Origin of the sequence: uncultured Psychrobacter sp. (genome assembly GCF_947500265.1) — a bacterium.
Taxonomy (GTDB): Bacteria; Pseudomonadota; Gammaproteobacteria; order Pseudomonadales; family Moraxellaceae; genus Psychrobacter.
This window is the reverse complement of sequence record NZ_CANMRN010000002.1, coordinates 115,343-173,013: the sequence shown is the minus strand read 5'-3', so window position 1 is coordinate 173,013 and position 57,671 is coordinate 115,343. Positions and strand designations below refer to the sequence as shown.

The 57,671-nt window shown below is 43.2% G+C and carries 46 protein-coding genes (2 of these 46 running past the window's edge); 30 read left to right on the top strand and 16 right to left on the bottom strand.

Annotated features, from left to right (window positions below; translation table 11 throughout):
• Nucleotides 1-205 carry the start of a hypothetical protein gene (locus Q0788_RS03335; RefSeq protein ID WP_298807836.1) on the bottom strand. Its footprint begins 1,409 nt before the window's first position, so only the first 205 of its 1,614 coding nucleotides appear in the window; it begins with the start codon at nucleotides 203-205; the stop codon falls past the left edge of the window.
• A 555-nt stretch (nucleotides 206-760) separates the two neighbouring features.
• Between Q0788_RS03335 and aceE the strand changes: the two genes are divergently transcribed.
• Together aceE and Q0788_RS03325 are read left to right on the top strand one after the other, a co-directional pair.
• Nucleotides 761-3,571, top strand: a complete 2,811-nt coding sequence (gene aceE / locus Q0788_RS03330) for a pyruvate dehydrogenase (acetyl-transferring), homodimeric type (RefSeq protein WP_298807835.1) — start codon at nucleotides 761-763, stop codon at nucleotides 3,569-3,571.
• Between the two features lie 28 nt (nucleotides 3,572-3,599).
• Complete coding sequence (locus tag Q0788_RS03325) at nucleotides 3,600-5,315, top strand: 2-oxo acid dehydrogenase subunit E2 (RefSeq protein ID WP_298807833.1); 1,716 nt, start codon at nucleotides 3,600-3,602, stop codon at nucleotides 5,313-5,315.
• A 196-nt stretch (nucleotides 5,316-5,511) separates the two neighbouring features.
• Here Q0788_RS03325 and Q0788_RS03320 read toward each other — a convergent pair whose 3' ends face one another.
• The gene (locus Q0788_RS03320; RefSeq protein WP_191115376.1) at nucleotides 5,512-6,138 is read right to left on the bottom strand and encodes an OmpW family outer membrane protein; all 627 of its coding nucleotides are present in this window, start codon (nucleotides 6,136-6,138) and stop codon (nucleotides 5,512-5,514) included.
• Between the two features lie 714 nt (nucleotides 6,139-6,852).
• Between Q0788_RS03320 and Q0788_RS03315 the strand changes: the two genes are divergently transcribed.
• Nucleotides 6,853-7,836 (top strand): ion transporter, encoded by a 984-nt coding sequence (locus Q0788_RS03315; protein ID WP_057759421.1) that lies wholly within the window; start codon nucleotides 6,853-6,855, stop codon nucleotides 7,834-7,836.
• Nucleotides 7,837-7,963: 127 nt separating this feature from the next.
• On the opposite strand, the gene Q0788_RS03310 is transcribed toward Q0788_RS03315, so the two are convergent.
• From Q0788_RS03310 to Q0788_RS03300, 3 genes are all read right to left on the bottom strand, one after another.
• Nucleotides 7,964-8,611 carry a TerD family protein gene (locus Q0788_RS03310; protein ID WP_298807832.1) on the bottom strand — a complete coding sequence of 216 codons (648 nt, stop codon included), beginning with the start codon at nucleotides 8,609-8,611 and terminating at the stop codon, nucleotides 7,964-7,966.
• A gap of 97 nt (nucleotides 8,612-8,708) precedes the next feature.
• On the bottom strand, nucleotides 8,709-9,851 hold the full coding sequence (locus tag Q0788_RS03305; protein WP_298807831.1) for a WYL domain-containing protein: 1,143 nt from the start codon (nucleotides 9,849-9,851) through the stop codon (nucleotides 8,709-8,711).
• Nucleotides 9,852-10,078: 227 nt separating this feature from the next.
• Nucleotides 10,079-12,919: an ATP-binding protein gene (locus tag Q0788_RS03300; RefSeq protein ID WP_298807830.1), complete on the bottom strand. Its 2,841-nt coding sequence runs from the start codon at nucleotides 12,917-12,919 to the stop codon at nucleotides 10,079-10,081.
• Nucleotides 12,920-13,276: 357 nt separating this feature from the next.
• Here Q0788_RS03300 and rsmG point away from each other — a divergent pair, with 357 nt between their 5' ends.
• The 10 genes from rsmG (at nucleotide 13,277) to Q0788_RS03250 (ending at nucleotide 23,262) form a co-directional block, all read left to right on the top strand.
• Nucleotides 13,277-13,993, top strand: coding sequence for a 16S rRNA (guanine(527)-N(7))-methyltransferase RsmG (gene rsmG / locus Q0788_RS03295; RefSeq protein WP_298807828.1), 717 nt, complete (start codon nucleotides 13,277-13,279; stop codon nucleotides 13,991-13,993).
• A 238-nt stretch (nucleotides 13,994-14,231) separates the two neighbouring features.
• Nucleotides 14,232-15,011 (top strand): ParA family protein, encoded by a 780-nt coding sequence (locus Q0788_RS03290; RefSeq protein WP_102078567.1) that lies wholly within the window; start codon nucleotides 14,232-14,234, stop codon nucleotides 15,009-15,011.
• Between the two features lie 157 nt (nucleotides 15,012-15,168).
• Nucleotides 15,169-16,338 carry a ParB/RepB/Spo0J family partition protein gene (locus Q0788_RS03285; protein ID WP_298807826.1) on the top strand — a complete coding sequence of 390 codons (1,170 nt, stop codon included), beginning with the start codon at nucleotides 15,169-15,171 and terminating at the stop codon, nucleotides 16,336-16,338.
• Nucleotides 16,339-16,423: 85 nt separating this feature from the next.
• The gene (locus tag Q0788_RS03280) at nucleotides 16,424-17,149 is read left to right on the top strand and encodes a MotA/TolQ/ExbB proton channel family protein (RefSeq protein ID WP_298807823.1); all 726 of its coding nucleotides are present in this window, start codon (nucleotides 16,424-16,426) and stop codon (nucleotides 17,147-17,149) included.
• A gap of 65 nt (nucleotides 17,150-17,214) precedes the next feature.
• Nucleotides 17,215-17,646, top strand: coding sequence for a biopolymer transporter ExbD (locus Q0788_RS03275; protein WP_298807822.1), 432 nt, complete (start codon nucleotides 17,215-17,217; stop codon nucleotides 17,644-17,646).
• Nucleotides 17,647-17,721: 75 nt separating this feature from the next.
• Complete coding sequence (msbA, locus tag Q0788_RS03270; RefSeq protein ID WP_298807820.1) at nucleotides 17,722-19,509, top strand: lipid A export permease/ATP-binding protein MsbA; 1,788 nt, start codon at nucleotides 17,722-17,724, stop codon at nucleotides 19,507-19,509.
• Between the two features lie 66 nt (nucleotides 19,510-19,575).
• Entirely contained in the window at nucleotides 19,576-20,706 is a 1,131-nt protein-coding gene (lpxK, locus tag Q0788_RS03265; protein WP_298807819.1) for a tetraacyldisaccharide 4'-kinase, read from the top strand.
• A gap of 49 nt (nucleotides 20,707-20,755) precedes the next feature.
• Nucleotides 20,756-21,568 (top strand): 3-deoxy-manno-octulosonate cytidylyltransferase, encoded by an 813-nt coding sequence (gene kdsB / locus Q0788_RS03260; RefSeq protein WP_298807817.1) that lies wholly within the window; start codon nucleotides 20,756-20,758, stop codon nucleotides 21,566-21,568.
• Nucleotides 21,569-21,672: 104 nt separating this feature from the next.
• Entirely contained in the window at nucleotides 21,673-22,803 is a 1,131-nt protein-coding gene (locus Q0788_RS03255; RefSeq protein WP_298807816.1) for a DNA polymerase III subunit delta', read from the top strand.
• A 111-nt stretch (nucleotides 22,804-22,914) separates the two neighbouring features.
• Nucleotides 22,915-23,262 carry a PilZ domain-containing protein gene (locus Q0788_RS03250; protein ID WP_057759448.1) on the top strand — a complete coding sequence of 116 codons (348 nt, stop codon included), beginning with the start codon at nucleotides 22,915-22,917 and terminating at the stop codon, nucleotides 23,260-23,262.
• A gap of 176 nt (nucleotides 23,263-23,438) precedes the next feature.
• Here the strand turns inward: Q0788_RS03250 and ppk2 are convergent, their stop codons facing one another.
• The gene (gene ppk2 / locus Q0788_RS03245) at nucleotides 23,439-24,518 is read right to left on the bottom strand and encodes a polyphosphate kinase 2 (protein WP_298807815.1); all 1,080 of its coding nucleotides are present in this window, start codon (nucleotides 24,516-24,518) and stop codon (nucleotides 23,439-23,441) included.
• A gap of 186 nt (nucleotides 24,519-24,704) precedes the next feature.
• The gene (locus Q0788_RS03240) at nucleotides 24,705-26,219 is read right to left on the bottom strand and encodes an acetyl-CoA C-acetyltransferase (protein WP_298807814.1); all 1,515 of its coding nucleotides are present in this window, start codon (nucleotides 26,217-26,219) and stop codon (nucleotides 24,705-24,707) included.
• 549 nt (nucleotides 26,220-26,768) lie between these two features.
• Here Q0788_RS03240 and Q0788_RS03235 point away from each other — a divergent pair.
• From Q0788_RS03235 to Q0788_RS03220, 4 genes are all read left to right on the top strand, one after another.
• Nucleotides 26,769-28,169: a 3-oxoacyl-ACP reductase gene (locus Q0788_RS03235; RefSeq protein ID WP_201566771.1), complete on the top strand. Its 1,401-nt coding sequence runs from the start codon at nucleotides 26,769-26,771 to the stop codon at nucleotides 28,167-28,169.
• 324 nt (nucleotides 28,170-28,493) lie between these two features.
• Complete coding sequence (locus tag Q0788_RS03230; RefSeq protein ID WP_298807813.1) at nucleotides 28,494-29,408, top strand: MaoC/PaaZ C-terminal domain-containing protein; 915 nt, start codon at nucleotides 28,494-28,496, stop codon at nucleotides 29,406-29,408.
• Between the two features lie 73 nt (nucleotides 29,409-29,481).
• Complete coding sequence (locus tag Q0788_RS03225) at nucleotides 29,482-30,039, top strand: sulfur transferase domain-containing protein (RefSeq protein ID WP_298807812.1); 558 nt, start codon at nucleotides 29,482-29,484, stop codon at nucleotides 30,037-30,039.
• A 219-nt stretch (nucleotides 30,040-30,258) separates the two neighbouring features.
• Nucleotides 30,259-31,683 carry a serine hydrolase gene (locus tag Q0788_RS03220; protein WP_298807811.1) on the top strand — a complete coding sequence of 475 codons (1,425 nt, stop codon included), beginning with the start codon at nucleotides 30,259-30,261 and terminating at the stop codon, nucleotides 31,681-31,683.
• Nucleotides 31,684-31,738: 55 nt separating this feature from the next.
• Here Q0788_RS03220 and Q0788_RS03215 read toward each other — a convergent pair whose 3' ends face one another.
• The 3 genes from Q0788_RS03215 to Q0788_RS03205 form a co-directional block, all read right to left on the bottom strand.
• On the bottom strand, nucleotides 31,739-32,986 hold the full coding sequence (locus tag Q0788_RS03215) for a cation:proton antiporter (protein WP_057759457.1): 1,248 nt from the start codon (nucleotides 32,984-32,986) through the stop codon (nucleotides 31,739-31,741).
• A 250-nt stretch (nucleotides 32,987-33,236) separates the two neighbouring features.
• Complete coding sequence (gene ilvD / locus Q0788_RS03210; RefSeq protein ID WP_298807810.1) at nucleotides 33,237-35,123, bottom strand: dihydroxy-acid dehydratase; 1,887 nt, start codon at nucleotides 35,121-35,123, stop codon at nucleotides 33,237-33,239.
• Nucleotides 35,124-35,329: 206 nt separating this feature from the next.
• Nucleotides 35,330-36,151, bottom strand: a complete 822-nt coding sequence (locus Q0788_RS03205; protein ID WP_298807809.1) for a hypothetical protein — start codon at nucleotides 36,149-36,151, stop codon at nucleotides 35,330-35,332.
• 357 nt (nucleotides 36,152-36,508) lie between these two features.
• Between Q0788_RS03205 and Q0788_RS03200 the strand changes: the two genes are divergently transcribed.
• The 4 genes from Q0788_RS03200 (at nucleotide 36,509) to dusB (ending at nucleotide 41,459) form a co-directional block, all read left to right on the top strand.
• Nucleotides 36,509-37,351, top strand: a complete 843-nt coding sequence (locus Q0788_RS03200; RefSeq protein ID WP_298807807.1) for a hypothetical protein — start codon at nucleotides 36,509-36,511, stop codon at nucleotides 37,349-37,351.
• 157 nt (nucleotides 37,352-37,508) lie between these two features.
• A complete protein-coding gene (locus tag Q0788_RS03195; RefSeq protein ID WP_298807805.1) occupies nucleotides 37,509-37,949 on the top strand; it encodes an HIT family protein in 441 nt (146 codons plus the stop codon).
• 312 nt (nucleotides 37,950-38,261) lie between these two features.
• Nucleotides 38,262-40,307 (top strand): BCCT family transporter, encoded by a 2,046-nt coding sequence (locus Q0788_RS03190; RefSeq protein ID WP_298807804.1) that lies wholly within the window; start codon nucleotides 38,262-38,264, stop codon nucleotides 40,305-40,307.
• 120 nt (nucleotides 40,308-40,427) lie between these two features.
• Entirely contained in the window at nucleotides 40,428-41,459 is a 1,032-nt protein-coding gene (gene dusB, locus Q0788_RS03185) for a tRNA dihydrouridine synthase DusB (RefSeq protein ID WP_298807803.1), read from the top strand.
• A 79-nt stretch (nucleotides 41,460-41,538) separates the two neighbouring features.
• On the opposite strand, the gene Q0788_RS03180 is transcribed toward dusB, so the two are convergent.
• Nucleotides 41,539-41,940 (bottom strand): DUF1622 domain-containing protein, encoded by a 402-nt coding sequence (locus Q0788_RS03180; protein WP_298807801.1) that lies wholly within the window; start codon nucleotides 41,938-41,940, stop codon nucleotides 41,539-41,541.
• A gap of 210 nt (nucleotides 41,941-42,150) precedes the next feature.
• Here Q0788_RS03180 and Q0788_RS03175 point away from each other — a divergent pair, with 210 nt between their 5' ends.
• From Q0788_RS03175 to Q0788_RS03155, 5 genes are all read left to right on the top strand, one after another.
• Complete coding sequence (locus tag Q0788_RS03175) at nucleotides 42,151-43,038, top strand: SDR family NAD(P)-dependent oxidoreductase (RefSeq protein WP_057759469.1); 888 nt, start codon at nucleotides 42,151-42,153, stop codon at nucleotides 43,036-43,038.
• 309 nt (nucleotides 43,039-43,347) lie between these two features.
• Entirely contained in the window at nucleotides 43,348-44,385 is a 1,038-nt protein-coding gene (locus tag Q0788_RS03170) for a DUF1852 domain-containing protein (RefSeq protein ID WP_298807796.1), read from the top strand.
• 54 nt (nucleotides 44,386-44,439) lie between these two features.
• On the top strand, nucleotides 44,440-45,468 hold the full coding sequence (locus Q0788_RS03165; protein ID WP_298807795.1) for a methionine synthase: 1,029 nt from the start codon (nucleotides 44,440-44,442) through the stop codon (nucleotides 45,466-45,468).
• Between the two features lie 105 nt (nucleotides 45,469-45,573).
• Nucleotides 45,574-46,089 (top strand): flavin reductase, encoded by a 516-nt coding sequence (locus tag Q0788_RS03160; protein ID WP_298807794.1) that lies wholly within the window; start codon nucleotides 45,574-45,576, stop codon nucleotides 46,087-46,089.
• 113 nt (nucleotides 46,090-46,202) lie between these two features.
• Nucleotides 46,203-47,018 (top strand): sulfite exporter TauE/SafE family protein, encoded by an 816-nt coding sequence (locus tag Q0788_RS03155; protein WP_298807793.1) that lies wholly within the window; start codon nucleotides 46,203-46,205, stop codon nucleotides 47,016-47,018.
• A 146-nt stretch (nucleotides 47,019-47,164) separates the two neighbouring features.
• On the opposite strand, the gene Q0788_RS03150 is transcribed toward Q0788_RS03155, so the two are convergent.
• From Q0788_RS03150 to lipB, 3 genes are all read right to left on the bottom strand, one after another.
• Nucleotides 47,165-47,629 (bottom strand): hypothetical protein, encoded by a 465-nt coding sequence (locus Q0788_RS03150; protein WP_298807792.1) that lies wholly within the window; start codon nucleotides 47,627-47,629, stop codon nucleotides 47,165-47,167.
• Between the two features lie 157 nt (nucleotides 47,630-47,786).
• Nucleotides 47,787-48,317: an inorganic diphosphatase gene (locus Q0788_RS03145; protein WP_057759479.1), complete on the bottom strand. Its 531-nt coding sequence runs from the start codon at nucleotides 48,315-48,317 to the stop codon at nucleotides 47,787-47,789.
• Between the two features lie 194 nt (nucleotides 48,318-48,511).
• The gene (gene lipB / locus Q0788_RS03140) at nucleotides 48,512-49,333 is read right to left on the bottom strand and encodes a lipoyl(octanoyl) transferase LipB (RefSeq protein ID WP_298807790.1); all 822 of its coding nucleotides are present in this window, start codon (nucleotides 49,331-49,333) and stop codon (nucleotides 48,512-48,514) included.
• 406 nt (nucleotides 49,334-49,739) lie between these two features.
• Here lipB and Q0788_RS03135 point away from each other — a divergent pair, with 406 nt between their 5' ends.
• The 4 genes from Q0788_RS03135 to pncB all read left to right on the top strand — a co-directional run bounded on the left by Q0788_RS03135 (nucleotide 49,740) and on the right by pncB (nucleotide 56,103).
• On the top strand, nucleotides 49,740-51,224 hold the full coding sequence (locus Q0788_RS03135) for a coniferyl aldehyde dehydrogenase (protein WP_298807789.1): 1,485 nt from the start codon (nucleotides 49,740-49,742) through the stop codon (nucleotides 51,222-51,224).
• Nucleotides 51,225-51,678: 454 nt separating this feature from the next.
• The gene (locus Q0788_RS03130) at nucleotides 51,679-53,607 is read left to right on the top strand and encodes a glycine betaine ABC transporter substrate-binding protein (protein WP_298807788.1); all 1,929 of its coding nucleotides are present in this window, start codon (nucleotides 51,679-51,681) and stop codon (nucleotides 53,605-53,607) included.
• Nucleotides 53,608-53,692: 85 nt separating this feature from the next.
• Nucleotides 53,693-54,604 (top strand): ATP-binding cassette domain-containing protein, encoded by a 912-nt coding sequence (locus Q0788_RS03125; RefSeq protein WP_298807786.1) that lies wholly within the window; start codon nucleotides 53,693-53,695, stop codon nucleotides 54,602-54,604.
• A gap of 272 nt (nucleotides 54,605-54,876) precedes the next feature.
• A complete protein-coding gene (pncB, locus tag Q0788_RS03120; protein ID WP_298807784.1) occupies nucleotides 54,877-56,103 on the top strand; it encodes a nicotinate phosphoribosyltransferase in 1,227 nt (408 codons plus the stop codon).
• A 94-nt stretch (nucleotides 56,104-56,197) separates the two neighbouring features.
• Here the strand turns inward: pncB and xseB are convergent, their stop codons facing one another.
• Complete coding sequence (gene xseB / locus Q0788_RS03115; protein ID WP_101205385.1) at nucleotides 56,198-56,443, bottom strand: exodeoxyribonuclease VII small subunit; 246 nt, start codon at nucleotides 56,441-56,443, stop codon at nucleotides 56,198-56,200.
• 58 nt (nucleotides 56,444-56,501) lie between these two features.
• A protein-coding gene (gene xseA / locus Q0788_RS03110; RefSeq protein WP_298807782.1) for an exodeoxyribonuclease VII large subunit crosses the window boundary here: on the bottom strand, nucleotides 56,502-57,671 show its 3' portion. The gene runs 363 nt beyond the window's last position; the window shows 1,170 of its 1,533 coding nt (coding positions 364-1,533); its start codon lies off the right edge, out of view; the stop codon is at nucleotides 56,502-56,504.

Below are 57,671 nucleotides of genomic sequence, written 5' to 3'. Positions count from 1 at the left end.
ATACTAGGTTCGTATAGTCAGCATTGGTTAAGCTACTTTGAGAGAAGTTAGCAGAACATACAGCGCCAGGATTTGTTGCAAGCGCATGAGATGAGATGCTTATCAATGACAATATCATAAAGCCTATCAAACTCATTATTTGAGGTTGATACTTACTGAATGAGGAGGCATTCATTATATTTAAGGGTTTTGTAGCTTTATACATGTCATTCTTCCTAAGAATCAAGGTTGCCCAGGCAATATGGTAGCTAACCATATTTATACAAATATATCAGTTTGAGATACTAATAAGCAATTTACATTAAATCCAGTGTAAAGTTACCAATGGTCGATTTAATATGACAGAGAGCACAAGATAATCATTTAGTCAAAAACAACCATCTCTCACGCGAAGAGTCAAGTTATTACTATTGTCATTTTAAAAAAAACTAATCATTATTTATTTAAAAAATACTTGCGATTTCTTCATTTCTATACAGCCATAAACAATCAGCGCGTAAACGCTTATAATGGAATGTCATAGTAATTAACGTTTGAACAGATAGTCATAGCATTATGACGGTTTGACAGGTGTATAGGTTTGATGCATTTGTCGATATGAGTAATACTATTTTTATAATCAAGCAGTATGTCATCGCATAAAACAATGGAATGCTTGGACGTAGCAAGGATGTCATAAGTAAACCAATCTCTCATCATGCATTTTTCAATAAAGCCCTGCCATTAGGTAGGTATGACTGATATAAAAGGATTAACAAGAATGAATTATTATAAGGATGCTGATAGCACCGAAACTCAGGAATGGCTGGCAGCCTTTGAGTCTGTGGTTAAACACGCAGACAAAGACCGTGCTCAGTTTCTTCTAAAAGCCTTATACAATATGGCGGTTCAAGAAGGTCTTCCGTTCAACAGACTAGACACCGCTTATGTCAATAGTATCGCTGTTGAAGACGAGCCAATGTACCCAGGCGATCTAGGCATGGAGCGTAAGATACGTGCGCTAATTCGTTACAATGCCCTTGCCATGGTCATGCGTGCCAATAAAAATGATGACGACTTGGGCGGTCACTTAGCGACATTCGCTTCTAGTGCAACGCTTTATGAAACGGGTTTTAACCATTTCTTCCGCGCAGCTAGCGATCACTTCGGTGGTGACATGATCTATTACCAAGGTCACTCAGCGCCAGGTATCTATGCCCGTTCTTATTTAGAAGGTCGTTTGACCGAAGATCAGCTTGATAATTTCCGCCGTGAAGTAGGCGGCAAAGGTCTATCAAGCTATCCGCATCCATATCTAATGCCTGATTACTGGCAGTTCCCAACGGTATCGATGGGACTTGGCCCAATCATGTCTATCTATCACGCCCATGTACATCGCTATATGGAAAACCGTGGCTTGCTAGAAAAAGAAGGTCGTAAGATTTGGACATTCTTGGGTGATGGTGAGACTGATGAGCCAGAAAGCTTGGGTGCTATTTCTCTCGCTGGTCGTGAGAAGCTAGACAACCTAATATGGGTAGTCAACTGTAACTTGCAGCGTCTTGATGGTCCAGTCCGTGGTAACGGTAAAATCATTCAAGAGCTAGAGTCAGTATTCCGCGGCGCAGGCTGGCGAGTCATCAAAGTCATTTGGGGTGGTAACTGGGATTCATTACTTGGTAAAGATCATACGGGTGTCCTTAAGCAACGTATGGAAGAAGTGGTAGATGGCGAGTATCAGCTATATGAAGCGCGTACGCCTGAATTTACTCGCAAAGAGTTCTTTGGTAAATATCCAGAGCTAGAAGAAATGGCAGATGCGTTGACTGACGAAGAAATTTCACGTCTGAACCGCGGTGGCCATGATCCAGTTAAAGTTTATGCTGCCTTTAGCGAAGCTATGAAAACCAAAGGTCAACCAACAGTTATTTTGGTTAAAACCGTTAAAGGTTATGGCTTATCTGCTCAAACGCAAGCAGTCAACAAATCGCATCAGGTGAAGAAGCTTGATCAAGAGGCGCTCATGTATTTCCGTGATCGTTTTGATTTGCCATTTACTGATGAGCAGTTAGAGACCCTACCATTCTACCGTCCTGAAGAAGGTTCGGCAGAGATGAAGTATCTAAAAGGTCGTCGTGAGTCGTTAGGTGGTCATCTACCAAACCGCCGTAGTGGTCATATCCCACTGAATATCCCTGAACTATCAATGTTCGATCGGGTATTAAAAGGCAGTAACGGTAAAGAGCAATCTACGACTATGGTATTTGTACGCTTACTATCTGCAATGCTCAAAAACAAAGATATCCAAGATCGCGTCGTACCAATCGTACCTGACGAAGCGCGTACGTTTGGTCTAGAAGGTATGTTCCGTCAGTTAGGTATCTACTCGGCTGTTGGCCAAAAATATACGCCAGAAGACAGTGAAGCGTTGATGGGCTATAAAGAAGCTATCGATGGTCACATGTTAGAAGAAGGTATCAACGAAGCGGGCGCAATGAGTACTTGGATTGCATTGGCAACCAGTTATTCTGTCAACGCGCTACCGATGATTCCGATGTATATCTACTACTCAATGTTCGGTTTCCAACGTGTGGGCGATCTGGCTTGGGCGGCAGGTGATTGTCAAGCACAAGGCTTCTTGTTAGGCGCAACCGCTGGTCGTACAACACTTAATGGCGAAGGCTTACAGCATCAAGATGGTCATTCACAGATTCTATTCAATGTTGTGCCAAACTGTGTCAGCTATGATCCTTGCTTTGGTTATGAGCTAGCTGTGGTTATGCATGACGGTCTACGCCGTATGTATGGTGAAGGCGAGCGTGTCTATTATTACTTGACGTTGATGAATGAAAACTACGAGCAACCTGCTATGCCAGAAAGTGCCGAAGAAGGTATCAAACGTGGTATGTACTTGCTTGAAGATAATGGCTCAACACAAGTACAGCTATTAGGTTCTGGTGTTATCTTACGCGAAGTACAGAAGGCATCACAGATACTAAAAGACGAGTTCAATATTACGTCCAACGTCTGGAGCGTAACCAGCTTTAACGAGCTGACTCGCGATGGTATGGTTTGTGATGACTACAATCGTCTACATCCAATGGACGAAGAGAAAGTGCCTTGGGTTACTGAGCAATTAGCACCGCACGAAGGTATCGTAGTGGCAGCGACAGATTATATGCGTAACTACTCAGAGCAAATTCGTGCTTGGTTGCCAGACAATCGTCCTTACACGACTCTGGGTACCGATGGTTATGGCCGTTCTGATACGCGCGAAAACCTACGTAGTTTCTTCAACGTTGATGCTGCGCATATCGTTGTGGCAACGCTTAAACGTCTAGCCGATGAAGGCGAAGTTGAGATGCGTTTGGTTAAAGACGCGATTTCAAGCTTAGGTATCGATGTGGACCATCCACCTGCATGGCAACAGCAGTCTTACTATGACCAGTCTCCAGATGCACCAGCGCCAGGTAACGTAAATCCAAATCCTGTACCTGAATTTATCGCCGAAGACGATGATGAAATCAGTAATGAAGGTCGTGCTGAAGATCAAGCAGATGCAAATGTACTTGATGACAAAGATGTCAAATAATAATAACCATAAGACGAGGAAATAAATCATGGACATTAAAGCCCCCGATTTAGGTGTGGATAGCGCCGAAGTCAGCGAGATTATGGTAGAAGTTGGCGATGTCATCGCAAAAGACGACAACATCGTATTATTAGAATCTGACAAAGCATCGGTTGAAGTACCAAGCTCTGCTGCTGGTAAAGTGACTAAGATTAGCGTTGCTATTGGTGATCAAGTCAGCGAAGGTATGGTGCTAATTGAGCTTGAAAGCGCAGACGACAGCGCAGAAAGTAATGATGATAATGCTGCTGCTGAAGAGCAAGAAGCGAACAGCGCAGACGATGTTAAACCAGAATCAAAACCTGAACCTGCTGCAACTGAATCAAAGCAATCAGAGTCTGCTGCCAAGCCAGCCGCTAATGCTGGTAAAGCAACTACTCATGCATTACCTGACTTAGGTGTTGATGAAGCACAAGTTTCTGAAATCATGGTGAGCGTTGGTGATACTGTTAGCGCTGAACAGTCGATTTTGCTAATCGAATCAGACAAAGCTTCGGTTGAAGTACCAGCACCAGTTGCCGGTAAGATTGAAAAAATCTTGGTCGAAGCAGGTGATATGGTTGCTAATGGTCAAGACTTTATCGTTATTATGGCGAGTGGTACAGATGATGCTAGTGAATCTGAAACTCCTAAGCCACAGGAATCAGCACCAGTCAAAACAGAAGATAAATCAGCTGCTAAAACCACTGGTGAGCCAAAACAAGCTGCCAAACCGACCAATACTGATACAGCTGCTAGCAAAACAGAGGGTAAGTTAACTGAAGCACAGGTCAATGAAAAATTGGTTGATGTGTACGCAGGTCCTGCTGTTCGCAAGCTAGCGCGTCAGTTAGGTGTGGATATTACACAAGTGAATGGTTCAGCTCTAAACGATCGCATTCTAAAAGAGGACTTGTTTGCACATGTTAAGAACAGTCTAACCAAGCAGAAAGCGGCACCTGTGAGTGGCAATCCTGTCAGCTCAGGTCTACCGAAATTGCCTGACATGAGTAATGCTGAGATCTGGGGTGAGACGGAAACACAAGACCTCAGCCGCTTGCAGAAAGTCTCGATACCACAGCTCAACTACAATACTTTGCTACCGCAAGTAACGCAGTTCGATTTGTCTGATATCACTGAGACTGAAAAGCTACGTGGTGAGCTAAAAGGTGGCATGAAAGCTGAAGGTATTGGCTTTACTATCTTGGCCTTTGTGGTTAAAGCAACTGCTTACGCGTTGACCCAGCATCCACGATTCAACAGTCATTTGAGCGATGACAATACTCAGGTTATATTGCGTAAAAGTGTCAATATGGGTATTGCTGTGGCAACAGATGATGGTCTTATCGTACCTGTTATCAAAAACGTACAAGATAAAGGTTTGAAGCAAATTGCGATTGAGATTGGCGAGCTTGCTGTAAAAGCTCGTGATAAGAAGCTCAGTACCAAAGATTTGCAAGGGGCAAGCTTTACCATATCGAGCCAAGGTAACTTGGGCGGTACAGCATTTACGCCACTAGTTAATTGGCCACAAGTTGGTATTTTAGGTGTGTCTGAGGCAAGTATGCAGCCACGTTGGGATGCCAAAAAGCAAAACTTTGAGCCACGTTTGATGCTCCCACTGTCTTTGTCTTATGACCACCGTGTGATCAATGGCGCAGACGCTGCTGTATTCACTCGTTATATCGCAACGCTATTGGCAGATCCACGTCGTATCTTGATCTAAAACTAGCTAGCAATAAAAAAAGACTGCCCACGGATGGTCTTTTTTTATGGAGATTATTTGTTCTTATAGGTTATTAGCTGTTTTTATAAATAATTGCTTAGTAACTAGTGTAGACAGATGGTAATAACCATAATTAATGAGCACAAAAAAGCCAGCTATCACGCTGGCTTTTATTACGCATGGTATCTCTACTAATTTAGAACTGTTTAACGAATGCTACACCGTATACCCAAGGGCTAATGTCGATCTCGCCAAGATTTACGTCATCTAGAGTAGCATCTGTTTTGATGTCCATATAACGGGCATCGATACGGAAAGCTTCGGTAGGAGCAAAAGGGATATCAAGACCAACATGACCAGCCACGCCAACGCTATCGTCAAGGTCCAAGTCACCACCAGTAGAAATTCTTTCTTTGAAAAATGTTGTATAGTTCACACCAACACCGATGAAAGGCTTGATGTTCATTGGCATGTTTTCATAGTCAAAGTGATACTGTACGGAAAGAGTGGGTGGTAAATGCTGGGTCTTACCTGTTAGAACCGTTGTACCATCAGCACTATTTAAATCAAAATCATGATGAAACGGAAGTGCAGCTAGTAATTCAACACCAACGTTGTTAGCGATGAAATACTCACCACTGATAGTTGGACGTACATCGCCATCAACATCAACAGATAAACCGTTATCTAGAGTACCGTTATCGCTTTTAGGATCAACATAATGTGCGCCAGCAGCAACAGACCAAGTACCAGCAGGGACTGCAAAAGCAGTTGTCATTGTAAGTGCAGCAGCAGTTGCTAAAACTAGGGATTGTAGTTTCATCATTTCATTCCTTAACGTAATAAAAAATCATCAGCAGTTTTCTAATGAGGGATGGCATTAGCTACTGATACATAATGTCATGATTAAAGTTTAATCTGTAACATTTAATCTCTATTATAATACGAAAATCATTATTATTGGTAAGGTTTTGAGCATAAAGTAGCAATATTTCTGCAATAAATTACATTCACATGTAATTGAATTGTCTACAGTCTATAATTAAACACAACAAAAGCTGCTTTTTAAGTAAGTGTCATTGACGTGGGTCGGTATCTCTTATTTATGATTCAACAAGAGGTGCAACATATTAATGCTTGGCTATTGCAGTAATTCCCCTCTACGCTGTACAAATGCGCGTACTATGAAAATATTGAATCAGGTAGACTCTTGTTGTCCTGAATGTCACTTGTTTTTGATACCTGCGCAAGATATTAGCCAGCAGCTTCGTGCTGACGAACAGTTCTTAAGGTTCTCTATCCTACTAATTGTGTTTATACTGCTAGTATCGGTCTATATTTATTATCTGCATTTTGTATAGCCGATAGTCATGGATGATAATAGACAAGTCAGTACCAAATGAAGTGCTTCTGATAAAAGTCACGGATAATTGCTGCAAATATCTCCTATGTTCTGTGATGAAAGTTTGGTTCTTATTGTTTGACCGTTGTTTTATTCTACTAATATCAAATCGGTATTTCACCGCATAGGGCTGGCATGTTATTCCAATCTATACGGCGCTTGCGTCATTTTGTTTATGATATTTTACAAAATGAAGAACATGACACGTTATTTAGCCGTTACGTTGATTATTTTCTTATATTTTTGATCATGACTAACGTAGCTGCTGTGATAGCCGAGTCTGTCGATCAGTGGTATTACCCTTATCAAGATTACTTCACCTTATTCGAAAACTTCTCTATCGTTGTCTTTTCTATTGAGTACTTACTGCGTCTGTGGAGTGTGGCTGAAGCCAAGCCCGATAATACAACGTGGAAACAGCGATGGGATTGGCTTAGAAGCCCATCTGCATTGATAGATTTAGTAGCCATCGTGCCCGCCTTTTTAAATTTCTTCGTCAACATTGATTTGCGTTTCTTGCGTATTCTACGTTTATTTCGAATCTTAAAATTAACTCGTTATTTTGCCTCAATGCGTATCTTGCTAGTCGTAATCAGTAAGGAACGAGGCTCGTTTCAGGCTGTTATCTTTATTCTTATTATTATGATTGTGACTGCCTCTAGCGGTATTTATTTAGTGGAGAATCACGCACAGCCAGACGAGTTTGAGTCCATACCTAAAGCGATGTGGTGGGCTGTGGTGACACTGACAACAGTAGGTTATGGAGATGTCACGCCAATTACTAATGCGGGCAAAATATTGGGTGCTGTCATTACGATATTGGGTGTGGGTCTCGCTGCACTGCCAGCTGGTATTCTAGCGACAGGATTAGCAAATGAGTTGGCTCAGCGCCGTGAAGAGCTTGAACAGCATTTTCGTGAGCAGCTCATTGATAGTGACTTTGATCTGGTACAGAATCAAATGATGATTGATAAAATTCGTCGAGAGCTGGGTTTAGATAAAGAGCAGGCACAAAATATCGTCTTACAGGTACTTCGAGAGCAAGAGCTTGAACGGCGTGAAAAAGAAGTTGAAACGCGCCAAAAAAACTTCTGTCCACATTGTGGCGAAGTTTTATAGCGAAGTATGAGATGATTTAGAATAGATAGGTTTTTAGTAGTTAATTACAGCTAATGCTTTACTCATAAAAAGAGGTCTTGTGTTTACATAGCACAAGACCTCTTTTATATGCGATTAGCAGTTGCCCTTATATTCCCTGAGGGATGGGCAATGCACGCGCTAACTCATGAGCCACTTCTTGTGCTGCGTCGGCTAGATCTTCTGCAGTGAGTGGTAAGTTTTGCAATGTTAAATGCCAGTCATCAACAGATCGGCGCAAATGGGCTACCCATAACGTGGTGCAGTCGCGTGGAAGCTGCTTAAGGTTGACTTCAAAACAACGGTTTCCTTCATCATCACTCAGATGAATTTCGCCTTTTTTCACCCTAGAAAATGAATGACCATGGTATGAGTTGGCGATTAAACCAATATGAGTGATATGAGCGGGAATTTTCTCAAGCTCCAATCTGATTTGCTCTTGATCAAGCGGAGCAAGATACATGGCTTGCTCGCCGCGATCCTTACCATTTAAGCTGTCTCCTTGATGCTTGACCGATTCAGCTTTATCTCGTAGTTGCTTAAACCAAACGATGTCACTGATGACGCAATTATCATCATATAACACACAAGCCAAATCAATATCCATCGCGCTTTGATTTTTTTTGAAGCGCTTAAACATGCCTTTGGGCTCAATTTTGGTAAATTCATAATTGAGCGCAAAGAACAAAGTCCCTGCGTCTAGTCCTAGTCCTCGTAAACTATCTGACAACAGTGGTGATGGGGCGGTGGTCGACATAACTTTCCTTTTTTATTCTTAGTTTTTAACCGTTATCTAGATTTATTGACTGCTTACTTGAGTAATGGTAATTTGCGCAAGCTTAATACCAGTGATATCACTCACTGATTGCTGTCGAAGACTTATCTAATACCGCTTGGTAGAGCAGCTCAGGCTTAGCATCTAATAACCCACTACCAAATCCTCGTAGCCACCAGACCAGCTGTGAGGTCAAGTTAACAGTGGCTCTTACAGTAAGGGTATTATCCTCATTTAGCGTCACGGTTTGATCGTCATTAAGCTTACTTTCGGTCAGACTCTTACCAGCTTGCCTAGTGAATCTAAGCTCAACAGCGGTATTCTTGCCACGCTCGTCCAATTCGCCAAACAGTGGGTGACTAAAGCCCATGCTACCTTCATCCAAATACGTATCGAGTTGAAAGTTCTCTGGTGTTTTTGCAGCGGTTTCGAGAATCTCAACACTATCAAAACGATGTAAAGCAAAGGTGCGAATGGTGGCTTCTGGGTCGTCAGTACGAGTTGCCAGTAGATAGATAATCACGCCGCGCTGGATAATCGCGATTGGATTTAGGATATATTCGCTGGCTTGTAATTTGTTGCTACGAGTATAACAAGCATGAATCTGCAATTGATAAAACAGCGCGTGGTAAATACTGTCTTTACTATCCAAATCTATATCTGGTGCGATAAGCGGCTGGGTGGCAGGCTCGATACGCACTCTGTCTATCCAAGAGTGGGTCACTTTGCTGTTCTTGAGCTGTCGCCGTGCTAAGTCAAACCAAGGAAATAATTCATCTAAAATAACAGGTGGCAGTAGCTGGGTCAGATTAGCCTCGACCATATTAAAAGCAACCGCTTGTGATAAGTTCATATGCGGCAAACTTTGCAATGGGGCGTCTTCTTTCCAGCGCCAACCCTGAGGATTGGCATTGTTTTTTTCGATAGGGAAGCGTTTGGCAAGGGCGTTCAAATCACGTTGGACAGTACGTAGGCTGATATCAAAGCCTGCCATCATCAGCTGCTCATAAATATGGGTGGTGCCTACCCAACGATTGCGCTGTAGTTGTGATAGTACCTGCCATTGCCGAGCAGTCGTTGCCGCACCATGTCGATTGTCATTAATATTGGCGGCATTGACCTCTTTTGAGGTGCCAGTGTCTAAAGCTGCAAGCGCACCTGCCTGCTCACTAGGATTGGACTGAGCTTGGATGTTATCAGCATCAGTAAGATGTACAGTCATTAAGAGATACCCTTTATGAAGTTACAAGTCGGTTTCTGGCACGATATTGCTCGATCAGGAACCGTTAATCATCGCAGAAAAGCAGCGTAGCGTCTAGCGACGTTCATGCATGCGTATGTTCATTTGATGGTTACTATTCGATGATAGCTGCTCGATCTAGCCATAGACATAACAATGAATCTAGTCGAACAGCAATGTGCGTGCGTATCGGTAGTACCGTTTAAATTTTAATTGCCATCCTCATCGACAGCTGTTGTTTCGCTATTGTTTAGGGTGTCATCAATAAACTTAGCATCGCTTTGCTTGTTACTTTCCTCGCTACCTTTCTTATCACTTCTCTCATCTTTACGCTTTTCTTTTATTCTCTTATCTTCTTTCTTTTGACGTTTTTCTTTACGCTTTTTCTTCGTTTTCTTTTTGGATTTTTCATCATCGATGTCATCAGTGCTTTCCTGGTTTTCATCCCACAGCATCAGACGGCTTAATACTTTGCCAAATAAAGTATCTTTACGATAACGGCCTTTTTTATTCATGGTGTCGATGGGTAAACCAGTCATTAGTGTCAGGGCTTCACTTAAAGTATAGACGCCATAGATATGAAATTTTCCTCTATTTACCGCATCGATAATGTCGTCACGTAGCATCAGCTGTTTGACATTGGCCATCGGAATGACAACGCCTTGATCGCCTGTTAGCTCTTGCTCGCGGCAGGCGTCGAAGAAACCTGCGATTTTGGCATTGATGCCACCAACTGCCTGTACTTCGCCTAGCTGGTTCATAGATCCAGTAATCGCGAGAGACTGATTGATAGGGACGTTTGCTAACGCGGATAGCAATGCACAGCCTTCGCTAACGGTGGCACTATCACCATCGATTTGCGCGTAGCTTTGCTCGAACGCCAGTGAGGCACTAAAATTCAGCGCATGATGTTGACTAAACAACGCACGCAAATAGCTGGTCATAATCAGCATGCCTTTGGCGTGTAAACTACCGCCCAAGTCTACATCACGCTCAATATCAAGAATTTCACCTGTGCCAATATTGGGCTGAATGACCGCAGTAAGCCGTGCTGGCATGCCAAACTCACTATCGGCATAACTGACCACGGTTAATGCATTAACTTGTCCGATAGCATCGCCTTGCGTTTGAATCAGCTGTTGGCCGTTTTTAAGCTCATCCCAGTACAGATCGCGCAAATATCCTGAACGCTCATCCATGTCATCGATTGCTTGAGTGACGTGATCTGCCGTCACCATAGTCTCATTATTTAAGCGAGCGTGACGATTTGACTCATGCAAGAGTTTAATCAATAAGTCACTATGTAGGCTTAAGCGATCTTGTTCTTCAGCTTGCAAGCTTAGATGTTCAAGTAGCGTGGCTTGCGCACTGCTATCAAACGGATAAAGGTCGGCATAGTCGATGATATCAGCCATTTTTGCGACTAATGCCAATTCATGCTCAATGGTACGAGGCACATCGTCATGAAAATCAGCTCGGACTTTGAATACCGCATCAAATTCAGGCTCAAGCTCTAGTAGCTCGTAATATAAATCTGCTTCACCTAACAAGATAACCTTGATATCTAAATCAATAGGCGCTGGTGAAAGAGATAAGCTACCGGTCAGCGTCAGCATTTGCTCTAGACTAGATAGTTTGATTTTTCGTGACTGTAATGCACGCTTCAAGCCCTGCCATGCATAAGGATGCTCAAGGACGTGGCTAGCTTCTAATAGTAAATAGCCGCCATTAGCGCGATGTAGAGCACCTGCACGAATCATACTCACGTCAGTGGTTACTGTGCCTAATTGGGTGATTTGCTCGACATGTCCTAACAAATTGAGATGGGTTGGCAAATCCTCAAATACCACTGGCGCGCCACTGTCAGGTGCATGACTGACAATAACATTGACCGCATAACGACTAGGCGTCGTAGCCAACACTGCCGTCACAAACTCTTCATCATCGCCATTAACGATACGCTCTACGTGAGTGACCATGTCATCGAATACAGCCTTGAGATATGCCACGACAAGTGGGTGAGTCGCAAACTGCTTATAAATAGGTTCAAACAATGGCTGTAAAGCACGTTGGGCAATACTACGATGTAATGCCTCTATCTCATCGTTGGCTTCGTCTTCTAGTTGCTCTAAAGCGATAGTCAATTGACTCAGACGCTTTTGCATATGGTTCTTTTGTACGAAGTTATTCAGCTCAGCTTCATACTCATTATTGCCATATGTAGAATCTTGATTTTCTTTACTTTCAGGGTTTTCATCGCTCAAAATGTTAACTTTTTCGCTACCATCGAGCTTTTCTGAATTTTTACGATTGCTAGGTATTTTTATTTGCTTATCATCATCGCTATTACTTTCTGTAGGCAGCTGACTAGGATGAACAAATACTGCTTTATTATCGAACGAGCGAAACGTCAATGCTAGGTCATATTGTTTGCCTTCAGCATTAAGCGCGTCATAGGCATGACTTTCTTTTTGATGAGTACTGTTTTTGATGGCTTCAATTTTGCTTTGGTATTGATCGCTACGAAAGCGTTGGCTTAAACGCTTTTTTGCTTGCTGCCATAAGTTATTAACTTGCTGTTGTAATAGCGAGGCTTGACCAGCTGGTAGACGCAGCGCCAATGGTGTGCGTGGATCGGTAAAGTTATGCACATATACCCAATCATCAGGCGTCGGTGCGTCGGCGGCAATACGCGCTAACAGACGACTAATGACAGTACGCTTGCCCAAACCGTTTTCACCAGCGGCAAACACATGATAACCACTGGCTTTAATATCTAGCGCTGTATGTAATGCTTTAAGCGCGCGTTGTTGACCGAAGCCAACATCTAAGTCAGGCGCAGTACGTGTGTCTGTAGGCAATTCATCAGGGTCGCTATAGCGTTTTAATTGCTCAGCGGAAATGCGACAATTTTGCTGAACTTCTGTAAAGATAGGGTTTGGGGTATCAGGTGCTGTTTGCTTAGTATTTTTTGTATCGGTAGCAGGTACTACCATATTGTTAGCGTCTTTTGATACTTGCGATATAGGGGTGTAGGGTTGTTCTATCATAGGCGTTTGAGAAATCATCTTAAAAAGTATTAAAGGAATATGAGAAGTGATTGGTTTTATCTAGTCATGCGTATTCTGAGTTTTTTATAATTAATCATGACATCTTACAAGATATAGTCACCTATTAGCGAAGTCATTAAGCGCAGTTTTGTATCATATTTAGACAAATGCCTGAGTAAAACTGGTAAAAAACAAATGACTTAATCAGCGAATTGGAGGCAATCAAAGCAGAATAACGCCTCATTATAAGCGTAGATAGTATAAGATGTCCCACATTGGCGCAATCTGCAACTATTCAATGGGCAGACTGCATGATAAAATAAACGGTTCACAAGTCAAAACTGGATAACTCGTTGTATGTCAGCTTCCGCTAAAAACTCTTCATCGTCTGCTAGTATGGGTAATATCAATATTGATCCGGCTGGTTTCGTAAAGCTTGGTTCGCAATTGCCAAAGCTGGCTAATATCTTGGCGCAAGCGATAAATGAGCTGGGTCTGCCGTTAAGTGAAACGCAGCAGCGCACGTTATTATTGTACTTAGACCAGCTTTTACTATGGAATAAAGCGTATAATCTGACCGCGATCACTGATCCAGAAGAAGCACTGATTAAGCATGTGATAGATTGTCTGTCTATTATAACGCATTTACCCGCCGGATCGTTGCTAGATATCGGCACGGGAGCAGGGTTGCCGGCAGTTATTATTGCCATTTGTCAGCCTGAGCGCCAGTGTACTGCGCTTGATAGCAATCAGAAGAAAATTCGCTTTATTAAGCAAATCAGCAGCGAGCTCGGTTTGAGTAATATGCAGCCGATCGCATCGCGTATTGAAGCGCATGAAGCAAGTTATGCGGTGGTGACATCACGAGCGTTCGCCAGTTTGATAGATTTTGTAGAAGTAGCGCAGCCAAGATTAGCAGATGGCGGCTTTTTATGTGCTATGAAAGGCAAAGTCCCGAGTGAGGAAGAGCTGCAGGCATTAGATAGTGATTGGCATATCAAGACCATCAAGCTGACGGTACCACGTTTGCACGACAGTCGTCATTTAATTGAAATGTCTGCCAAAAATAGCTAAGGCATAAACACTTCGCAGTCATGAAACAGGCACTGTTTTTTGTGAAACACAGTTTACGTCTGTATCTAAATGACATAGTATTTAAAAGCATTTAAAATGCTCGACCGCAATCGGAGCATTTTAGACCATAAATTGCTTATTTTTAAATGCTGAGCGAGTGTCGCTGTACAAGATTGAACAAAAATAATCGTACCAACCGAGTCAAAAGTAATAGACCCTAATAAAATTGAGTGAGTGTATGGAAATCATAGCAATTGCGAATCAAAAAGGCGGTGTGGGTAAAACCACAACGGCAGTAAATTTGACCGCCAGCTTGGCTGCTAAACGCAAGCATGTACTGCTGATTGACTTAGACCCACAAGGTAATGCGACCAGTGGCACAGGTGTTGACAAAAACGAGTTGGATCTTACCATAGCGGACGTTTTGCTAGATGGTGTCGCGTTGTCTGAAGCAATTGTTACCAGTCCTGCAGGGTTCGATGTCATCGGTGCCAATCGAGATTTGGCTGGCATGGACATTACCTTAATGAGCAAGACCGATAGTCATGAGCTGTTCAAAACTGCGATGGCCGAATTGGTTAACGATCAGGTATCTACGCAAAAGCAGCCATACGATTATGTGATTATCGATTGTGCGCCTAGTTTGAATCTACTGACGATTAATGCGTTGGTTGCTACAGATAGTGTGATTATCCCTATGCAGTGTGAGTACTATGCACTAGAAGGGTTGGCTGACTTATCACAAACCATTGAGCGCCTTACAGAGTTGAACCCTAAGCTATATATTCGCGGTGTGGTCAGAACGCTATTTGATGCGCGTAATACGCTTGCCCGTGATGTCTCTACTGAGCTAGAAGCGCATTTTGGCGATATCATGTACAAAACCCATATTCCAAGGAATATTCGCTTGGCAGAAGCCCCTGCGCACGGCTTACCAGTTATTGCGTATGAGAGATGGTCAAAAGGCGCGCGCGCGTATCAAAAGCTGGCCGCTGAAGTGATGAAGCAAAGCAGCTAGTTTTTATCTAAAATTCTTACAAAGGATTTTTAGATAAAAAGCGTCACTGATCAAGACAGTAAATGAATAGCATAAGTATAGAACACTTAACATTGTATTTAGTAAGCCGCATCAGTAATCAATTGGCTTTTATTTTAGCGTTAGAGGATAGGTAATCATGGCGAAGAAAAGAGGGTTGGCTGCTAATCGGGGCTTAGATGCCTTATTAGGGTCAATCAAAAAAGAAAAGCAAATTACCGCCTCTGCCTTGCAAGACGACATGGTGGCGCGTGAAAATGCTGCGCCAGATGCTAATGTTCCTGTAGATACTAATGCGCCTGTAAATACTGTGTCTACGGATATAGCGCCTGATATCACTCCGACAAAAGCTAGTAAAAAATCATCTGCGAAGACTACTGATAACGATGCTGCTAGTGAGAATAGCACTCGCGCGCCACGTTCACCTCGTGCTGCTAGCAAGGCGTCGCTCAACAAATCGCGTGGCAATAGTGCAGATACGAGCGCAACCGAAGATCAGATTAGCCTTGTGCAGATCGATGTCACACGCTTGCAAGCAGGTAAGTATCAGCCTCGTCGTGATATGAGTGAGACAGCACTTGCAGAGTTGGCGTCTTCTATCGAGCAGCATGGCGTGATGCAGCCTATCGTTATCCGCCCGCTATTGGCAAATGAAGATAAAAGTGAAGCATTTGTCACTCACGAAATTATCGCTGGTGAACGCCGCTGGCGCGCTGCAAAAATGGCAGGAAAAGCGGTTATCCCTGCGATTGAGCGTGCTTTATCTGACGAGTTGGCGATTGCCCTAGCATTGATTGAAAACATCCAGCGCGAAGACTTGTCAGTGATTGAGCAGGCAGCGGCGTTGCAGCGCTTTCATACAGAGTTTGGTATGAGTCATGCCATGATCGCTGAAGTCGTTGGTAAGGCGCGTACGACAGTATCGAATTTACTTCGTTTAAATCAGCTCCATGATACAGTAAAAGACCATTTGGCCAACAGTGCGCTAGATATGGGTCATGCTCGCACACTTTTGGCGTTGTCCTCTGAACAACAACCTATCATCGCGCAAAAGATTATCGATGGCGGTATGACCGTGCGAGAAGCAGAAAAATTGGTCAAGTCAATCTTGCAGCCAGCGCCCAAGATCAATCGTGCTGAACAAGCACAATCTCGTGATGTAGAGCGTTTGACCCAAAGATTGACAGACATGCTTGGTGCTGAAGTCAAACTAAAACATAAAAAAGATGGTCAAGGTAGTGTTGAGATATTTTTCCACAATCAAGACCAATTAGCTGCGTTGATTAAACATATAGAAGCTCAAGCTTAATAACGTTTGCGAATTAGCTGTATCTATCCAAATGCTAAGTCGCCTCTGAATATTTATTTTTGCAAAAATATGGAAGAGAGTAGATATGTGGGAGTTGGTAAAAGCAGGTGGCTGGCTAATGACACCTATCGTTGTCTGTTCTATATTGGCATTAGTCATCATTATTGAGCGTAGTCATACGCTACAGTTTAACAAAGTTGCTCCTAGTAGGTTGCGCGAACAACTAATAACTCGTTTACGTGAAAATGGCGATATTGGCCGCACGCAGTTAATGAATGTGAAAGAAAAGACGGCGCTTGGCGATATCTTAGCAACGGGTTTGCTATATCGTCAGTATGGGTTAGAGTCGATGACAATGCACATGCAAAATCGTGCCAGCGTCCAAGTTCATCAGTTAGAAAAAAACATCAATATGTTAGGGACTATCGGTGCGATAGCGCCGTTACTTGGCCTATTGGGTACGGTATTAGGAATCATCTCGTCATTTTTGGCGATTACTGATGGTGCCATGCAAGATCCGACGATGCTAGCCGCTGGCGTATCACAGGCACTAATCACTACCGCTGCTGGTATGGTTGTTGCTATCCCTGCGTTGGTTGCTTATCGTTATTTTCAGCGCCGTATCATTGATATTAATGCTCAGTTTGAGACTCAAGCAGGGCTTATGATTCAAGAGCTGTATGATTATCACTTGCTTGCTAGTACGCAGCTATCTACATCTTCTAGCCATAAGTCGATAGAAGATAGTGTTGTGCAAGAACGTTCATTCGGTGGGTTGGATTCGGATAAGGCTAGCATAGCGGCAGTGTAGTCAATGCGGTTTTAGAGAATAGAAGTCTTGAGCCTATAAATGGTAGCTGAATTAAAGAGATTGATATGCGTTTTAGAAAACCAACGGTTGAACCGCTTGAAATTAATCTAACACCGATGATTGATTGTTTACTGTTTTTGATTGTGTTTTTATTACTTGCTACCTCATTTAATCACTTTAGTCGTTTAAATATTATCCTTCCTGAAGCGGAAGGTGTCGCACTGATAGAACAAAACAACAGTATCGAAGTAGCTGTGCAAGAAGATGGTAGCTATTTGGTCAACGGTATTACACTTGCTAGTAGCAATGAGGCTGAACTGACCAGTATGTTGCAGCAAGAGGCGGGCAGTAATCGCGATATGCTATTTGTTATTGCAGCGGATGCCAATGCGACTCATCAGTCTGTGGTACGAGTGATGGATATCGCTGGAAAGCTCGGATTTTTGAATTTAAACATTAGTACAGTGGTACCACTTGGCCAAACGCTGCCGCAATAACATATATAGTCTTATCATCATAAAACTGTGTGACACACAGCCCATTCATACCACGATACCCAAATTGAGGCTTTTATGAGCCAAGCTTATTTACCTGACTCTAAAAAATCTTCTGCTAAAAATGCATCGGCAGTATCGCCCGTTACCCCTAAAAGTAAGACGTTATTACGCTTATTAAGGTATTTGAAGCCTTACTGGTGGGCATTGCTATTGACGGCGTTAGGTTTTGCGATTAATGCAGGGACAGAGATTTGGACTGCCAAGCTTCTGCAATATATTACTGATGCTATCAATCAGAATGATCGAAGCAAACAAGCCTTATTTCCGCTATTGATTATATTGCTATTCTTTGTGCGCGGGGTGGGTAGTTTTTTGGGTAACTACTACTCTGCATTGGTCTCACGCAACTTAGTCTATGAGCTACGTGTAGAAGTTTTCAATAAATTACTGCGCTTGCCTAGTTCGTTTTATTTGGCCAATCCAGCCGGTACGATTTCATCGAAATTGATATTTGATGTTGAACAGGTCACGGCCGCCAGTACAGACTCAATGAAGACTTTGCTGCGTGATGGTTTGACCGTTGTTGCATTGATCGGCTTTTTGTTTTATAGCAATTGGCGTCTAACGCTTATTCTATTTGTGGTCTTGCCACCAATACTATGGCTGGTACGCATTGCATCAAAGCGCTATCTACGACTCTCCAAAGGTATCCAAGAGACGATGGGTAATGTCAGTCACATTACCAATGAAGTTATCGGCGGCTATCAAGTGGTCAAAAATTACGGCGGTCAATCATACGAGTCAGCACGTTTTGATAAGACATCGAAGAAAAATCTACGCCAAGGTATGAAGGTAGTTGTTACAAATAGTATTAATACGCCAGCCGTACAGCTGTTGATGGCAGTTGCGATGGCCGTTGTCGTCTGGCTTGCGCTGCGACCTGTAGTAATAGATGATATTTCAGCAGGTGAGTTCATCTCTTACATTGCAGCAGCAGGGTTATTAAGTAAGCCTGTACGTTCGCTGACTGATATTAATCAGAAGCTGCAAAAAGGTCTGGCTGCTGGTGAGTCGATTTTTGCACTACTTGATGAGCCAGAAGAAGAAGACACAGGCACAATCAGTAAAGCGCTATCAGGGCAAATGTCGTTAGACAATATCAGCTTGGTATATCCAGATTCGACGGTGGCTCTACGTGACTTTACCTTGAATATTAAAGCAGGCGAGACAGTTGCATTAGTAGGGCGAAGTGGTGCGGGCAAGTCCTCACTAGTCAATTTATTAACACGTACTCTAGAGACGTCTTCAGGGCAAATCACATTAGACGGTATGCCTATTGAAGACATTAAGTTAGAGAGTTTGCGTGCCCAGATTGCAATGGTGAACCAGCAGGTAGTATTGTTTAATACCACCGTATTTAATAATATTGCTTATGGCGGCCTAGCTGATAAGACTCAAGCTGAGGTTGAACAAGCCGCAAAAGATGCGTTCGCTCATGACTTTATTATGAAAATGCCAAACGGCTATCAAAGCGAAATTGGTGCTGAAGGGTTGCAATTATCTGGTGGTCAGCGTCAGCGATTATCTATTGCTCGCGCACTACTAAAAGATGCACCGATTCTAATTTTAGATGAAGCTACTAGCGCGCTTGATAATGAGTCTGAGTATTATATCCAGCAAGCGCTAGATAATGTGATGAAAGACCGTACTACATTGGTCATTGCCCATCGACTGACGACTATCGAATCAGCGGATCGTATTGCTGTGATGGATGGCGGCCAGATTGTTGAGTTAGGAACGCATAATGAGCTAATGCAACTGCAAGGCCACTATGCGCAAATGTATGCTCGAGATTTCAAGTAGTCAGTTTAAAAGCTTTTAGCCAATTTTCACGCAGCCATGAACCAATAAGATAAGCGATATTGATTAATGAGTATTGAGACGACAGTCACCCGCGCATGGCAACGTCAAGCTGTTTGGTTGTGGTTGTTGCTGCCTATCAGCTGGTTGTACGGTTTCATCACCTTATTGCGTCGTCAAGCTTATAAGGCCGGCCTATTATCAAGCTATCGAGCACCTATTCCCGTGATGGTCATTGGTAATATCAGTGTGGGCGGTAGTGGTAAGACGCCGCTAATTATTGCTCTGGTCAGCTACTTACAAAAAAAAGGCGTAAAAGTAGGGGTAATCAGTCGCGGGTATGGCGGTGATACGAGTCAAATGCCTGCATTGGTTAGTGCTACCAGTTTACCCCATGTAGTCGGGGATGAGCCGTGCTTGATTGCTCATATGACAGGCGCTGCTATGGCAGTGTGCCCCAATCGTCAGCAAGCGATTGCTACTCTGTTAAAGGCAGAGCCTAATTTACAATTGATTATTGCAGATGATGGTTTGCAGCATTATGCACTACAGCGTGATATCGAATGGATTGTGGTAGATGCCGCCCGTGGGTTTGGCAACAAGCAGCTATTACCAACGGGTTTTTTGCGTGAGCCGATGTCACGATTAGAGGGTGCAAATGTTATCTATCATGAAAAACCAAGTACAGATTTAACTCGGACTTCTAGAAGTGGTAATAAGATACAGCCTACTGACCGTTTGACCATGCATCTGCAAGCTGATGAGTTGCAACACTTATGGAATCCTACATCGAGCGCAGCACAACTAAATAGTATTAAATCTACTAAGAATAGTCGTGTTCATGCTGTTAGTGGTATCGGCTATCCACAGCGGTTTTTTGATACCTTAGAATCTATTGGCTTTGAGGTCATGGGGCATCCTTACCCTGATCACTATGATTTTAGTTTGGCTGAGCTTTTACAATATGGTGATTATCCTATCATCGTAACCAGTAAAGATGCGGTAAAAATCAGCGCATTATTGGCAGACTATACAGCGACACAAGCACTCAATGATGAGTATACAAATCTTGTCAGTAGACTATGGGTGTTACCAGTGACGGCTGTATTATCAGAGAATAGTTATCATAATCTAGATGAGCAACTAAAGGCGCTAGGGGTTCGTATCGACCATGATATGAACACGTCAGCCTCATTGTAAATATCAGCTAATATTTTAAATCTCCGTACCACTTTTATAGGAATACGCCATGTCGTTCGCCACCACGCCCGCTAAAACCCATATCGTGATTCCTGCACGTTTTAAAAGTACACGGCTACCTGGTAAGCCATTGCTAACTATTCATGGTAAGCCGATGATACTTTGGGTAGCAGAAAAAGCGCAGACAGCAAGTTTTGCTGATGACATGTGTATAGCGACTGATGATGAGCAAATTGCAAAAGTTTGCACCGATGCAGGTTTTGATGTGGTTATGACCAGTAGTGAGCATGCTTCAGGGACGGATCGCTTGGCAGAGGTAGCAGCTATCAAAGGTTGGGCTGAGCATGATATTGTGGTGAACATGCAAGGCGATGAACCCCTTGTACCGCCATTGCTTTTGGAGCAAGTACAGGCGCTTTTGGTAGCGGATGAGGATAGCGTGATGGCCACACTCTGTGAGCCTATCGATGACTATGATACGTTCCAGCGACCATCGGTAGTAAAAGTGGTCAGTCAATTTGCTAATAACTTACAGCGTGCGCTCTATTTTAGCCGCGCACCAATTCCTTGTGATCGTGACGTTGTATTAGCTGATAATAATCAGATGCAGCCACCAAAGAACGCCTATCGCCATTTGGGTTTATACGCTTATCGTGTCAGTCTATTACAGCAGTTCGTAAACTGGCCACAAACGCCACTTGAGATACTCGAAAGCTTAGAGCAATTACGTGTTTTAGAAAATGGACAGCATATCGCTATCGCAGAAGCTGCCTGTCAGTTACCAGCTGGTGTGGATACACAAGAAGATTTAGACCGTCTAAACGTGATGAGCTTAGATAACTTTCACAACCCTAATAAGTAATAGTCTGAGCAAAGTTGCGTGCGATTCTAAGTTTTATACAACGCTAAAGTATCGTTGTCGTGGCTATACCTAAAGTACCTAATCAATGTGATAGAGCCATAACCATGAATAATTTGACAGGAAATATGGACGCACTAGATAACACAGACCGTATGTATTTTGCGCCACTACTGCCATGGCAAAAAGTACTGTGGTTACAGTTGACCGAGCGCGTACTTAAGCAGCAGTCTTTGCCGCATGCATTGCTCGCTGCTGGTATGCAAGGTATGGGTAAACGCGCCTTTGTATGGCGATTGGTCGCTTGGCTATTATGCCGTGAGCGTGGCGCACACCCATTAGGTGCTTGCGAAGTATGTGAGAGTTGTCAGTGGCTCAAGTCGGGAACTCATCCGAGCCTACAAGTATTACCACTCGTTAGTATGCCTATCAGTGCCGAGAGCGATGCGCTTCAAGAAAAATCAAGTAGCACAAAAGATAAAAAAGGCGCTAAAGCTACCAGCAATAGCGCACTTAAGATCAAAGTAGATGATATTCGTGCTTTGCAGCCTTTTATTTATCAGGGTGGGCAAGGGATGCGTATCTGTGTATTAGATCACGCTGAAAAAATGACGGTGGCTGCTGCCAATGCGCTGCTTAAGACATTGGAAGAGCCACAAGCGCAGGTGCATCTGTTTTTGATTAGTGATACGCCTGCTCAGCTATTGCCAACGATTAAGAGTCGTGTTCAACAGTTGGCATTACAGACAATTGAGTCGACTGTTGCTGTCGATTACGTGACGCAGGCGTTAGGTCACACGATTAACCGCGAAGCCGTGGGTACCGCTGCGATTGAGCAGTTGATACAACTAGCCAATGGTGCGCCGTTAGCTGCTATAGCTTTGGCACAAGCACCATGGTATAGCAAGCGTAGCCTATGGTTGACCACATGGCAGGCGCTACGTAGTGGTAAACGCAGTGGCGTGGCGGCAAGTGATTATTGGCAAGGTCAGCTCAATATTAAAGAGTTTATACAGCTGTCTGAGCTGATGCTCCTTGATATACGCCGTGTCTGTTTAGGCCTGAGTGAACTACAAAAGGATGTCAATCTATCAACAGTATTGGCTACTTATCAGCCTACTGATAGCGGGTTAGAAGCATTTGCCAACAGCGTGCAGCAGACCAAAATCGCACTGCAACAAAATGTGCAAGAAAAATTTGCCTATGATAAGCTAATGCAAGAATTGGCAAGCTTATAGAGCTATGCTTTAGCATTTAATTTGTGTTCTAAAATTTGTGATTGTTCTTAACTATATACTATCAATTATTTATATAAACATACTAAACCCAGTTGATGAAGGAAGCTGACTATGGCAATGCCAGGACGTGGCGGGATTTTAACCTGTCATTATGAAAGTATCGAAATGTTATATGCCAGCTATTTGTCATTTGTCAGTAATGGCGCTTTGTTTGTACCGTCTGACAAAGCTCAGCAATTGGGTGATGAAGTGTTTATCGCTATCACGCTACCCAACTCTAGTGAACGTCTACCAATGAATGGTAAGGTGGTTTGGATTAACTCTAAGAGTCAAGGCAGTCGACCTGCAGGGTTTGCTGTACAAATTGGTAGTGATGTCTCTGGCCAAAGAATCAAGAATGAAGTTGAGCGCCTACTAGCAGGAAAAATCGATAGCTTGCAATCGACTTATACTATGTAGTATCTATTAATAACTAGGTAATAACTAGGTAACATCTAGAAATCACACCTGTATCTTTAATAAGTTCGGCTGTGGTTTTTAACTTATAAATATAAAAAAAGCAGCCTTATTATTTAGTAAGGCTGCTTTTTTAGATCAAGTTTCTTTAAATTTTTATAGTAGTAGGCGCTAGTCGCTTAATAACGAGGCGGCACATACATATCATCGGGAATAGGTTCGCGGTAGTACTCATCATCGCGTTTGCGATTGGGTAACTCAATTTCGTCACGAGGCACTTCTTTGTAAGGGATTTGGTCGAGCAAATGGGCAATACAGTTCAGCCTAGCACGTTTTTTATTATTGCCTTCGACAACCCACCAGGGTGCTTCAGGGATATGAGTGCGCTCAAACATGGTTTCTTTTGCTTTGGTGTAATCTTCCCAGCGTCGGCGCGACTGTAGGTCCATTGGTGAGAGTTTCCACTGCTTGAGCGGATCATATATTCGGCTCATAAATCGTGCATGTTGCTCATCATCAGTGATAGAAAACCAGTATTTTACTAAGCGAATGCCTGAGCGTACGAGCATACGCTCAAACTCTGGTACTGATTGAAAAAATTCTTCATATTGCGCGTCAGTACAAAACCCCATGACACGCTCAACGCCTCCGCGGTTGTACCAACTACGGTCAAACAATACGATTTCGCCTGCTGCAGGTAAGTGAGCCACGTAACGTTGGAAGTACCACTGCGTTTGCTCGCGCTCAGTGGGAGCTGGCAAGGCAGCTACCCTGCAAACGCGTGGGTTTAATCGTTGGGTAATGCGTTTAATGGCGCCACCTTTACCAGCAGAATCCCGCCCTTCAAAAATAACGACGATACGCTCACCGCGATCAACTACCCAATCTTGTAGTTTTATCAGTTCTCGCTGTAGTCGTACCAACTCTTGAAAGTAGGTGCGTCGATCCAGTTTTTCTTGCTCGCTCATCTCACGTCCGTTAAAACGAAAGTCACGTGCATAGTCATCTATTTCATTTTCTAGTTCTTCATCATATGTATCAATTAAGTCTTGGTGCATTTTTCGACGTAAATCATCATCAAGAATGTCTTTTTCGATGCGTTCAGTAAGAATGGCTTGTTCCTGATTGTACCGATCTACATCCTCCTCAGTCGTTAGAGATCGAAAATCAGCGGTTGCAAGCGGTTCTGTCATCACCAGTTTTTCAGAGCCAAAAATGACTTGCCTCATTTTTCTTAATAAAATTTTTGTCTTACCCATAAATATTACCTTTGTTTTGCGTATCGGCTTTTTTAAGAGGCTACTATCTAGGTCGTTTCTATCATAGCAAAGTACAGACAATAAAAAATGCCCTTTAAATAAATTAAAGGGCATTTTTTTATTGATAGATATGTACTGATTAAAATAATAAGTCAGCGTATCTTTTCCACTTAAAAGTGACCAAGCTTATTTTTCTAGGATACAAGTCACGCCTTGACCACCTGCTGCGCAAATAGAAATAAGTGCACGGCCTGAACCTTTTTGATCCAATAATTTAGCAGCAGTAGCTAAAATACGACCACCAGTTGCCGCAAATGGATGACCTGCGGCTAGTGATGAACCATTTACGTTTAGTTTGCTACGATCAATAGAACCTAGTGGTGCATCTAAGCCTAAGCGCTCTTCACAGAATTTCTCATCTTCCCAAGCAGCTAAGGTTGATAGTACTTGTGAGGCAAAGGCTTCATGAATCTCATAAAAGTCAAAGTCTTGTAAGGTCAGACCAGCGCGCTCAAGCATACGTGGTACCGCATAAGCTGGTGCCATTAGTAAGCCTTCTGTCGTACCAGATTTACCAATAAAGTCTACTGCTGCGGTTTCTTGATGGACGATGTAAGCAAGTGGTTTTAGACCGTGCTCTTTTGCCCACTCATCAGTACCTAGTAGTACACAAGAAGCACCGTCAGTAAGCGGCGTAGAGTTGGCAGCCGTCATTGTTGGGTTGGCATTTTTTCTACCAAATACTGGCTTTAATTTACCCAGTTTTTCTAATGTAGTATCTGGACGCAAGTTGTTATCACGAGTCAGGCCTTTGTACGGCGTGATCAAGTCGTCAAAGAAACCTTCGTCATAAGCGCGTGCTAGGTTTTGATGGCTGTTAAATGCAAGCTCATCCTGCGCTTCACGGCTGATATTCCACTCAAGCGTGGTAATCGCCTGATGATCGCCCATTGATAGGCCAGTACGTGGCTCACCGTTTTGCGGTGAATCGATTAAGTCTTTTGGATTTAGACCCATTAAAGCTTTTAGACGTTGCTTGTTGTCTTTTGCTGCACCAAGTTTGATTAGTACTTTACGCAAGCCGTCGCCGACAGCGATAGGAGCATCAGAAGTAGTATCTACACCGCCAGTAATTGCCGAATCGATCAGACCAAGTGCAATCTTGTTAGCTGAGGCAAAGGTCGCTTGTAAGCCAGTACCACAAGCTTGTGAGATATCATAAGTTGGCGTATGTGGGTTTAGCGCGGTATTTAATGTGGCTTCACGAGTAAGGTTGATATCACGGCTAAGTTTCATGACTGCGCCAGATACCACTTCACCTACTGTTTCGCCTTGTAGGTTATAACGCTCAACCAAACCGTCCAATGCAGCGGTTAGCATATCTGTGTTGCTAACGTCAGCGTATGATCCATTTGAGCGCGCGAATGGAATACGGTTACCACCTAAGATCGCAACACGGTTTAGGTTTGAAGCTGGTTTGGTTGCGCTGGCTTTTTTAGCTGGAGCAGGTTTTTTGGCAGCAGCGGTTTCTACTTTTTCATCGACCGCTTTTTTGCTAGCAGTTTCTTTAGCGCTAGCGTCTTTAGTCGTGGTGTTTTTTGCAGCGGTTTCTTTTTTTGCTGTATCTGATTTTGTATCCGTTGCTTTAACAACAGTACTTTCAACAACAGGGCTATCTGGATGATTGTTTTTATTACTCATAATATTATCCTTAAAAAGTATGGGTAGAAGTAAAAAGTGATAGGTAACAAGAAAAAATAGTTAAGTTGTTTTATACAAGCAAATATTATCATTTATTACGCAATACAGCTGTTTATCATGAGGCATTTTTTATTCACTTAATGTATCTCTTTAGCAAACTATGTGACGCTTGTATGAGGTCGGTAGTAGATTCATGACCATGACGCATCGCTCTAATAGACTGGCTAGTAAGAAATATTAGCATTGCATAACAGTATGTTTGATAATATATTGTTATCAATAATTAAGTATGCCATAACCTATAGGTCAGATTTTAACATGTTATAGTGGCGCTTAACGCTGCTAAAAACGACTGGCTTGTATACTGACTTGTTTACAGATTGTTGTAGACATTATCTGTTTTTGGACTTGTTTATAAGGGAAGTGTATAGTTAGGCTAGTTTTGAGGCGATTTACTAAATTTAAATAATTACGATGTCAATGTCTCTATATAATAGATTCATTGCATTTTTTATTATTATACGAATCATTAATTATAAGGATTATATTATGTCAGACCGTTATGGTGATTTTGTTCAATCTTCTATTGGCAAAAAAGTAGCAAAAAACTTAGGTTTGCCGATGCCAACGACGCTTGATCGTTTCGAAAGCGGTGAGCGTTTGGTGCGTGGTAGTGTATTGGTTGGCCGTGCTACTGGTGATGACAAGAGTGTCAGTGAGTCTGTTGCCCGTATCCTGTCAGACGTCCATGCCGAAGTATATGTAAACAGCAGTGATGATATCAAAGACGCACTTGCTGATGCAGGCGTAGAGGCAAAAGCCAACACGGGCAGCGATGATCAATTCAAAGTACTGCTTTTTGATGCCAGTAATATCAGCAATGCTGAACAGCTAAAAGAGCTTTATGAGTTTTTCCATACAGTTGCACGCCGCGTAGAAAAATCAGGTCGTGTGGTCGTGGTGGGTCGTACGCCAGAGAATATCACTGATATTGAATCTGCAATGGCTCAACGCTCGCTTGAGGGTTTTGTGAAGTCAGTGGGCAAAGAGTTTAAACGCGGTATCACAGCGCAGCTGATTTATGTTGAAGAAGGCGCAGAGCAAAACCTAGATTCAACCTTACGCTTTTTTACTTCAGCTCGTTCAGCTTATGTATCAGGACAAGTAGTACGTGTCAGTAAAGGCAGCTCAGTTGATGTTGATTGGAACCAGCCTTTGGGCGGCAAAACTATGCTAGTGACTGGCGCAAGTCGCGGTATTGGCGAAGCTATCGCTCGTGTATTGGCTCGTGAAGGGGCGCATGTTATCTGCCTAGATGTACCGCAGCAGCAAGCTGACCTACAAAAAGTTGCTAGCGAAATCAGTGGTTCTGCTTTGACGGTAGATATCACTAGTGAAGACGCTGGTGCAGAAATCGCTGACGCTGCCCAAAAACGTGGTGGTCTAGATTCAATCATCCATAATGCTGGCGTGACTCGTGATAAGACGTTGGCTAAAATGGATGAGAAAAAATGGAACATGGTCATTGATATCAACTTGGGCAGTATCGCTAGATTGAATCGCTACTTGTTGGACAATGACGTACTGAAAGAAAACGCACGTATCGTATGTGTGTCGTCAATTTCAGGTATTGCTGGCAACATGGGTCAGACCAACTATGCCACTTCTAAAGCCGGTGTGATTGGTTTGGTTAACGCAACTGCTAAGCAATTAGAAGACAATGCTAAAGGCATGACGATCAATGCAGTCGCTCCTGGTTTCATCGAAACCCAAATGACAGAAGCCATTCCATTTGCTATTCGTGAAGCTGGTCGCCGCATGAACTCAATGAGCCAAGGCGGCTTGCCAGTAGATGTGGCTGAGACTATTGCATGGTTTGCTTCACCTGCGTCTGGCGGTCTAAATGGCAACACGGTTCGCGTCTGTGGTCAAAGCTTACTTGGTGCATAATGTTGATTAATTGATGAGTATATGTGAGAAATAAGGTACAGATAGAGACAGTAGTTGTATCATATGGCCTATTATTTCTCGTTTGTATCACATATGCTTACGAAATAATCTCTGATAAAGTGTAATAAAGCTGCCCAAGGGTGGCTTTTTTATGATAAAAACACAAGAACCAATAGCCAAACTATTTTTTGCTATTAAAGATACTCATGAGGTTGATTAAATTTAATGCTTATTAGATGATTTAATAGTAGGCTTTAGTCAATGACTGCAGATTGTCTTTATATACGTTAAAGAACTTGTTCAAGCCACACTTAGGATGTACTTATGTCAGACAAACATTATGATGCGTTGCCAAAAGCGCACACCACTTACGCCAATATTGTCAAAAGCTTATTGCCTATCGGTAATGGCGGCAAGGTCAGTAGAGACCAGTTGCCACAATCTACTTACTATGTAGATGACTTGCATATCGATCAAGAAAACCTAGATGACTATCGCAAAATTTGCGGTTTTGCTGATGATGGTAAAGTGCCAGCGACCTATTTCTCGGTATTGTCGCAGACGCTGCAGATGAACATGATGGTCAAAGAGCCATTCCCATTTGCCATGTTAGGTCTTGTTCACGTTGATAATAGCGTCACTCAGTATCGTCCGATTGGAGAGCGTGAAACGGTAGCAATGTCGGTTACTTTTGATAACCTACGCGATCATGCTCAAGGTCAGCAGTTTGACTTTGTGACTATTGTAAAGTCAGAAGATGAAGTCATCTGGGAAGGTACATCGACTTATTTATCACGTAGCAAAAAACCTAGTAGTAAAGATAAAAAGAGCACACCGCGTCCGGTAATGGTCAAGCCTGAAGTAAACGAAGCAGGTGTTCATAGCATTTTTGAAGTGCCAGAAGATATCGGTCGTCGTTATGCTTTTGTCTCAGGCGATTTTAACTTGATTCATTTGCATCCACTATCAGCACGCGCGTTTGGTTTTCCTAAAGCGATTGCGCACGGTATGTGGTCAAAGGCTAAGTGCCTTGCTTTAATGGGTGACTTGCCTGATGCTTACACAATTGACGTCTCATTTAAGCTGCCTATATTTTTGCCAGCTGAAGTAGAGCTGATTGCTGAGCCAGTAGCTAAGCTTACAAACGTAGATGATACTTGTGAGTTTGGATTGTATAGCTCTAAAAACAATAAACCGCATTTGGCGGGTGTTGTAACCCTAAAGAGCGACAGCAAGTAATATAAGTATCATAAAGCTTTTATTTTAACAGCCATATTTAACGTACATATTTATTATTATGACTTCACAAAACATGTCTTCAGAAGAAAACGCGATAGACGTAGATCAAACAGATAGCTCGATAGCAACCGATACGGTTGCTGCTAACGATAGCGGCGCTAACATTCATATTAGTGCCGATAATGGCATTGATTTGTCCGATATCTTTGAGCCTTATTTTCGTCCAGATGCAAACACTATCGTGTGCGGTGCATTAGACGAGGAAAAAGTTGCGGCTTTAGCGAAAGCGGGCGTCGAGCTGGTCATCAACTTGCAGCCTGATGACGAGTTGAGCTTTGATGAGGCATCAGCAGTTGAGCAAGCAGGTATGCACTACGAACAACTGCCTATCAGCGGTGCTAAAGAGCTAAAGCAGCTTAAGATATTGGCGTTTGATAATGTATTGCGCCAACATCATGGCAAAAAAGTCGCTATGCACTGTGGGTCGGGTAATAGAGTAGGAGCCGCAATTGCGCTGCGGGCAGGATGGTTGCGTGGACGTAAGATGGATACAGCGATGGAACGTGGTCGCAGTCATGGTTTGACTAAGCTTGAACAAGAAGTTCATAATCGTTTGCTAGTACCGCGTTAACTAGATTTGTGGCATTGAATATTAGTGCTGTCTTAGACGTTTAGACGTTAGTAAACTTTAAAAATATCATTGAAACAAATAATAAAAAAGGCGACCAATAGGTGGCCTTTTTTATTGGCTCATAATTCATTTATACTGGTTCGAATATTTTATATAGCTTGTGTATTACTATCATCTTAAAAGTAGAATAATTTATATCACTGGAGCAAGGTAATAATAATGGATCATAATACAGAGAATTCTAATACACCCATAAACGCTGACTTTCAAAAAAGATTACAGCAATTACTGACAGATTTACAGCTTGATGATGCACCTGCTGGCGGGGCTGTGGCCGTGTATCAGGCAGGTCAATGCATTGCGCAAGCCAGTACAGGTATGGCGCGTCCCGATATACCGTGGCAGACCGATACGTTGGCCATTAATTTCTCTACCGGTAAAGGGGTATTGGCAACGTTGGTTCATGTGCTGGTTTCGCAGCAACTGCTTGAATATGACAAACCTATTGCCCATTACTGGCCAGAATTTGCTGCAAACGGCAAAGACCAAATTACGTTGCGACAAGTCATGTCACATCAAGCCGATTTGTTTTCGATTCAAAGTATTGATGTCGACAGCGAGACAGTACTCGATTGGAATACGATGCTGCGCCACATTGCGGTGATGCCCATTACCTCTCCCGAAGATGCTACCAAATATGATAGCGCTTATAGTGCATTGATCTATGGCTGGGTATTGGGCGGCGTAGTAGAGGCGGTTACTCATTTGTCGCTAGCCGAAGCACTGAGCCAGTACTTAACAGAACCTCTGGGTATTGCCGACAGCTGCTATTTTGGTGTGCCAGATAGCAAAGTAGATCAGGTGGCAAAATTGGCTAAAGATTTTGAAGAAACAGAAGATATAAGCTCTCAATTAAAATCGAGACGCCAAAAACCAACCTTAAAAGTAGACTCTCAAGAGACTTTACGTACTTATGCAAGCTTACCTAGTTATCATTACTGGCAACAGAAAATGCTAAATGACAAACGTACAGCTGAGACGCAAAATAGCCTTGATGAAAATCTAGATAGCTCTGATATTGATAACGTACAACCTGTATTAAATACGGCGCGTATTAATAGTTTATATTTCAATACTAGTCAGCTCAATCTAAAAAACTATAAGGCGGCGCTGATACCTACTGGCAAACATGCCCTTGATTATCATAAGCGTCAAACATTACAGGCGGTCATTCCAGCGGCAAATGGTGTCGCTTCCGCTAAAGCACTGGCAACGATTTACGCAATGCTTGCTAATGGCGGTGTATGGCAAGGAAAAACGCTGATTGATGGTACTACTTTTAAGCAATTATCTACGCCGCAGGTTGAGGGTTTAGACGCGGTTATGCCAGCAGCTATGAAATGGCGATTGGGCTACCATAGATTATTTAGCTTGTATGCTAACAACGATGATACGGATAAGGGAATGAGTCCTGCATTATCAGGATTTGGGCATATGGGATATAACGGTTCGGTTGCTTGGTGCGACCCTGAACGCCAATTGTCATTTGCTTTTATACATAATTTTGATACCACCATGCTCAATGACGTTCGTCAGTTTGCATTGACAGAAGCTGTCTTGAGCTGGGTAGAAGAGATACTTTAATAATGCCAACTTCAATCGCGAATTGATTCTGTTTCAAATACAAGCAGCATTAATGTTAATGCTGCTTGTTTGGTGTCATTTTGAGCAATCTTGATGCACTGAGACCATGGATAAAGATAGAAGTCAAAATAACAATCGAACAAACAATCCACAATTTAAGCGCATCTTCATCCGCGAAGAAACCTTGATTGAGCGCATAGGACAGATAATACAAAGTACCGATACCGCGAATACCCAAAGCTGATATCGCGTATTTCTCGGTATGAGGTAGGTTCAATCCTGATAAAGCAATAAATCCACCAATCGGACGTATAAGTAATAGGAAGGTAAAGCTGACGATATAGACGCGCCATGTCAGCTCAACACCTGCCTGTAACCCTTGACCGAGGAACATGCCGAAGATAACCAGCACTAATGACATTAGTAAGCCTTCTGATTGCTCAGCGAAATCATGTAGTTTTTGATGATAAGTATGCTCACACTCCGAGCGACGAAACGCAAATGCGGCCACGAATACAGCGATAAAACCATAACTGTGTACATACTCTGCAAGACCATAGGCTAATAGCGTCAATGCAATAACCACATAACCTTGCGAGATGGTAGTCTCACGGGTATGTTTAGAAAACACGACTTTGGCCAATATTTTACCAACCAATACACCTACCACTACGCCTGCGCCAATCTTCCACAAAACGTCATGAGTGAACCACGACCATAGCATCTCGTAAGTAAAGGCTTTGCCTTCACTAAACGCTTCTGCAATCTTAATCGCTAGGTACACAAACGGAAAAGCCAAACCATCGTTCAACCCTGCCTCTGACGTTAAAGTAAAACGCGGAGTGTCTTCTCCTCCTGTATTGGGAGGTCCCACCTGAATGCTCGAAGCTAACACTGGATCAGTAGGCGCTAACACTGCACCTAATAAAATAGCTGCACCAAGGCTCAGACCAAACGCGTAATACCCCAAGACTGCCATCGCAAAAATACCAATAGGCATGGTAATGAGTAGCAGTCTTACTGTTGGTCGCCACAATCGCCAAGACAACTCTGTATCGATTTTAATACCAGCACCAACCAATGAGACCAATACAACAATCTCAGTCAATTTTTCGATGAGTAAACCGTTATCAAGTGGGTCTAAAAAGGATAAAGACGTCCACCAGTAGCCCATCATCAGACCGAAGCTGACTTGGAGCATCGGTAATGAGATAGAGGTGCGCTTAAAAATAACAGGAAACAAGGCCCCGAGTAAAAAGGCAATCCCGCAGATTAATAAGAATAAGTTATATTTTTCAATCATAAGGTTTACGCACGTCGTTATGTTTTAAGGGTCGATTTTATGAGGGTAATTCTAGATATTGATGACAATTCACAGCAATAGTTGATAGTCAGTCACTGATACCCTTTATCATGACGTCAAAATAAAATAATTATCGCAAAAAATAGTTATCAAAACGACAGCTACGTTGTTTTTTGGTGAAAAAAAAGCCTGCATTGCGCAGGCTTAATATATTTTTATCAGTATGTCTGTATCATCAATAGTTTACAGACTAGCGCTCCACTTGGCTCACGTCACGTACGGCACCAGTATCAGCACTGGTGGTCATAGCAGCATAAGCACGTAACGCTGGCGAGACATGACGGTCACGGTTGACAGGTTTCCATGCATCACGTCCACGCGCTTCCATGGCTTCTCGGCGAGCGGCTAAGTCTGCATCACTCACGTTCATGTTGATGGTACGGTTTGGGATATCGATATGAATACTATCGCCTTCTTCAACCAAACCAATCGCCCCGCCTTCAGCAGCTTCTGGGCTAGCATGGCCAATTGATAGACCTGATGTACCACCAGAGAAGCGACCATCTGTCAGTAAGGCGCATTCTTTACCCAATCCTTTTGACTTCAGATAAGTCGTTGGGTACAGCATCTCTTGCATACCAGGGCCACCTTTAGGGCCTTCGTAGCGAATGATGACCACATCGCCTGCAACGATTTGATCAGCCAGTACCGCAGCAACTGCATCATCTTGTGATTCAAATAGACGCGCGCGACCAGTAAAGGTTAAGATGCTTTCGTCGACGCCTGCGGTTTTGACCACACAGCCGCGCTCAGCGATATTGCCATATAGTACGGCTAAGCCGCCATCTGTAGAGTAGGCGTGTTTGGCACTACGGATACAGCCTGACTCACGGTTGACGTCGAGGTTTGACCACTCTTTTGATTGTGAGAATGCTTCTGTGGTACGTACGCCACCAGGTGCTGCAAGGAAGCGTGCGCGAGCTTCATGGTTGTCAGGGTTCATGATGTCCCACTTATCAATCGCTTCTTTCATCGTTGCGCTATGGATAGTTGGCACGTCAGTCTTTAGTAACTCAGCACGATCAAGTTCAGCAAGTAATGCAAAGACACCACCAGCACGATGCACGTCTTCCATATGGTATTTCTGTGAAGCAGGTGCTACTTTTGCAAGGCAAGGCACACCGCGACTCAAACGGTCAATATCAGCCATCTTAAAGTCGATCTCTGCCTCATTGGCAGCAGCAAGTAAATGCAAGATGGTATTGGTAGAACCACCCATAGCGATGTCTAGACTCATGGCATTTTCGAAGGCGGCTTTGGTAGCGATAGAGCGTGGTAGTACAGAGTCATCATCTTGCTCATAGCGACGCTTAGCAAGCGACACGATTGTACGACCCGCTTCTAAGAATAGCTCGCGGCGCAATGAGTGAGTAGCTAGCAGTGAGCCGTTACCTGGTAAGGCTAAGCCTAAAGCTTCGGTCAAACAGTTCATCGAGTTGGCTGTAAACATACCAGAGCACGAACCACAAGTAGGGCAGGCTGAAGCTTCGATAGCGGCGACATCTTCATCACTGATACTATCATCAGCCGCGTCCATCATCGCATCGACTAGGTCAAGTTTGCGAACGGCACTGCTGTCACTACTATCGGTATTATGGCTCTTACCAACGGTACTGGCTAAGATTTTGCCCGCTTCCATTGGGCCACCTGAGATAAACACCACTGGAATGTTAAGACGCATGGCGGCCATCAACATACCCGGAGTGATTTTGTCACAGTTAGAAATACAAACTAGCGCATCTGCACAGTGGGCATTGACCATATATTCGACAGAATCAGCGATCAAATCACGGCTTGGTAGCGAGTACAACATACCGCTATGGCCCATTGCAATACCATCATCAACCGCAATGGTATTGAATTCTTTTGCAACGCCGCCTGCTTGCTCAATCTCCCGGGCGACCAGCTGTCCAAGGTCTTTTAGATGCACATGGCCGGGTACAAACTGGGTAAAAGAGTTAGCAATCGCAATGATTGGCTTGCCAAAGTCGCCGTCAGTCATGCCGGTTGCACGCCATAATGCGCGCGCGCCTGCCATATTACGACCGCCGGTAGAGGTTTTTGAGCGATAATCCATGTGATATTCCTTACAAATAGGCGGGGTTGTTAAAATGTGCACCCTCAGTTTTAATAGGGATAGTGTGCTTTTTATAGAGAGTGAGTACTAGTGAATAATACTAATTCGTTACCATACCATTAGATATGAATAACTAATAACAATATGCTAATAACAGTGAATTAATAATCACAAGCGATGAGCGAAAAAACAGTTATTCAAAATAGCTATTCAATACGTTCTAATATGGCTTTATCAAACCAAGGAAGATCAGCTTTGTCTGCTTCTAATTTCACAATGGCTGCAAGCGCATGAGTAGCCAGTAGCTGTTGATAATCGCCACTAGCTTCAATCGTTAACAGTGATTCGGCAGGTAGTGCTTGCGTATTGGGGGTTAGCTCGTCAATACTAACTAATATTTGCTTATTATTTTTATAGAGGACGTCTACACGACCAAAAAACTGCCAGTCTTTAAAAGCGGCAATAATAGCGTCGGCGGCATCCTTGGTATATACCTGCTGCGTCTCTTTACCCGTATTGGTCCAGTGTAATCGTACGGCCAACTGCAATGCCTCACTAAAGACTACCAACGAGCCGATAATTTTTACATGCCAAGGACTGGTCAGCAGTTCCTCGTCAATACCAATTAACTTGGCAGCTTCGTGAGCCGACATGGGTGTATTGAACTGAAGCAGTAGCTCAGGAGTGAGCGGGTGCGTTTGTTTGATCGCATCATCTAAACTGTCATAATGATACAAAAAAGGCAGTGGCAAATCTTGCGTGACAGTCTTCTTTATAATTTTACAATTGTGTATCTGCCAGCTGATGGCTTTATCAGTCAATGCTTCTGCTAATATGATAGCGCTTGGATCGATAGTTTGAGTACTATTGTCAGGCTCAGTACTAAGTTGCTCTAAGCCAGTACTATCAGGCACAGAGAAATTTGATCCAGACGTTTGGGCATTGTCATTGAGTGTTGAAGACGGGTCGCCGTTATCTAGGCTATCTGAGTTGTCTGATGTATTGGTCGGCAAAGTAGGCAAATCCATAAACATAGCGTTATTAAAATAGAGGGTTAATATAACATTTTAAGGGCATGACTCGCCAATAAATTAGTGGGATGAGATGGTAGTTTATACGTATAAGATAATGTCTTTAGTTGAATGACTTATTATAAATTAATCGTATTTTGTCTATTAAAATAATCTAAAATATAGTCGATAATTTGGATGGAAATATAAGCAAAGGAATTAATGAAAAAGTTCTCCGATAACGAATCTATCCAAGAATGGATAACATCATATCGTCTCTATGAAGAGTACCTCTTCTACTACTTACTCATCTGCTTATTTTGATTTTTCGTTGGTTTGTTTTCTATTGGTATACGTATACCAGTATTCAACGATATGCAGAATTTAGCATTTAATACGGTATGGTTTTTAATCCTATGTGTCGCATTAAGCATCCCCAAATTTTGGTATTTTTTGATAAAAGGGCGTCATGGCCAATTGTTTCAAGCCACTGCTAAAGTGTATGAAACATTAGGCAGCATAGAAGATGTTGAACAAAGAGAGCAGGTACATAAGCAGATTACTAGCAATGGCAAGTTGCCCCCTAACCGATTAGAAACGCTATCACTGGCATTTTTATTTGCATTCATACTCTTCGATATATTGTATACCCGCTGCTGGATAAGGGATCTGAGCCTAGTGTGGCAGCCTGAATGGGTCAATGCTTGCATTGGTTGGGTACATAATAACCTATCGATGCCTCCAATTAGCGAAGACAGACAGATTTTTAATTTATGGTTCGATGATGGTCACAATGACACAGTATTGAAAGAGTATTTTGGAGATGAATGGGCGTTTTTGGCTTCTCCATTTGGTGATGCCGCAATGTTTTACCACTTTATCCGAGTGATGATGTTTGTTCCTATCTTAGCGGCATTGTCGATCGTATTGTGGAAGCCGCTGAAATGGCTGGGAATGCAGCAGATTAATCCTAGAAATATTCACAGCGTCATGTCTTTTTTACGTAGTTGTGCTTGGTCGCTTATTTTCGCATTTTTTATGGCGATTGGTATGTGGGGGTTCTTGACCAATACCACTTGGTTTACGTTGGGCTTGATAGATCAAGAAGCATGGTTCGAGAATTTATATATCAACGGTTTATATCTGTTTATCGTTTTTGGTATCCGATTTTTTTATGGCTGGTTTGTTTTTTGGAAAAATATTTTTTTAAGTGTGTAAAAAAGTTCAGTTATTAGGGGTTCGTTCGCTTTGAACTCACATTGCTGACTTGTACTAAAGTCATATTTCGTCCACTATATGACAGACGCTTTTATCTATTTTGGATAGCTATTAAGCTATTAATTAACTAATAATAAAATTCTTAAAGGAAGAAATAATGACTGAATTGAATCAACAGACTACTTATGACGACAATAATATTTTTGCCAAAATGTTAGATGGTGATATTCCATACCATAAAGTATATGAAGATGATAAAACGCTCGCCTTTATGGATATCATGCCGCAAGCAGAAGGTCATGTATTGGTGATCCCGAAGCAAAAAGCGGTAGATTTGGCAGATCTTGAGCCAGAGTATGCCGCTGCGGTATTAATGACCTCTAAAAAGGTCATGCAAGCCCAGCGTCAAGTGTTTGAACGTGAAGGCGTTATCCAAATGCAGTTGAATGGCTCACAAGCAGGTCAAACAGTCTTTCATTATCATGTGCATCTCATTCCATCAAGTATCCATGAGTTGGGAGGTCATGCAGTGACCCAAGCCGACAACAATGATTTGGCAGATATTGCGCAGAAGTTGGCGGCAGTGATTGATGCCTAGTCAGGAAACAGAGTGCTTCTGTTTAGGTATAAAAAGTATTAGTATTTACGAATTAGCGAGCATTTATAGGTTAGAAACTATTAAAATAGAATACATATACAATCAAAAGGCAGCTAACAAGCTGCCTTTTTTATTTTCTTGGTAATAGTCATGTAACATTCGTTAAAGTCATGTTACGAGTTGAACGCTTGTCTAGGGTTTTGGAAAAGAGTGTGATAATTATTATAACCATTCACACACATTTTCTAATCTTTGCCTTACTTAGAATTTTTCATAAAAAGGCATCGCCAACTTTTGAGGATATTATCTTTCATGAGTAAATTACCTCGTTCGACTATTTTATTACCAGTCTTTGTACCTGCAGCAATTATTATGCTGCTATTGGTCATTGGTACGGCTATTAACCCTGAAGCAGCGGGTGCTCTGTTTAGTGATGTGCTTAGTTTTACGACTGAGACATTCGGCTGGTTTTATATGCTGGCAGTGGCACTGTTTTTGATGTTCATTATTGTACTGGCGTTTTCGTCTTATGGCAGTATCAAGCTAGGTCCTGATCATGCTGAGGCGGAGTACGGATTCCTTGAATGGTTTGCCATGCTGTTTTCGGCAGGTTACGGGATTGCGCTACTGTTTTATGGGGTGGCGGAACCAGTAATGCACTTTTCTAGTCCGCCAATGTCGGATCCGAAAACTATCGCCGCGGCAAAAGAAGCGATGCAAATTGCGTATTTTCATTGGGGTTTTCATATTTGGGCGATTTATGGTGTCGTTGGTTTATCACTAGCGTATTTTGCGTTTCGTCATGGTTTACCATTATCAATACGCTCGACGCTGTACCCGATTATTGGTGACAGGATTCATGGCCCTATCGGTCATACGGTTGATGTGTTTGCGATATTAGGTACGATGTTTGGTATTGCGACCAGTCTTGGCTTATCGGTGTCGCAAATCAATGCGGGACTTAATTATCTATTGCCAGATATTATTCCAGTGAATACGACCGTACAGGTGATTGCCATTGCCTTGGTGACAGCCGCGGCACTGGTATCGGTATTGGCAGGGATGGATAAGGGTGTAAAACGCTTATCTATTTTAAATATGCTACTGGCAACTGCGTTGATGCTGTTCGTATTTGTTGTTGGTCCGACCATTTTTATCTTGAACGCCTTTATGGAAAATACGGGTAGTTATTTGGGTAATATTGTCGAGCGTACCTTTAGCTTGCAGGCATACGAAAATAGCAATTGGATCGGCAGCTGGACTTTATTTATTTTTGCATGGACGATTGCATGGGCACCTTTTGTAGGTCTGTTTATCGCCAAGATTAGCCGTGGTCGTACTATTCGTGAGTTCGTGTTGGGTGTGATGTTGGTACCGACCTTCTTTACATTCTTTTGGTTTTCGGTGTTTGGCGATACCGCGCTACACATGATCATGGTCGATGGTTATACCTCGTTAATCAGTGAAGTACAAAACAACCAAGCGATTGCTTTGTTTAAACTGTTAGAGAATCTACCGTTTACTGAATTTGTGTCGTCATTGACCATTTTATTGATTATTACCTTTTTTGTGACGTCATCGGATTCTGGCTCATTGGTAATCGACTCGCTAGCGGCAGGTGGTCGCAGTGATACACCATGGTGGCAGCGTAGCTTTTGGGTAGTGACTGAAGGTGCTGTCGCAGCAGTATTGCTACTTGCAGGTGGTTTAGAAGCCCTACAAACAGCGGCTATCGTTAGTGCGTTACCATTTGCGATTATTATTCTTATTTCAATGTTTGGTATGTGGCGTGCGCTTCGTATCGAAGGACATCGTAATCAGAGCCTCGGTAATGACAACAGACTGCCGCCGCATCTACTCAAACCGTCTGCATGGCGCGAGCGTATTGACTATATGACCGATAAGCCAACGCGTGAAAAGGTCTTAAGTTATATCAAAGAAGTGGTTATGCCTTCGATGATGGAGGTGTCGTCTAAATTTGCAGAAACTGGTTGGACGACTGAGGTCAACTATGACGCGGTTAATAACCGAGCCGTATTAGAGCTACAGCGCGGTGACGATGTTGAATTTTGGTATGAGGTGCGCTTATCTGAGCATGATGCGCCTGATTATTATACTGAAGACAGTGCGGATACCTTGCCACAAGAGCATCATCATCGCGCTGAGGTGTATCTACGCCGTGGTGGTCAGACCTATGACTTATACGGCTACAAATCTGAATCAGTGATTAATGACATCATCGATCAGTTTGAGAAGTATTTACATTTCCTCAATGTGTCGCCTGATAGCCTGCCGTGGCGCATGCAGGAGCATGATGATGACATCACACTAGAGCAGGGCAGTGTGCTTGATAAATAATGCATGGGATGTATTAAAAACGACCAATGCTTATGCAAGCTATTCACGTTAATCGCTTGCAATAAACGCAGGAATCCTTAGAATAACGGCTTGTTTTCTTTACAAATCAAGCCGTTTTTTATGTCTATTCATTCTCCCATTTTACCTTCTTCCTCGACTTTGTCTGACCATCCATTGTTACAGCCATTGAATATCGGTGGCCTGACGATTGAAAACCGTTTGATGGTCGCACCGATGGCAGGCGTGACGGACAATCCTTTCCGCCGATTGTGTAAGTCATTTGGCGCAGGTCATGCGGTCAGCGAGATGATCATCGCTGATACGGCACTCTATGCGCGCAAAAAATCCTTGTATCGTGCCAATTTTGACAATGAGATTGCGCCTATTTCGGCGCAGATAGCAGGTGCTGAACCGGATAAACTGGCTGAAGCGGCACGATATCAGATTGATAATGGTGCACAGATTATTGATATCAATATGGGTTGTCCGGCGAAAAAGGTCTGTCGTAAGCTGGCAGGCTCTGCATTGTTGCAAGACGAAGATTTGGTCGCGCGATTGCTAGATGCCACGGTCAATGCTGTGAATGCACCTGTCACACTAAAGACACGTCTAGGTTTTGAAAACGGTCGTGAAAACATCTTACGAGTCGCCAAGCGTGCTGAGCAGGCAGGTATTGCAGCGATTGCTATTCATGGACGTACGCGTGAAGACATGTATACAGGCAATGCGCGCTATGAGCTAATACGCGAAGTCAAAGAAAGTATCAGTATTCCTGTCATTGCGAATGGTGATATCGATAGTGCACAAAAAGCCCAACACGTCTATGAGATGACAGGCTGTGATGCGGTGATGATTGGGCGTGCTGCACAAGGGCAGCCGTGGATATTTCGCGATATTGAGCACTTTTTGCGTACTGGCGAGCGCCTAGAGGCACCAAGCGTGAGTGAGATAAAACAGATCGTACTGGCCCATTTGCAAGAGCTTTATGATTTCTACGGGGAGTACTCAGGCTGCCGTATCGCTCGCAAACATATTGCATGGTATACGACAGGTATTCCAAACTCTAACGCCTTTAGACAGGCGATGTATGGTGAAGAAAGCACCGCTGGGCAATTCAAAGTGGTCGAGACTTTTTTGCAGGCGCACGAGTAGTAATCGCTTAAATATTGTTTTATAAATCAGTGCTAACCATGTCTATGCATCGTTTTTTGATGGCGCTTTTATATATCAGCTATGCTTTATCAATTGGCACAGTATGATTGTCAGTATCAGGCTGTTTATCAGGCGCAGGTTTTCTATTTTGCCAAGGGAATCGTCCTTCTAATTCAACCTGTAACGATAAGCTTAAAAAGGTTCGAATCAGTACGATAAAACCTAGCACCAGTACGCTGCGTAGCGATGGCTCGGTGACGACAGTAGCCACAATATCAGCGGCGATTAGCACCTCTAACCCCAACAGTATAGACTTACCTACGGTCTGTCTGATTTCAACATAAGTATCATTATTGAAATGACCAGACGCTCGAAAAGCTCTATACAAAGCAAGAAATAGCCCAAAAAACATAATGAGGACGCCAATGACTTCGATCATTTTGGCAATTAAGTCGATATAGTGAGTTAGTGTGTCTATCAAAGCAGGTACCCCTCATAATTGATCAGAAAAAAGCTTAGCACTTAGTAGTTAACAACAAGCTAAAAATATATTTATAAATATTTATGTCGACGAAATTTGTAAAAGTCCCGTTAGCTAACGCCCACTATGGTTTTGTTCACTCCATACGACATTTTTTGCTATGCTATAACCGAATACCAATAACTATAGAATAAACGAAAAGGACTTTTTATGGCCAATCTCTCGAAAAAAGCAATCACCAAAGCCGTCAAAGGCAAGAATATTATCATCACAGGCGCTTCAAGTGGTATCGGCGAGCGTACGGCTTTTTTGCTCAGTGAATGCGGCGCGCATGTTATTTTGCTGGCCCGTACTGAAGATAAGCTAAAAATGGTCAAAGAAAATATTGAAACACTTGGCGGCGCGGCTAGTTACTATCCATGCGATCTGACCAATATGGATGAGATTGAAAAAACCAGTGAAAAGATTTTGGCTGACTTTAAGCATGTCGATGTACTAGTCAACAATGCGGGTCGTTCGATTCGCCGTTCAGTGCATGAGTCGGTCAACCGTTTTCATGATTTTGAACGTACCATGGAGATTAATTATTTTGGCGCGGTCAAAATCATTCTTGGTTTCTTGCCAACGATGATTGGTCGCCAAACTGGTCAAATCGTGAATATCTCATCAATTGGAGTATTGGCAAACAGCCCTCGTTTTTCAGCATATGTCGCGTCAAAAGCTGCCTTAGACGCATTTAGTCGCTGTTTGGCTGCTGAAGTCAAAGGCGATAATATCAAAGTGACCAATATCTTTATGCCACTTGTGCGTACCCCGATGATTGCGCCAACCAAGCTATATCGTTATATGCCAGCACTGATGCCTGACGAAGCAGCGATGATGGTCGCAAAAGCCATCGTTCATAAGCCAAATAGCATCGCTAGTAATATGGGTAAATTTGCATCGGCGACTTATTCACTGGTACCAGCCTTTAACGTTGGCGTCCAGTCCATTGGTTATCGCATTTTCCCAAGTTCGACCGCCGCACAAACGACTGATAGCAAGCCTAACCTTGCTCAGCGTGCCTTTGCCAAAATTCTTCCTGGTGAGCATCACTAGAATCGATGTGTTATCAGGCTCGAATTTGAATAAAAAGGATACTACGGTATCCTTTTTTTATGCCTCAAATACTCTTAAGCAGTATAAAAGCCTTCTTCGCCGCCAGTATATTAAAGGCTTAATTATGCGATGAATAAATACTCAAAACTTCCGCTGTTAAATTTTCTTTATATCTCTAAGTTTCAATAAGATGAATAAAATTCATCTTATGTTTAAATTGTATCGTTTTTATTCATGTTTAGATTTCGGTATGATTCACCTCATACACAGATTTGGTTTTATCTCAGATAAATAAGGTAGCGGATCACCATGAGTAAAGAATTCAATTGTTCAATTAAGCACATTCGTTTTGACGAAAACTATCAGCCTGCAGATAGCACGCGTTTGACGACTAACTTTGCAAATTTGGCACGCGGCGAGCACCGCGAAGAGAACTTACGCAAAACGTTAACCATGATCAATAACCGATTCAATGCATTGGCACATTGGGACAATCTGACAGCAGATCGTTATTCTGTTGAAGTTGATATCATCTCTGTCGATCTAGATGTTAAAGGCAATGGTCAGACGTTTCCTATTATCGAAACGCTAAAAACAACGATTGTGGATCATAAAGAAAACAAGCGTATCGACGGTATGGTTGGCAACAGTTTCTCATCTTACGTGCGTGATTATGACTTTAGTATTGTGTTACCAGAGCATCGCGACAAAAACCTAGCATCCATAACGCCAGATAATTTTGGTGAGTTGCACGGCAAACTGTTTCAATACTTATTGAATTCAGAGGCTTATAACGCTCATTTTCACAAAAAACCAGTGATTTGCCTGAGCGTGTCAACCAGCAAGACTTACTACCGTACTGTCAATCAGCACCCTGTATTGGGCATTGAATACAAGCAAGATGAATACTCGTTGACTGACGATTACTTTCATAAAATGGGCTTAACGGTACGTTATTTTAAGCCTGAAGGTAGCGCCGCGCCGTTAGCCTTTTATTTTGCAGGGGACTTGCTCAGTGATTACACCGATCTTGAGCTGATTAGTGCAATCAGTACTATGGAGACCTTTCAGAAGATCTATCGTCCTGAGATTTACAATGCCAATTCAAGCGCTGGTCAAGTGTATCAACCTAGCCTGAATTACCAAGACTATTCATTAACTCAAGTGGTCTATGACCGTGCCGAACGCAGTCAGATGGCAGTGACCCAAGGCAGATTTACTGAGACGCATTTTATTAAGCCGTATCAAACAATCCTTGAGGAATGGGCTGCAAGCTATGATGTAACAGGCGATACTGCTCAAAAAGAAGCTGCTGAAAAAGAAACGGCTAGGAAGCAAGCCGCTTAACTGAGCATTACTCATCAACATAATAAAAAACAAATTAATCAGAAGATAAATCGTATGAAACTACTATTACCGACGTCTACCGCTGGCAGCTTACCAAAACCTTCTTGGCTAGCAGAACCAGAGAAAATTTGGTCACCTTGGGCGCTAGAGGGCGAGCAGTTGCTTGAAGCCAAGCAAGATGCGCTACGTGTATCATTGCAAGAGCAGCAGCATGCAGGGATTGATATTGTCAGTGATGGCGAGCAGACCCGTCAGCATTTTGTGACTACATTCATCGAGCACCTTGATGGTGTTGACTTTGAGAAGCGTGAAACGGTCAAAATCCGCAATCGCTATGATGCGAGCGTGCCCTCAGTCGTTGGTGCGGTGAGCCGCCCAAAGTCCGTGTTTGTTGATGATGCCAAGTTTTTACGTCAGCAAACCGATCAGCCAATTAAATGGGCGCTGCCAGGGCCGATGACGATGATTGATACGTTATATGACAGTCATTATAAAAGCCGTGAAAAATTGGCTTGGGAATTTGCTAAAATCCTGAACCAAGAAGCAAAAGAATTAGAGGCGGTTGGCGTTGATATTATCCAGTTTGATGAGCCAGCATTTAACGTGTTCTTTGATGATGTGAACGACTGGGGTATTGCAACTTTAGAGCGCGCCATTGAAGGCCTAAAATGTGAGACAGCTGTGCATATTTGTTACGGCTATGGCATCAAAGCCAATACCGATTGGAAAAAGACACTGGGCTCAGAGTGGCGCGAATACGAAAAAGCGTTCCCCAAACTGCAACAGTCTAAAATAGATATTATCTCACTGGAGTGTCAAAACTCACGTGTACCTATGGATCTGATTGAATTGATTCGTGGTAAAAAGGTGATGGTCGGTGCCATTGATGTGGCAACCAACACTATCGAGACACCAGAAGAGGTGGCAGATACGCTACGCAAAGCGCTACAATTCGTTGATGCTGACAAGCTGTATCCTGCGACCAACTGCGGCATGGCACCTTTGTCTCGCCAAGTCGCACGTGGTAAGCTCGCAGCCTTAAGCGCTGGTGCTCAAATCGTTCGTCAAGAACTGACTGCTTAGAGTTTAGCCGTTTAGGAAATTCTATTTAAAGAATTTCCTTTGCAAAACTAAAATTGAAGCACAATTTTTTAACGTTATTTTTTAACGTTTCTCAGGATTGAAGCAATGATTAAAGATAGGATTGACGCGACCGACTTTAGAGATGCCATGTCTTTGCTAACGACTGCGGTCAATGTGGTGACCACAGCAGGTGCAACGGGCGTACATGGGTTTACAGCATCGGCAGTATGTAGTGTCACAGACACACCGCCGACCTTGCTTGTCTGTATGAATCAAACGTCTCGGTCACATGGCTACTTTCTGGAAAATAAGATTTTAAGTGTCAATGTGTTAGGCGCGCAACATGAGCAGCTGTCCAATGCTTTTGCCTCTAAACTGTGTTCAGAAGAACGGTTCGAATATGGTTCTTGGACACAATTACAAACAGGCGCTCCTGTATTGGAGGATGCCTTGGTCAGCTTTGATTGTGAGATTGAACAAATTCAAGAAGTCGGCACACATAGCGTCTTTATGTGCCGCGTTGTCGCCATCAATCAGGCTGAGCCACAAGGCGGAACTGATGAAGGGTTGGTTTACTTCAATCGTGCCTATTCTAGAGTTGGGCAAGTAGAGCTTATTTAATCCAATATCTATAATCTAACACCTAAGCCTATGGGCTATTGCTCGTGCAATATTGAGCAGTCGTTTAACTATAATTATCATTTCATTAAATCTAAATAAGAAGTAACTATCCTGTGGAATTAATAACTTTTTTAATAATAGGGGCGCTAGCAGGATTTGCTGCGGGGCTATTTGGAGTAGGCGGTGGCACTATTATCGTGCCACTGCTATTTATCGTCTTTACGCAAATGGGTTACAGTCCTGACAGTATTATGCACTTGGCCTTGGGTACTTCACTGGCGACTATTATCGTTACATCCATAAGCTCGCTCATGGCGCACAACAATAAAGGCGCAGTCATGTGGCCTGTCTTTAAAAATCTGACGCCAGGCTTAGCAGTAGGCTGCTTTTTAGGGGCGGGGATCGCAGGACAGATATCTGGATTATATCTCCAGTTGATTGTAGGTGTGTTTTTGCTTTGGGTTGCTTATAAAATGTTTATGGGTGGCAAAAAGAAAGCAAATAGCGATGCTGGTAATGTTCATATAGCTTTGCCTTCAAAGCCTAAGCAGCTAGCAGCAGGGGCGGGTATCGGTATTGCTTCTGCTATTTTTGGGATTGGCGGTGGTAGCTTAACCGTACCTTATCTCACGCGTTACGGTGTGGTTATGCAAAAAGCCGTTGGAACCTCAGCCGCTTGTGGTTTACCTATCGCCATTGCAGGTGCGCTAGGGTTTATGTTCTTTGGCATGCAAGCTCAAGTCGACGTGCCCAATACGATTGGCTTTGTCCATATTTATGCTTTTTTCGGCATTAGCATCATGAGCTTTTTCACCGCCAAGCTAGGCGCAAAAGTTGCTCACGCATTATCGCCACAGTTGCTGAAAAAATGCTTTGCAGTACTGTTGACCGTCGTAGGCTGTTACTTCTTATATAAAGGATTGCTCTAAGTAATTTGAGATGAATGGACGCTTGAAAGGATTCAAGGGCAGGTTTTCAATGAACTATTCGACTAGCTAAATTCTTAAATTATAGCTAGCCGATATGCAGTTTTATAGAAGGGATATTGATTCAGTCTTTTATTTAGCTAAATTACTTAACCAAATACTCGCCATAATATCCAAAATATTCCTATCATTAAGACAGCGATCACGAGCAATCGTTTTAGCCAATAAGGCAGTAGAGGTTTCTTGTAGCCTAAGTCATTCAACTGACTATCGACACCGTCCTGCAGCCCTTTAAACCCTTGGCTCTGCTTAGTCGTGTTAACACGGTTTTTTACCAATGGTCCAGGCTCTTCTTCCTCTTGCTCTCTATCAAAGCTGATGGCCTGATTTGGAATGCCTTGTTTACTAGCGATTGTATTGAGCTTCTGTTGTTGCTTTACCTTCAGCTGGGTCTCATAAGCATCAATTCTACTTTTGGCTTCATCCATACTGATGTTTTCGTCTGCCGCCAAAGTTTTAATGGCCATTACTAAGTTGTTTTTTTCGACCATCATAATGACGTCTCTTGGCAACTTGGTATTGACCGGTTTTGCGCTAGGGTCGGGGTTAAACATGACTGTCCTTATTACGGCGTATAAGTGTGAATGAGTTATATGCTCATTATAACCATGTTAGATAAGCAATATTCAAGCAAAAAAATACCGCGGCCACTATGGTGACTGCGGTATTTTATGATTTATCGTTATTGGCATTTTTGCCAATATTTGATAATTATAGATCTTTCCAGCGTTGGATAGACTCTTTGATAACTTCTTTCGCTTCTGCGACATCGCCCCAAGATTCAACAACCGTCGTACCAGCTTTTTTCAGGTCTTTATAATGACTGAAATGGAACTCTAACTGGTTGATCAACTGCTTTGGTAGATCTTCTAAGCTGTTGTAAGCATTGCCTGTGTCACGGTCATCAGCAGGGACAACAACGATTTTGTCATCTACTTCGCCATCATCAACAAACTTCATCACACCGATAACTTTTGCTTTTAAGAAAATACCAGTCGGTAGTGGCTGCTCAGTCAATAGCAATACGTCAAGCTCATCACCATCTTCGTCAAGTGTTTGTGGGATGAAACCATAGTTACAAGGTTTAGCGAAAATCTGTGGGTCAATACGGTCAAGCTCAAATACTGCTAATTCGCGATTCCACTCAATTTTATGGCTGCTACCAGCTGGGATCTCTACTACTACGTTGATGATGCCGCCGTCTACGTCGCCTGCGTCCAAAATTTTGTTAAAATCTGCCATAAAATGCTCCAATTTGCTTTTGTTTTAAATGTTTGAATAAGGGGTTGAGCTAGGGATACAGCAAGGATAGTTGCTGCGTCCGATTTGTACTGCATGCGATTATAGCAAGTTTGTACTGAATTTTCTCTTAATGCTTAAGTCTAAGCGTGCAAGATATTATGCAAAAAAAGATTATGCAAAAATAGGCTCAAAACTTACTTAGGTGCGATAGCTCGCAACTCAATCAGTCCAGCATGGCGCTTGGCGATGTTATCAATAAGTTTTTGAGTGACTGTCTCATAGCTGAATGAATCGCTCATTTGCTGCTCTGTTTGCTCTGAATCTGTCTGCATAGCTACAAAATCAGACAGTCGCAACATTTGCATGCCAGCATAGCCACAAGGGTTGATGGCGTTAAATGAGGACAGGTCACAATTTAAATTAATCGCAATACCATGGTAGCTAAAGCCATGCTTAATCTTAAAGCCTAGCGAGGCCATTTTGCCAAGCATAATCTTATTATCGAGAGAGTTGTCATCTGTAGAGGTACTGTCATCTGCTGCAGCAGTATCTGCATATAAGTAGACACCTGGGGCATCACGGCGTGCATGAGCACTGATATTATCGCTACTAGATAGTGAGCTACGCAAACAGTCATTGATGACATCTTCTATCGCTTGCTCAGCGTGGGAGACAAGATTGCGCACACTCCATTTGAGGCTGTCCAAGTCAAACAGCCAATAGATCACTAACTGTCCATGACCATGCCATGTCACCTGACCACCGCGATCGGTCTTGATGATAGGCGTATCAGTACGCTGTAATATGTGCTCTTCTTTACCTGCCTGTCCAAGCGTGTAGACGTCATTATGATCGACAATCCATAATTCATCAGGCGTACGCAGCCCTTGTTGCTTTTTTAGATCGATACGTTCGAAGGTGCGTGCCAGCATCGCATCGAGAGTAGGGACATAATCGGCCGCTGAGAGAGATTTGCTGACAAGCGTATCATTAAGGGGTTGTGTATCATTTTGCATGAGAGTATCTGTCTTATTATTATCAAGTTTAAAATAAATAATGCTCATCGGTAGTGTAGCAGTTTTGGCGACTATCGCCCAAAGATATATAGTGTTGCAATGTCTGTAAGTGGCGTAAATTCTAATAGCAAACAGCTAGCAATGGACGAAGAAGTAACTGGTATAGAACAGTGGTAAGTCACTTATAAAGGTACTGCTAGTACAGACGCAGTAGTCAACCAAAGGTGCTGTTCATTGCTCAGTCGATGCGCTACATTAAAGTGTAATGAATGGAATCTGATGAAATTTATAGTCAGAGTAGGTTATCAAAGAGTGCACCTGACTAGAAAGATAGAGCCTCTAACCCAATATAGTATAGTGACTACAAACCTTATGACTATTACTATGATTATGACAAGGAAGACAAATGACAGATAGCAACCAAAGCGCCCATGAGCAGGCAGTGACCGAGACAGGTTTTGCGCTGCAGCGTGTGCCTGAAGCCCTAAGTACGGCGACGACTATCGATGAGATGAAAGCGCAATTTTCACGCTTGCAAATGTTAAGCCGTACCCAGCCAATCAATGATTGGGGCACTCGTACGACGCAGCTAGACAATCTAGAAGTGATGCTTAGTGACAACCAAGAGAGTTTTGCAAAGGCGATTAGTGCAGATTTTGGCTATCGTAGCCAGTCAGAGACTCAGTTCGCTGAGTTGTTTCCTAGCTTTACCGGTATCAGCCATGCCAAAAAACACGGCAAAAAGTGGATGAAAACCCATCGCGCACCGATCTCAGCGCTGTATATGCCAGCCCATAATGAAATTCAGCCGCAGCCATTGGGTGTGGTCGGTATCATGGTGCCTTGGAACTATCCGTTATTTTTAGCAATTGGCCCGATGATTGATGCAATTACCGCGGGCAACCGTATCATGGTCAAGATGAGTGAAGCCGCGCCGCAATTTGCTCAGACGTTTGCTGATGCCATTGCTCGTTATTTTTCGCCAGATATGATCTGTGTGGTACTCGGTGAAGTCGAGATTGCTGCCGCCTTTAGTGAGCTACCATTCGACCATCTGCTATATACCGGATCGACGGCGGTGGGCAAAAAAGTCATGGCAGCAGCAGCGCCTAATCTAACGCCAGTGACGCTTGAGCTTGGTGGTAAATCACCAGTGATTGTACTAGATGATGCCAATCTAGAATCTGTCGTCAATCGAGTGATGATGGGTAAGACACTAAATGCTGGGCAGACGTGTATTGCGCCAGATTATGTCTTGATTCAGCGCCAATACCATGACCAGTTTATCCAACTTGCAAAAGAGTGGATGACCAAGCATTATCCTGATATCGAAGAAAACCCAGATTATTCTCGCATTATTAATGGTGAGCAGTTCAAACGGGTACAAGGCTATCTAGATGCGCTAACAGGTGGCGAGGTACATGCGTTGACTGCCGTTGAGCCTAATATAGAAACCCGTCTAATGCCGCCAGTCATCGTCAGCGAGCCTGCGCCTGACAGTGACCTTATGCAAAACGAAATTTTTGCCCCGATTTTGCCGCTGATGCATTATGAGACGCTTGATGATGCCATTTACTTTGTAAACTCGCGTCCACGTCCATTGGCGCTATATGTGTTTAGTGACAACTACAGCAGTATCGAAAACGTACGTAATAATACGGTCTCGGGTGGTTTGTGTATCAACGAAGTTTTGATACATGTGGCTCAGCATGATTTGCCGTTTGGTGGTGTGGGTGACTCTGGTACTGGCGCATACCACGGTAAGGCTGGCTTTGAACGCCTCAGCCATATGAAGCCAATTTTTGTACAAACCAAGCTCAATGGTCTGAATTTATTATTGCCGCCTTATGGTGGACTGTTTAAAAAGGCGATGGCGCTGTTTTTGAAATAACCGTCTTTAAGATAACCACTTTTAATATGACCGCTCTTAAAATAATTGCCTTTAAAGTAACAATTCTTGAATGAGACGTTTTATAGTAGCTATAGAAATTAATAGTGACCTTTTTTAGTCGATATCATAACCAATAGCACCTATCCAGATAGGTGCTATTTTTTTGTCTAAAATATGAATTTACAAACATAGATTTCTCAAATTAAGAGCGACGTGTCATAAGAGCTTTATCAAAATTATCGTAAATTTATCTAATGCGTTAATCGACAAATAAGCGTTTGTCATCACTTCTATAAATCGCTACACTTTGTAGTAAGTCTAAACAACAGTAGATAGTAGCTCAATGGTCTAGAGCCAGCATTGGTAAACTTGATATAGCGACGTTCAGCTATTTTTTAGTTCTATTGTTTTGATAGTGACTTCATGCCGATACAACATAATAATAGGAAAGAGTATGCGCCAATGGATTGCATTAAGCTTACTGTGGATGAGCGCGTTACTACTGCCTGTATCGGCGTCAGCGGCGTGTGAATCACCGATCAAATTTGGGGCGCTAACCTGGGAGAGTGGGCAGTTTACCTCTGGCGTACTCAGACATATCGTAGAAGATGGATACGGCTGCATAGTAGAAGAAGTGCCAGGAGCAGGGCCTGCACTTGATACAGCGCTCTCACAGAATGACATTCAGGTCATCGGGGAGCAGTGGGTTGGTCGCTCGCCAATCATGGAAAAAGCCATTGAGCAGAATAAAGTGGCTATCATCGGCGATACGCTAAAAGGCGGTGCAACTCAAGGCTGGTATGTCCCAAGATATGTATTGGAAGAGAACCCAGGACTACGCAGCTATCAAGATTTGCCTAAATATACTGAGCTATTTAAAGACCCTGAAGATCCTGGTAGATCACGCTTTATGAACTGCCCCTCTGGTTGGACGTGTGAGATTTTTAACACACGTTTGCTAAAAACCACCGGTCTAGACAGTCTTTTTAACAACGCACACCCTGGTACGGGTGCTGCTCTCGATGCTGAAATCGCCTCTGCTTTTGAACAGCATAAGCCACTGTTGTTTTACTACTGGCAGCCTACTGGACTAATGGCAAAATATGACCTTGCGCCACTAGAGTTCCCAGCTTATGAGGATGCTTGTTGGCAAAATCTGCTGCTCGCTGATGGTAAGATGGATTGCGTGTCAGGATTCCCAGTATCGCCGTTAGGTATTGCTGTTTCTACCCCGTTTGTCGAATCCAATCCTGAACTAGCAGCTGTCTTTGAAAAGGTGCAATTTACCTCTGATGAGCTAAACGGTGCTATCTTGGAGATGAGCGAAAGTAAACGCACTGGCGATGAGCAGGCCATGGTGTTTTTGCGTGACAACCCAGAGGTTTGGCAAGCATGGTTATCCGATGAGGCCGCTACCAATCTCGCTACCAAGTTAGGCCTTAGCTCAACGAGTGCTATCTCTACAGATACAACTGCATCTAGTATCAATGCGTCAGCGCTCGCCTCAAGCTTTCCTTCATGGTCGCTTGAGACCCCACTCAATAATGCCTTAGCAAACGTCGTTCAAAACTATGGTGATGTATTTCGTACTATTAGCACGATGGCGCTTACTTATCTGCTATTACCTATTGAACGATTATTAACAGTTATCCCACCTTGGCTGATTATTGCATTTGTGACTGTGCTTGGCTGGCTTGGTGTCCGCAAGATTTGGTTCGCGCTGGCATGTGGTGCAGGGCTATTTTTGATAGGTGCTTTTGGTTTATGGGGCGCATTGATCGATACTTTAGCGCTGCTTATCGTATCGGTACTGGTCACGGTGGTGATTGGTATTCCTATTGGTATCGCTATGTCAGGTAGCAAACTGCTACGCAAGATTGTGACGCCAGTGCTAGATATCATGCAGACCATGCCGAGTTTCGTATATCTTATACCAGTGCTGATGCTGTTTGGTATTGGTAAAGTACCTGCGTTATTTGCAACCGTGATTTATGCGTTGCCGCCCTTAATTCGTCTGACGACATTAGGGATTACACAAGTCAATCATGAAATGGTCGAAGCAGGACGATCCTTTGGTAGTACCCATTTACAGCTACTTCTCTGGATTAAATTGCCACAAGCGTTGCCTAGTATTATGGCAGGTATCAATCAGGCTGTGATGATGTCACTTGCCATGGTGGTATTGGCCTCAATGATTGGTGCTCCTGGGCTGGGTGAAGATGTATTGCAATCTATCCAAACGCTCAATATCGGTCAGGGTCTACAAGCAGGTACGGCCATCGTTATCGTTGCCATTATCATTGACCGTATTACGCAAGCATTTGGTCAAGGTAAGCGTACCCGTCAAAAAACCATCGAAGCAGGCAGACGTCCGATTGGATAAAAAATTATCTGGTGGCATACGACTGAATCCATGGTAATCGACCGAAGCCCTAATAATAAAAACCACGTGAATAGTGAGAGCACCGATGAATCATATCCAATTAAAAAATATCAGTAAGATTTATAATGCCAGTAATACGCAAGCACAGTCTGCATTGGCATTGCTGGCTGAGGGTATGGATAGCATCAAAGTAAAAGAGCAAACGGGCTATTCAGTTGGTCTGTATGATATCAATCTAGATATCAAGGCAGGCGAGTTGCATTGCATCATGGGTCTGTCAGGCTCAGGAAAATCAACGCTGATACGCCATATTAATCGCTTGATAGATCCAACCAGTGGTGAGATATGGGTAGATACTGCTCTGAATAGAGAACATGCGACTCACACAACAGCTGATAGGCAATCAGCGACAGCTAATATGAGTACGGTAGTAGAAGAAAGCTCTGCTGCCGCTATTAATATTTTAGCGCTCAACGATAAGCAGTTGCAGCATTATCGTCAGCAGACCGTCAGTATGGTTTTTCAGCATTTCGGCTTAGTGCCGCACATGACAGTCATACAAAACGTCGCTTATGGGTTGCGTGTTCGAAAGATGAGCGCAAACGAGCGACACGAAACGGCTCGACATTGGCTGAATGAAGTAGGGTTATCTAATTTGGAAAACAGCTACCCTGATGAGCTCTCAGGCGGTATGCAACAACGCGTTGGTCTGGCTCGTGCCTTAGCAACGGACAATCCAATTTTGCTAATGGATGAAGCGTTCTCTGCACTTGATCCGCTCATTCGCGCTCAGCTGCAAGACCAACTACTCGAATTACAAGAACGATTGAACAAGACCATTGTATTTATCACCCATGACATCGATGAAGCTGTCAAAGTAGGTCAGCGTATCAGTATGCTAAATGGTGGTCGACTCATACAAACGGGGACGCCAAGCGAGTTACGGCATAATCCTGCTGATGATTATGTGGAGCAGTTTATGAGTGCAAAAGCGTAAGCCGTGTTAACCATCCATGAATAGGTTGTCTGGATAGACTTATACGATGTTTTTATGAATGGTTTAAATAATCGCAATCGTTTTACTGGCTTTTCACTGTCATTTTACGGTAATCAAAAGTGAACTCTGAAATAAATACCAAACTTCGTTATACTGAACGGTTTATCGATGGCTCATAATGAATGAGCGTGTATTGTTTATCGTCCACATATGATGTCGCTTTGTCTATCAAATGACGTTTGTTTCTTATTTTGCACTTTTAAGGCCATAGCATGACCGTTTCTTATGCACCTATTATTACTTCATTGCTTGATAATGATTTGTACAAATTTACGATGTTACAAGCCATGCTGCATCAGTTTCCGCAAACCCATGGTGTTTATCGCTTTCGCTGCCGTAATAACAAAGATGCCGCCTATCCATTGGCTGATATCCAAAAAGATCTAGAGCAGCAACTAGACAGCTTATGCGAATTGCGATTTTTGCCAGATGAGCTAGAGTACTTACGTAGCCTGCGCTTTATTCGTTCAGATTTTGTTGATTATCTAGAGTTATTTAAGCTAAAACGCCGCTTCATTACGGTAAGTACAGACGATAAAGGTCGCCTGTTTATCGATATCGAAGGGCCAATGATTCAAGCGATGTTCTTTGAAGTCTTTGTCTTGGCCATTGTCAATGAGCTGTATTTTGATGCGCTATCTAATGACAGCGTGATTGAAGAAGGACAACGTCGCCTCGATGCAAAAGTAGCGCTATTACATCAGTATGCCGAAAAGCAAGCTCAGTACGGTCAGGATATGCCGCCATTTATAGTTGCTGATTTTGGCACGCGTAGACGTTTTAGTCGACGCTGGCAAGCACATGTAGTGGAGACGCTACATAAAGCTGAGCCAAAGATAGTCGGTGGTACATCAAACGTGTATTTGGCCAAGCAGTTAGGAATGACGCCAATAGGCACCATGGCGCACGAGTTTATGCAAGCGTTTCAGGCACTGGATGTACGTCTGCGTGACTCACAAAAGGCTGCGCTTGAAGCATGGGTACATGAGTATCGTGGCGACTTAGGTATTGCATTAACAGATGTGGTCGGAATGGATGCGTTCTTACGTGATTTCGACTTGTATTTTGCTAAGCTATTCGACGGTCTGCGTCATGATAGCGGCGACCCTTACATCTGGGGCGATAAGGCGATTGCCCATTATGAGAAGTTAAAAATAGACCCAAAAACCAAGATTCTAACTTTTAGCGATGGCTTAAATTTAGAGAAGGCGTGGGAGCTGCATCAATACTTTAAAGGTCGCATTAGAACTAGCTTTGGTATTGGCACCAATTTGACCAATGATATGGGCATTACGCCGATTAATATCGTGCTTAAATTGGTAGAGTGCAATGGTCAGCCAGTCGCTAAGCTGTCTGACAGCCCAGGCAAGACCATGATCAATAACGACACGTATCTTGCCTATCTGCGCCAAGTCTTTGAGGTTGATGAACCTGAGTAAACAGAATATCAAACTGTTGCGTTGCCAAATGTGCCAAATGAGATTGATGCGCTTGGTTTGACCAAACAGCTGCTATCTAGTGGCTGTTTTTCGTTTAACTATCAACACTGCTGGTAGATTTTTCTTCGGCAAAGGCGGCGTCTAATGCTTGCTGTACAGCATTGATACGAGTCTCGCAAACGCGATAAGCGGCAATAGATTCTTCGACCGTTGTCATTAGATTATCAATATCAGGCTCATCCTGTTGCTGTAGTTCAGCTGCATTGGTTTTTAAGATATCGTAAGCCGCCTTAAAGGTTTTTGGGGCGGCTTTTTTGCGTCGGCGAGTAGGGGTAGTCATAAAATTTCCTAATTTTTAAAGGTAAGTCGATGAGTAATCGTTAGATATTATTATGTGGTCAAGTTGGAGTACCTGAAGTTTCTATCGCTTCTTTATCCAGATTGACATCTATAATCTGCGCTTTTGCGTTGCCATCTTTTAAAATGATATTGACAGTTTGCTCAGGATACAGTTGGGTACTATTAGTGAGTGTTTGCTTGTTTTGAGCATCCGTGAGCATGGTATAGCCTTGCTTGAGCACGCGAGACGGTCGATGTAATAGCACGATGTCACGTAGATGTTCGCTATCGCGCTGTGCTTGCACAATTTGCTGCTGCGCGTTTTGCATGATTGATTCTTGATAATTTTTGCTATTGGTAGCGGCTTTTGCGAGCTGTTGACGCGCCAAGGTTTGCGTTTGTGTGTATCGCTCAGCCGTCAGTCTGACTGCTTGCTTTACTTGGCGCTGGGCACTTTGTTGAATACTGCGCCATGCATAGTCACTGTCTTTTCGTAGAGCGGTGAGCTGCCCAATCGTTTGCGACTGTATTTGGCTTAACTGGCGTGCGGTTTGTTGCTCAGCAGTATTCAATTGACGCTGAGCCGCTTGCTTAATTTGCGCTTGATATTGTAGCGTCTGAGTGACGAGCTGGGCCAAGTGGCTATGGATAGCAGCGATTACCTTCGAGGGCGTATCAAAACTGGTATGTGCCACTTCATCTAGGATGACTTTGTCACGTTCATGACCGATACCTACCCAGACAGGAATAGGCTGCTCGGCAACCAAAGCTGCCAGCTCATAATCATTGAGATAAGCCAAATCACCAACCGCACCGCCGCCGCGAATAATGACCAACAAGTCTGGTAGACGCTGATAAGTATCATAAAACTGCTGCTGAGCATTAACGATGGCTTGACGGATTTCAGCGGGCGCATGATTACCTTGAAAAGTCGCATTATGATAGTGGAAGTGACACGCACCTGTACTGGCTAAGCGATCGGCATCTGCTTGAAAATCACCCAGTCCGGCTGCCTTTTCAGGGGCGATGACCAGCACATGCTCGATATCAAAAGGGGCAGGTAGCTGCTGATTGAGATGTAACAACCCTTCACCTGTTAAGCGGTCAACCATTTCTGCATATTGCCGTGCTAAGTCGCCTAGCGTATAGCTGGGATCGATATCTTCAATGGTGATTGAAAAGCCGTACTGGGCATGGAACCCTGCCGATACTTTAAGGAGTACGGTCAA

What these genes read in the sequence shown, in the direction of transcription:
- aceE (WP_298807835.1), top strand. Translation starts at nt 761, where the DNA reads ATGAATTATTATAAGGATGCTGATAGCACCGAAACTCAGGAATGGCTG.
- Q0788_RS03325 (WP_298807833.1), top strand. Translation starts at nt 3,600, where the DNA reads ATGGACATTAAAGCCCCCGATTTAGGTGTGGATAGCGCCGAAGTCAGC.
- Q0788_RS03320 (WP_191115376.1), bottom strand. Translation starts at nt 6,138, where the DNA reads ATGAAACTACAATCCCTAGTTTTAGCAACTGCTGCTGCACTTACAATG.
- Q0788_RS03315 (WP_057759421.1), top strand. Translation starts at nt 6,853, where the DNA reads ATGTTATTCCAATCTATACGGCGCTTGCGTCATTTTGTTTATGATATT.
- Q0788_RS03310 (WP_298807832.1), bottom strand. Translation starts at nt 8,611, where the DNA reads ATGTCGACCACCGCCCCATCACCACTGTTGTCAGATAGTTTACGAGGA.
- Q0788_RS03305 (WP_298807831.1), bottom strand. Translation starts at nt 9,851, where the DNA reads ATGACTGTACATCTTACTGATGCTGATAACATCCAAGCTCAGTCCAAT.
- Q0788_RS03300 (WP_298807830.1), bottom strand. Translation starts at nt 12,919, where the DNA reads ATGATAGAACAACCCTACACCCCTATATCGCAAGTATCAAAAGACGCT.
- rsmG (WP_298807828.1), top strand. Translation starts at nt 13,277, where the DNA reads ATGTCAGCTTCCGCTAAAAACTCTTCATCGTCTGCTAGTATGGGTAAT.
- Q0788_RS03290 (WP_102078567.1), top strand. Translation starts at nt 14,232, where the DNA reads ATGGAAATCATAGCAATTGCGAATCAAAAAGGCGGTGTGGGTAAAACC.
- Q0788_RS03285 (WP_298807826.1), top strand. Translation starts at nt 15,169, where the DNA reads ATGGCGAAGAAAAGAGGGTTGGCTGCTAATCGGGGCTTAGATGCCTTA.
- Q0788_RS03280 (WP_298807823.1), top strand. Translation starts at nt 16,424, where the DNA reads ATGTGGGAGTTGGTAAAAGCAGGTGGCTGGCTAATGACACCTATCGTT.
- Q0788_RS03275 (WP_298807822.1), top strand. Translation starts at nt 17,215, where the DNA reads ATGCGTTTTAGAAAACCAACGGTTGAACCGCTTGAAATTAATCTAACA.
- msbA (WP_298807820.1), top strand. Translation starts at nt 17,722, where the DNA reads ATGAGCCAAGCTTATTTACCTGACTCTAAAAAATCTTCTGCTAAAAAT.
- lpxK (WP_298807819.1), top strand. Translation starts at nt 19,576, where the DNA reads ATGAGTATTGAGACGACAGTCACCCGCGCATGGCAACGTCAAGCTGTT.
- kdsB (WP_298807817.1), top strand. Translation starts at nt 20,756, where the DNA reads ATGTCGTTCGCCACCACGCCCGCTAAAACCCATATCGTGATTCCTGCA.
- Q0788_RS03255 (WP_298807816.1), top strand. Translation starts at nt 21,673, where the DNA reads ATGAATAATTTGACAGGAAATATGGACGCACTAGATAACACAGACCGT.
- Q0788_RS03250 (WP_057759448.1), top strand. Translation starts at nt 22,915, where the DNA reads ATGGCAATGCCAGGACGTGGCGGGATTTTAACCTGTCATTATGAAAGT.
- ppk2 (WP_298807815.1), bottom strand. Translation starts at nt 24,518, where the DNA reads ATGGGTAAGACAAAAATTTTATTAAGAAAAATGAGGCAAGTCATTTTT.
- Q0788_RS03240 (WP_298807814.1), bottom strand. Translation starts at nt 26,219, where the DNA reads ATGAGTAATAAAAACAATCATCCAGATAGCCCTGTTGTTGAAAGTACT.
- Q0788_RS03235 (WP_201566771.1), top strand. Translation starts at nt 26,769, where the DNA reads ATGTCAGACCGTTATGGTGATTTTGTTCAATCTTCTATTGGCAAAAAA.
- Q0788_RS03230 (WP_298807813.1), top strand. Translation starts at nt 28,494, where the DNA reads ATGTCAGACAAACATTATGATGCGTTGCCAAAAGCGCACACCACTTAC.
- Q0788_RS03225 (WP_298807812.1), top strand. Translation starts at nt 29,482, where the DNA reads ATGTCTTCAGAAGAAAACGCGATAGACGTAGATCAAACAGATAGCTCG.
- Q0788_RS03220 (WP_298807811.1), top strand. Translation starts at nt 30,259, where the DNA reads ATGGATCATAATACAGAGAATTCTAATACACCCATAAACGCTGACTTT.
- Q0788_RS03215 (WP_057759457.1), bottom strand. Translation starts at nt 32,986, where the DNA reads ATGATTGAAAAATATAACTTATTCTTATTAATCTGCGGGATTGCCTTT.
- ilvD (WP_298807810.1), bottom strand. Translation starts at nt 35,123, where the DNA reads ATGGATTATCGCTCAAAAACCTCTACCGGCGGTCGTAATATGGCAGGC.
- Q0788_RS03205 (WP_298807809.1), bottom strand. Translation starts at nt 36,151, where the DNA reads ATGGATTTGCCTACTTTGCCGACCAATACATCAGACAACTCAGATAGC.
- Q0788_RS03200 (WP_298807807.1), top strand. Translation starts at nt 36,509, where the DNA reads ATGCAGAATTTAGCATTTAATACGGTATGGTTTTTAATCCTATGTGTC.
- Q0788_RS03195 (WP_298807805.1), top strand. Translation starts at nt 37,509, where the DNA reads ATGACTGAATTGAATCAACAGACTACTTATGACGACAATAATATTTTT.
- Q0788_RS03190 (WP_298807804.1), top strand. Translation starts at nt 38,262, where the DNA reads ATGAGTAAATTACCTCGTTCGACTATTTTATTACCAGTCTTTGTACCT.
- dusB (WP_298807803.1), top strand. Translation starts at nt 40,428, where the DNA reads ATGTCTATTCATTCTCCCATTTTACCTTCTTCCTCGACTTTGTCTGAC.
- Q0788_RS03175 (WP_057759469.1), top strand. Translation starts at nt 42,151, where the DNA reads ATGGCCAATCTCTCGAAAAAAGCAATCACCAAAGCCGTCAAAGGCAAG.
- Q0788_RS03170 (WP_298807796.1), top strand. Translation starts at nt 43,348, where the DNA reads ATGAGTAAAGAATTCAATTGTTCAATTAAGCACATTCGTTTTGACGAA.
- Q0788_RS03165 (WP_298807795.1), top strand. Translation starts at nt 44,440, where the DNA reads ATGAAACTACTATTACCGACGTCTACCGCTGGCAGCTTACCAAAACCT.
- Q0788_RS03160 (WP_298807794.1), top strand. Translation starts at nt 45,574, where the DNA reads ATGATTAAAGATAGGATTGACGCGACCGACTTTAGAGATGCCATGTCT.
- Q0788_RS03150 (WP_298807792.1), bottom strand. Translation starts at nt 47,629, where the DNA reads ATGTTTAACCCCGACCCTAGCGCAAAACCGGTCAATACCAAGTTGCCA.
- Q0788_RS03145 (WP_057759479.1), bottom strand. Translation starts at nt 48,317, where the DNA reads ATGGCAGATTTTAACAAAATTTTGGACGCAGGCGACGTAGACGGCGGC.
- lipB (WP_298807790.1), bottom strand. Translation starts at nt 49,333, where the DNA reads ATGCAAAATGATACACAACCCCTTAATGATACGCTTGTCAGCAAATCT.
- Q0788_RS03135 (WP_298807789.1), top strand. Translation starts at nt 49,740, where the DNA reads ATGACAGATAGCAACCAAAGCGCCCATGAGCAGGCAGTGACCGAGACA.
- Q0788_RS03130 (WP_298807788.1), top strand. Translation starts at nt 51,679, where the DNA reads ATGCGCCAATGGATTGCATTAAGCTTACTGTGGATGAGCGCGTTACTA.
- Q0788_RS03125 (WP_298807786.1), top strand. Translation starts at nt 53,693, where the DNA reads ATGAATCATATCCAATTAAAAAATATCAGTAAGATTTATAATGCCAGT.
- pncB (WP_298807784.1), top strand. Translation starts at nt 54,877, where the DNA reads ATGACCGTTTCTTATGCACCTATTATTACTTCATTGCTTGATAATGAT.
- xseB (WP_101205385.1), bottom strand. Translation starts at nt 56,443, where the DNA reads ATGACTACCCCTACTCGCCGACGCAAAAAAGCCGCCCCAAAAACCTTT.